This window comes from Pseudoalteromonas sp. SR45-4, assembly GCF_014163535.1.
Classification (GTDB): domain Bacteria; phylum Pseudomonadota; class Gammaproteobacteria; order Enterobacterales; family Alteromonadaceae; genus Pseudoalteromonas; species Pseudoalteromonas nigrifaciens.
The window spans coordinates 57,672-115,342 of record NZ_JACJDO010000005.1; the positions used below are offsets into that span (position 1 = coordinate 57,672).

Here is a 57,671-nt window from a genome sequence, read left to right on the forward strand (position 1 = left end):
GTCAGATGCGCGTGACCGAGTGAGTGGTGGCACGGGTTTAGGTTTAGCGATTGCTAAAAATGCCATTATTGCTCATGGCGGCAGCTTGGTTTTATCAAATAAACCACAAGGTGGCCTGTGCGCCATGGTTACTTTACCAATAATAAAAGAGTAGAGAATGTTTTACAGTAGCGAAAACGAGCTTGTTAATAATCAACCCAGTATTAATGATTTTTATAACAACACCCTAGTTAAAGCCTATTTAAATACCCCAGCTGGGCAATTGTATTATGCCTATGCGAAACCTGAAAAGGCGCATACCGCGATTGTAATTAGCTCAGGGCGCATAGAAGGGCTTGATAAATACAAAGAGCTATTGTGGGAGCTGTACACTAATAATTTTGCCGTGTTTATTGTTGATCATCAAGGGCAAGGTCGCTCTTACCGACACTTAGCTAATAAGCATAAAGGCTATGTAAAATGTTTTACTGATTATCGCCACGATCTGCATTTATTTAATCAACAAATTGTTGATAATCACTGGCAAGGCAAAAAAATACTGCTTGGCCACTCAATGGGCGGTGCAATTGCCTTTGACTATTTAGCCCACTTTGAAAATAGTTTTAGTGGATTGTTTTTATCGGCACCCATGTTTGACATTCACACTAAAAACACCCCAAAACCGTTGGCAAAACTAATTGCTAACGCAGCTGTGCTTTTCGGTTTTTCACAAAGTTATGCCCTTGGGCAAAACGATTACAGCCCAGATGAGTTTGCCTTAAATACATTAACTAGCAGCCAAGTGCGTTATAAATTTTTTAGGCAAACCTATCAAGACCCACTGCTGCAGCTTGGTGGCGTAACCTATGGCTGGCTACAAGCCGCATTTACCTTTATTGCATCGGTTGATAAGTTAAGTATTAATATTCCACTGTTTATAGCCAGCGCAGAGCGCGACGAAGTAGTAGATAACACCGCGCAACATAAACTGGCAAACCGACATAACCAAGCAGTAATAAAAAGCTTTGCCGGCGCTAAACACGAACTATTATTTGAACGTGATGAAATACGCCAGCCACTGCTAACAAGTTTGTACCAGTTTTGCGAATAGATGTGGAAGAGCAGGTTTGAGGTATTAGGTTGTAGGTTTCAGATTTCAGGTTTTGGTAGGAATTAGCCAAGCTCGGTGTTTGGGTTAAACCGTAGGCGGGGCTTTATGCCGCGCTTGTTAAGTTTTAAACCTTGCGCGAGGTAAACTCACGCCTACGGTAAAGGTTTAGATTTTATGTTTAAGGTATCAGGTTAAATCCTGTGTTTGCGTGGTTTTAACCTGAAATACCAGCTTTGCTTACGGTTCAGTTACCGCTACTCCCTCAGTGTCGCTCAGTTCCACAGAAGACAAAGGATCTAGATGAATTAGAATATCAACTTCTGACTCAAATTCTTTAGTGATCATTGCCTCTACTTCATCGGCTACGTTGTGCGCGCGGATTAAACTTAGGTGATCGTCAAGCTCTAAATGCAGTTGAATAAACTTAACTTTCCCACCTTGGCGGGTACGAACGCCGTGTACACCGCGTACGTCAGTATGGCTTTTCGAAACATCTAAAATGCGTTGTTTTTCTTCATCTGGCAGTTCTTTGTCCATTAAGTGTTCTGCGCTATCTCGGGCTATATCCCAGCTGTTATAAAGTAGATAACCGGCAACGCCAACTGCAAAAATAGGGTCGGCGTACAACACACCATAATACGAGAGTAAAATAGCCAGTAGCACCGCAGCATTTAAAATCAAATCTCCTTTGTAATGTACTGAGTCGGCCTTTATTGCAATAGATTCGGTATGTTTAACTACTTTATTTTGTACAAATACAATCACTAACGTACAGGCAATGGCAAAAATACTTACCCATACACCTAACAATGAATGAGTGAGCTCTAAAGGATTAAACAAGCGCTCTATACTATGAAATGCTAACAAACAGCCAGAACCTGCAATAAATGCGGCTTGCCCTAACCCGGCAAGCGCTTCGGCTTTGCCATGACCAAAACGGTGGTCGTCATCGGCGGGGCGCAGCGCATAACCTAATACTAAAAAACTCATAGCTGTGGCGGTAATATCCATGAGTGAATCGGTTAATGAGCCCAGCATTGACGCTGAACCCGAGGCAAGCCATGCCCAGGTTTTAGCTGCAATCATTAAGCTCACCATGACCATAGTGACTAAACTAGAGGTTTTTACCCAAAATTCGTAACTGCGATTATGCACGTATTTATCCGTTAATAACTGTATTGAATAAAGTGAGTATATCAGTTTTTTACACGCTTTCTGTGTATACTGCAAATCGTTAAATTACTGACTATTTTATAAGGCTCGTTATGCTGGATATTGTTTTATACCAACCTGAAATCCCACCGAATACGGGTAATATTATTCGCTTATGTGCAAATACGGGCTATTCGCTACATTTAATTGAGCCACTTGGCTTTGCATGGGATGACAAACGAATAAAACGTGCCGGCCTTGATTATCATGAATTTAGCCATGTACAGCGCCATGCTTCGTTTGAAGCTTACCTAGAAGCATGCAAGCCTAAAAAAATATACGCTTGCACCACTAAAGGTAGCCAATTTCATCATCAGGCACAATACGAGGCTGGCGACTGTTTAGTATTTGGCCCTGAAACGCGCGGCCTTCCGGATGAGCTAATTCAATCGCTTCCAAACGAGCAACGGGTGCGCATTCCAATGCAAGCCAATAGCCGCAGTATGAACTTATCTAACGCGGTTTCGGTGTTTGTGTATGAATCGTGGCGCCAGCTTGGGTTTCCGGGCGCAAAGTAAGAAGTAAAGAGTTTTAGGCGCAAGGTTTTAGGTAAATGATATAAACCAAGCGCCTAACTTGTAGGTGGGAGTTTACCTCGCGCAGGGTTTAAAGCTTAACCTGCGCGACATTAAGCCCGCCTACGGTTTAAAAAAACACCGAGCTAGGCTAATGTCTACCTAAAACCTAGCTTTATGAAAGCTGCCCTTTTATTCTGAGCGCTGCTCTCGGCCTAATAAGGCCATAGCCGCTTCTTTCATATCTTTATTTTCGTACAGCACTTTATAAATCTGCTCGGTGATTGGCATTTCTACACCGCTGCGCTGCGCTAATAAATACACCTCTTTGGTGTTTCTAAAGCCTTCGACCACTTGGCCTATAGACTCTATTGCAGCCTCTACGCTTTCACCTTTACCTAACGCTAAACCAAAGCGACGATTACGCGATTGATTATCTGTGCAGGTTAAAATTAAATCGCCAAGGCCTGCCATCCCCATAAAGGTTTCGGGTTTTGCGCCCAAAGCACAGCCTAAGCGTGTTAGTTCAGCAAGGCCGCGAGTAATTAGTGCCGTGCGTGCATTAGCGCCAAAACCTACGCCGTCGGAAATGCCTGCACCAATAGCAATAACGTTTTTAACCGCACCACCTAGCTGTATGCCAATAAAATCATCATTGTTGTACACTCTAAATGAGCGACCGCAATGCAGTAAATCAGCTAACTGTTGTGCAAACTCTGTAGAGGTGGATGAAACCGAAATAGCAGTAGGCGATCCCATGGCCATTTCTTTAGCAAATGTTGGCCCCGAAAGCACCGCTAATGGAATTGCATCGCCAAGCTCTTGTACTGCAACTTCTTGTAATAAGCGTCCGGTATTTGGCTCTAACCCTTTAGTTGCCCACGCAACTTTTGCGCCTTGCTGTAAAGCTGGTTTAATTTGCTTTAAAGTGTCGCCAAATGCATGGCTAGGCACAACCACTAACACTATTTCATTACTTGCAGCAGCACGTTGTAAGTCGGCTTCAAGAGATAAAGTGTCGGGAAAAGGAATATCAGGTAAGTAACGTTGATTTTTTCGCTCAGCTGCAAGCGTGGCAACGTCGTCGCTATTGCGCCCCCAAAGTGTCACTTGGTGACCATTTCGGGCTAAACAAATAGCAAGGGCGGTGCCATAAGACCCCGCCCCTAATACAGTAACAGCTGAAGTTGCTGTACTCATAATTTAAGCGTCTACTGATGCCTGCTCAGCTTGCGCTGTGCGTTGTTGCATGTATTGTGCAAATAATGCGTCAAAGTTAACTGGCGCAAGGTTAAGCTGTGGAAAAGTACCACGGTTAACAAGGTTAGAAACAGCTTCACGCGCATATGGAAACAATACGTTAGGGCAAAATGCACCAAGCATATGAGCAAGTTGTGTTTCTTCAACGTCAGCAATAGTAAAAATACCTGCTTGTTGAATTTCACATAAAAAGGCCGTTTCTTCGCCAATAGATGCAGTCACTGTTAGTGCTAAAACCACTTCAAATACACCTTCGTCTAACTTATTAGAGCGAGTGTCTAGGTCTAACTTAACTTCTGGTGTCCATTCTTTTTGAAAAATAGCTGGAGAATTTGGCGTTTCAAACGACACGTCTTTTGTGTAAATACGTTGAATAGTAAATTGTGCGCCAGTTTCTTGTTGTGCTGCTGCGTTTTGCGTTTCTTCGTTCATTGTAATCCTTAACCTGTTCGTTATTATAATTAGTTAAATTTAAGCGTTTAGTGTGGCATTTAGCTTTTTATCAAGTTGACCTTGTGCTTCTATTGCCATCATGTCGTCGCAGCCACCTATATGCTCATCATTAATAAAGATTTGCGGTACCGTGCTTGCGCCGCCTGCTTTGGCGATCATTTCATCGCGCAGCTCAGGCTGTACACCAATATCAAAGTTTGTGTATTGCACACCTTTACTGTCTAAAAGTGCACGAGCACGTTGACAAAAAGGGCAATACGCTTTGGTGTATAAAACAACATTACTCATAATATATCCTCTATCGGACTGCTAATATTTATTAGCGACCGGTTGTAGTTGGTAAGCTCGCAGATTGCCACGCGCCCATACCACCAGATAACACACTTACCTGCTCAAAACCCGCTTTATGCATAGCGGTTGCAGTTCCTGAAGCGGTCATGCCTGTAGTACATACCAATATAATGGGTTTACTCTTATACTTTTCAAGGTTTGAAAAGTCAGATTTTTTCGCATTTTCAGGGCTTAAATGCTGAGCACCGGCAATATGTCCGGTGTTAAACTCTTTTTGCGCACGCATATCAATAACTTGACCGTCTTCACGGTTGATAAGCAGCGTTAACTGCTGAGGGTTTATTTGGCGCACTGCTGAGAGTTTACTTTTGATCCAACCACTAACAATAAGAAACACAATACCCACCCAAGCTGCACTTAAAATTGGGTGATTGGTGATAAATTCAATATATTGATCCATTCGACATCCACTATAAAATTACATCCTAAAACGTGATGTTTTAGCTATTTTTTCGTTCAATACCAATTGCATTAACTCTATAAGCAAGTATAACAAGAGGTAAGCTACTCACAAACAACATAAAATTTAAACAGGAGTACTCACTTCTGTAAAAATTTTAAACACAATATATACCTAATTTACCTTACTCACATACACAGCGCTTTAATAAAGTTGGTATTATACCAATTGCATTAAATTAATGGGCTATTGTAGCGTCAATGAAATGGGTCAATAACAAGTAAAAATGATGATATATAGTTGTTCTATATAAATTATTTTTAACGCAGTTAGTGAGCTATTTAATCAGCTAAAATGTGCATGTTTTTAATAAAATTGGTATTAGCTGCGCAAGTATACCCAAATCAGCCAAAAATGCGAGTTAAGGCAAAGCATAATACGCTTTTACGAGGCGCTTTTAGTAAGAACAAAGTAATAGCTTGTTGTTAATTTTTAGCCAGATATTAAAAAGTTTTAATATCTTATTTTGATTGCTGATCCTAGCTATAAAACACGGTATGCTTAGCATCAGCATGTTAGCGGTAATGTTAGCGTGTTTTATCGCAACGTTAACCTTGAGGAGTGACTATGTCAGAGCATAAAAAACCACTGGTATTAATGATTTTAGATGGCTGGGGATACCGCGAAGATGAGCAAAGTAATGCGATTCTGGCTGCAAACACCCCTGTATTAGATGAATTATGGGCCACCCGCCCGCGCACATTAATTTCAGCTTCGGGTTTTGATGTAGGCCTTCCTGATGGTCAAATGGGCAACTCTGAAGTTGGCCACGTTAATTTAGGCGCTGGGCGCGTTGTTTATCAAGACTTCACTCGTATAACAAAAGCGATAAACGATGGCGAGTTTGACTCTACCCCTGCACTAGTCGATAACATAGATAAAGCCGTAAGTGCCGATAAAGCCGTGCACATTATGGGGTTATTAAGCCCAGGCGGCGTACACAGCCACGAAGATCATATTGTGGCAAGTATTGAACTTGCTGCAAAACGCGGTGCAAAAGAGGTGTACTTTCATGGCTTTTTAGATGGCCGCGACACACCTCCACGCAGTGCTAAAGCTTCTATTGAGCGCATTGAAGCGGTATTTGCAAAGCTACAATGTGGCCGCTTAGCATCGCTAATTGGCCGTTATTACGCAATGGACAGAGACAACCGCTGGAACCGCGTAGAAAAAGCCTATAACTTACTTACGTTAGCACAAGGCGATTTTAGCTACCCGACTGGCGTAAGCGCACTTGAAGCTGCTTATGAGCGCGACGAAAACGATGAGTTTGTAGCCGCAAGCACCATTACTCCTGCAGGCGCAGAGCCTGTACAAATTAACGATGGCGACACGGTTATATTTGCTAACTTTAGAGCCGATCGCGCCCGTGAAATTACACGTGCATTTGTTGAGCCTAACTTTGACGGTTTTGCCAAACAAAAATCGCCTGCACTTAGCGCATTTGTAATGATGACCGAATACGCTGCAGATATAGACGCCCCAGTTGCATTTGGCCCTACGCCACTGGTAAACGTACTTGGCGAATGGTTTGAAAAACACGGTAAAACTCAACTACGTATTTCAGAAACCGAAAAATATGCTCACGTAACGTTTTTCTTTAGTGGTGGCCGCGAAGACGAGTTTAACGGTGAAACCCGCGAACTTATTCCTTCACCACAAGTTGCAACCTACGATTTGCAGCCCGAAATGAACTCAGAAATGCTTACCGACAAACTCGTTGCGGCAATTAAAAGCGGCAAATACGACGCTATTATTTGTAACTACCCTAACGGCGATATGGTGGGTCACTCTGGTGTATTTGCAGCGGCAGTTAAAGCCTGCGAAGCAGTTGATCACTGTATTGGCCGCGTAGTAGCAGCACTTAACGAATATGGCGGTGAAGCGCTTATTACTGCCGACCATGGTAATGCTGAGCAAATGGCCAACCTTAAAACAGGCCAAGCCCATACTGCACATACTAGCGAGCCGGTGCCATTTATTTATGTGGGCCGCGACGCAACACCATCTGAGGGTAAGGCGCTTAGTGATGTAGCGCCTACTATGCTGCACTTAATGGGCATGGAGCAGCCAGCTGAAATGACAGGCAAACCTATCATGACGTTGAAGTAATCTATGCAAAAATGTATTAATAGCGTTACTCAGCTAATTTTAATACTGACTTTTTTAGCGACTGCAACTGCAGTCGCTAATGAAGATCGTACCAAAAAAGATCTCAGCGAAGTACAAACGGCACTTAAGCAAAGCCAATCTGAATACAACGCGCAACGCAAAAAAGTTGCCACGCTACAAAAAAACCTACAACAGCACGAACTCGAAATAGCTAAAAACGCCAAAGCCCTAAATATGGCTGAGCAGTCGATTAAAAAAACCGAACAACAGCAACAACTGCAACAGCAAAAAGCCGATCAACTCGAACAACAACATGCACAGTTTCAACACGCATTAGCTGCGCAACTTAAAAGTGCTTATATGGCCGGTGGCGACGATGATTATGCAAAAATGCTGCTCAACCAAGAAGACACGGCTAAATTTGAGCGCACCCTAAGCTATTATAATTATTTAAATAAAGCCCGTATTGAACAACTCGAAGAGCTAAAAGCGCTGCAGTTACAAATAGCGAAAAACCAGGCTGAACTGGCTAAAACAAAGCAAAAACTAGTAAACCTGCATGATGAACAAAAAAGACGCCAAACTGCATTAGTTAACGCCCAAAGTGAACGCCAAGCCAATTTAAAAAATTTACAGGCACAGCTAAATAACACTAAAAGCTCAATTAACTATTTAAAAGAAAACCAACAAACGCTGATCACAACTATTGAAGAGCTAGAGAAAGAAAAAAATAAAAAAGTTGAATTACTCGGCCTCAATAATAGCAAAGGCAAACTTAACTGGCCAAGCCGAGGTAAGTTAGAGCACACTTTTGGACAACGAAAACACGGTGGTATTGACTGGAAAGGCGTATTAATTGGCGCAAAAGAAGGCAGCAATATTAACAGTGTTCATAACGGCCAAGTGGTATTTGCCGATTGGTTAAAAGGCTACGGCTGGGTAATTGTAGTTGACCATGGTGAGGGCTTTATGAGCCTTTACGGCCATGCACAAACCTTATTAAAAGATGTTGGCGACATGGTAAGAGAAGGCGAAACGGTAGCGCTAGTTGGCCAAAGCGGCGGGCAAGCAAGTTCTGGTCTATACTTTGAAATGCGCCATAAAGGGCGTGCAGTAAACCCTGAAAAATGGTGCAAACGCATTTAGCAAATACCAATCTTATGTAAAACATACCATTGGTATAAATTAACCGCTGCGCCGCATTGGAGCAGCCGATGGACAAAAAAAGCACCGTAGCAAAATGGTTTAAAAATACAGGCTTTACGCTTAGCTTAAGCCTGTATTTACTTGCCCTATTTGTTTTTATTAGCTTTTCAGCTAATGTGTTTTCTAGTTCGATTAAAGAATTAAAAAACCAACAAATAACCGAAATCCTATTTAATATTCATACCTACTACGTTGAAGATCTTGCACTCCAAAACACCATACATACTAGCTATAACAACCAACAATTTGCGCATTTATATGCCCAGCTCGATCCCTATTCTAAATACCTTGATGAACACGAATTAAATACTTTATTTGATAACACTAATGGCCGCTATACCGGTTTAGGTATTGAGGTTAAACAAATAAATAACAGTGTAACCATTGTAAATGTAGTGAATAACTCACCTGCTAAAAGTGCTGGGGTTATGGCCGGTGACATTATCATTAGCGTTAATAATCAAACAACACAAAACAGCTCCGTAGAGCACGTTGCTCAACTAATAACAGCAAGCAAACTTAGTAATATTAGTTTAACCATAAAGCGTGATAACCAACCGCAACCACTTAATTTTAATGTGAGTCGCCGTAAAATAAAGCTTGAAAGCGTTACTAGTCAGCGCTTAGATTTAGGCAGCGGTTATTTAGCTATAAATAGTTTTTCTAACCACACTTTACATGAAGTGGCTTTGCAAATAGCAGCCATGCAAAATCACTTTGGGCACCCACTTAAAGGCCTAGTTATTGATTTACGTGATAACCCCGGCGGTACACTTAGAAGCGCTGTTGCGGTATCGGATCTGTTTTTACAAAACGGTACTATTGTTACAACCAAAGGGCGCTATAACGAGGCAAATAAAGCTTTTTATGCCAAACACGGAGACATTTTAAAAGGCGCCCCTATTGTCGTGCTAATTAACGAAAACTCGGCATCAGCAGCCGAAATTTTAGCTGCCGCATTAAAAGATAATAACCGCGCCAAGGTTGTTGGCGGCCAATCTTTTGGTAAAGGCTCAGTGCAATCGCTTATTCCACTTGGTGATGGCAGCACTGCATTAAAGCTCACTACAGCTAAGTACTTTACCCCTTTGGGAAAATCAATCGAAGGTGTTGGTATTACGCCCGACGTGGCGATTAATCAAACAACCCTTTCACAAAGTGATAAAGCCGTTATAATCAAAAACCAGCAAGCTAAAAGTAAACAAACACAACTAGCCAGCAAGGTAACTGATTTACAGTTAGCTAAAGCTAAACAATTACTTAACCTGCAATAATTTTAGCCTTACTGATGAAGTTAATAAGCTCTAAAAATAATAAAAACTATAAATTTAAAAAGCGATAAAGATGAAAGTAATTATAGGGCTGATATTGATGCTTGGTTTTGCGCCACTCAATGCTAAAGCCAAGCAAATAGCGATAGTAATAGACGACATAGGCTATCACCAGAGAGATTTAGAACTGTTAACTTTGCCTGGCCAAGTGTCGTATTCAATTTTGCCTCACACGCCTTATGCACAAGCTTTTGCCACTTTAGCCAGTAAAACAAATAAAGAGTTATTACTGCATATTCCCATGCAAGCACTTAACGGCAAGGAGCTTGGCCCTGGCGCACTTACGTTAAATATGAATAAAGAGCAGATACAGCAAATACTTGGCACTGCTTTGGCCAGTTTACCGCAAGTTAAAGGGGTTAATAATCACATGGGATCGGCGCTCACCCAGCAAAGCCAAGCTATGAGGTGGATAATGGAAGTGCTTAAAAAGCGACATTTATACTTTTTAGATAGCCGCACCACTGAATTAAGCCAGGCACAAAATGCCGCTAACTTTTTAGGTGTTGAAAATATTGGCCGTCATATTTTTTTAGATAACATAACCACACCAGAACAGTTACAACTGCGCCTAGATGAGCTAAAACAACACGCTACTGAGCATAAGTTTGCCATTGCAATTGCCCACCCCTACCCTGAAACAATCGCATTTTTACGCCACGTTTTACCACAACTCAGCAAACAAGGTTTTGAATTAGTACCCGTATCTAAGCTGGTAGAGCGTAAATATATACAACTAGCAGAGAAGCGCTAAATAGTAAATTGCAGCGGTTAGTAAAAGCCAGCTCTTTAATAAGCGCGGCATAAAGCCCCGCCTACGCACAACTTAAACACTGACCGTGGCTAATTTCGACCTAGTCCTAATGTAGCTAACCCCAGGATATATCCACGTTATGTCACTGTATAGTTTCAGCTAAAAAAGTACATACTTAACAATGAATTAGAATGAAATTCACTTGTTCATCGCAGCTTTTACATATACGTCGAAGCGGTTTTTTTTCGTTTTAATTTGCATGCTAGGAGTTTTATCGTTTAAAAACGGGGCATAGTCGGGGCGCTTTACTACCACGCGCTTACTGGCAAGTGGGTAGGCAAATTCGAGTAAATCGTCGGCGTCGGTGTCGGCGCCTACTAAGTCTTGAAATACGCGCATTTCTTTTTTAACTAAGGCTGATTTTTCGCGATGCGGAAACATAGGATCTAAGTAAACTACATCTGGCATGCTTTCGCATTGAGCAAGTAAGGTATGGCTTGAGCCAAATATGAGGCTCATGTTTTGCTGCATCCACGGACCAATTTCAATGTCGTTGTATGCGCGCTGCAGACCATCGTATAAAAGTGCTGCAACTACGGGGTGGCGTTCGTGCAATATAACTTTACAACCAAGCGACGCTAATACAAAACCATCACGTCCTAGCCCTGCTGTAGCGTCGAGGACTATAGGAGTCGCTCCTTTATTTAAGCCTACTGCTTTGGCAATTGCTTGGCCTTTACCGCCGCCAAACTTTCGTCTGTGCGCTGCTGCGCCCGTAACAAAGTCAACGCTTATTGCGCCTAGTTTAGGCTCATCGGTTTTATATAAGCTCAGGCCTGTATCGTCGTAATGCAGGCTAAAACCACTGCTTTGCTCTGCCCAATGGGCTAAGCCAAAACGTGTTTCTAACTCATTTAAATAAGGACGGCACTCTTTAAAGGCACACTTAATAACCACTCTACACTCCGACGATAAAATACTTTTTTAGTATATCAAGCGCCTTAGTTTAAAGCATTAAAATAGCAATGAAAGGAAAACAATAGTCTTAAATTTGAGAGTAATTAAAGTTCAGATGCTGTAAAAAATAAAGCGGTCAGTTTCATAATGAAAACTGACCGCTATGTATTGGTGAGTAACTAAAAATATATAGAGTTAACTTTATACTTTAGGCAGCAATACCGCTGTGGCGAAGAAGTGCGTCAACATTTGGCTCGCGGCCACGGAAGTTTTTAAATAATTCCATTGGCTCTTCGCTGCCGCCTTTTTCTAGGATGTGCTGCATAAATGCTCGCCCTGTTTCTGGGTTAAAAATGCCCTCTTCTTCAAATTTAGAATAAGCATCGGCAGAGAGTACTTCTGCCCATTTATACGAGTAATAACCTGCGCTATAACCACCGGCAAAAATATGACTAAAGCCATGCTGAAAGCGGTTAAATTCTGGCGCTTTTATTACCGAGGTGCGACTGCGCACGTCGTTAAGCACAGCTTGAATATTACATGGCTCACCGGCTACGTAGTCGTTATGTATTTTAAAGTCGAATAACGAAAACTCTAACTGACGCAGCATTTGCATGCCCGAGTTATAGTTTTTAGCCGCTAGTAACTTATCTAGTAGCTCTTTTGGTAGTGGCTCGCCGGTTTCGTAATGCCCTGAAATAAAGCTAAGTGCTTGCTCTTCGTAGCACCAGTTTTCTAAAAACTGACTTGGTAGCTCTACCGCATCCCATGCAACGCCGTTAATGCCTGCAACAGGAGCTGCATCTACCTGAGTTAGCATATGATGAATACCATGGCCAAACTCATGGAATAAAGTAGTTACTTCGTTATGAGTAAACAAGGCCGGCTTATCGCCTATTGCTTTGTTAAAGTTACAAACTAAATACGCCACTGGTGTTTGCAATTCGCCGCTAGCGCGTACTTTACGCCCCATACAGTCGTCCATCCATGCGCCACCGCGTTTATGATCGCGAGCATATAAGTCGAGATAAAAACGGCCACGTAGCGTATTACTGCTGTCGTATATTTCAAAAAAGCGTACATCTTTGTGGTAGCTGTCAAAATCACTGACTTCTTTTACACTAATGCCAAATAAACGGTTAACTGTTTCAAACAAACCACTTAATACTTTATTAGCTGGAAAATACGGGCGGAGTACTTCGTCTGAAATGGCGTATTTATCTTGCTTAAGCTTTTCGCCGTAATAACCAAAATCCCACGCTGCTAGTTCGGTAATACCGTGTTTTTGCTCTGCGTAGGCTTGTAGTTCTGCAAGTTCTTGCTCTGCTTGTGGTTTTGATTTAGCCGCTAGGTCTTCTAAAAATGAGAATACTTGTGCAGGCGTCTCAGCCATTTTAGTGGCAAGTGACTTTTCAGCGTAGCTATTAAAGCCAAGCAACTGTGCTAGTTCATGACGTAGCGCTAGCTCTTCGCTCATAATTGCTGAGTTATCAAATTCACCCGCATTAGGGCCTTGATCAGACGCACGTGTAGAAAACGCTGTGTATGTTTCTTCGCGTAGTTCGCGATTATCGGCGTAGGTCATAATAGGTAAGTACGATGGAAAATCGAGCGTAAATACCCAGCCGTCTAATTCTTTACTTTTTGCGGTATCGGCAGCTAAAGCCAACGCCGACTCTGGTAAACCAGCCAGTTCACTTTCATCGGTAATGTGTTTATGCCAAGCCAATGTGGCATCCATAACATTGTTGCCAAATTTAGAGGCCAGCTCTGATAAACGCGCGCTAATTTCGCCATAACGTTTTTGCTGCGCGGGCTCTAGTGCAATACCCGATAATTTAAAATCGCGTAATGCATTCGTAATCGACTTTTGCTGAGCGGTAGTGAGGGTTTTAAATTCATCACTGTTATATAACGCGTTGTAAGCTGCAAACAAACCTTGATGCTGCCCTACAAAAGTTGAGTACTCAGAAATAAGTGGTAAACATTGCTCGTATTGCTCACGTAGTTCGTCGTTATTCATTACCGAATTTAAATGCGATACCGGCGAAAACATCCGTGATAATTTATCATCGGCTTCTTCTAGTGGCAGTACTAAATCATTCCAAGTGTATGATTTTTTAGCAAGCACATCTTCAATGGCTTGGCGGCACTGCTCAATCCCGTGCTTTAGTGCTGGCACTACGTGCTCTGGCTTTATTTTTGAAAATGGCGGTAAGCCTTCAAGCCCAATTAATGGGTTAGTGTTTGCATTGGTCATATTTATCTCAAATTTGTGCATTATAAGCATTAAAGTTGGGGCAAAGTGACTAAATACAAGAGCATTTAAGCTTATGATGATCGCAATAAGATCTTTTTCGTTTATACAGGGTGTATGGTAATTTTACCTATGCTGATTAAGTAATTTGCCTTGAGCATATGCTATCATCGGCACAATACAGTTAAATAAACTTTGAGGATTAAACATGGCTCAGCATTTTGATTATATTGCAATTGGCGGTGGTAGCGGCGGTATTGCGTCGGCAAACCGTGCGGCAATGCGTGGCGCTAAAGTAGCACTTATTGAAGCAAAGCATATGGGTGGCACATGTGTAAACGTAGGATGTGTACCTAAAAAAGTAATGTGGCATGGTGCTCAAGTTGCTGAAGCAATTAATTTATATGCGCCTGATTACGGATTTAATGTTGAAGTAAAAGGTTTTGATTGGGGCAAATTAGTAGAAAGCCGCGAAGCCTACATTGGCCGAATCCATAAAGGTTACGATAATGGCCTTGCAAACAACGGCGTTACCGTAATTAAAGGTTTTGCTAAATTTGTAGATAATAAAACAGTTGAAGTAGATGGTGAGCATTATACTGCTGATCATATTTTAATTGCTGTTGGCGGTCGTCCAAGTATTCCAAACATTGAAGGTGCTGAGCACGGCATTGACTCTAATGGCTTTTTTGAGCTTAAAGAGCAACCTAAACGCGTTGCTGTTATTGGCGCAGGTTACATTGCTGTAGAGCTTGCAGGCGTACTACATAGCTTGGGCACTGACACGCATTTATTTGTGCGTAAACACGCACCACTGCGTAACTTTGACCCATATATAATCGATACGCTAGTTGAAGTAATGGCAAAAGAAGGCCCTACGCTGCATACCGAATCTGTACCACATAAATTGGTTAAAGAAGACGACGGCTCAGTAACCTTGCATTTAGATAATGGTAAAAGCCATAACGTAGACCAAGTAATTTGGGCTATTGGCCGCGAGCCAACCACAAATGCAATTAATATTGCTGCAGCAGGCGTAGAAGTTAACAGCAAAGGTTTTGTTAAAGTAGACGAGTACCAAAATACCACAGCTGAAAACGTATACGCTGTGGGCGACATTATCGAAAACGGCATTGAGCTTACCCCAGTAGCAGTTAAAGCTGGGCGTACTTTATCTGAGCGCTTATTTAATAAAGAACTGCCAGATGATTTAAAAATGGATTACAGCTTAGTTCCTACAGTAGTATTTAGTCACCCACCCATTGGTACTATTGGCTTAACAGAGCAAGAAGCTATATCGCAATACGGTGCAGAAAACGTAAAAGTATACCAATCAGCTTTTGCCGCTATGTATACCGCGGTTACGCAACATCGCCAGCCTTGTAAAATGAAGCTAGTGTGCGCAGGTCCAGATGAAAAAGTGGTCGGCTTGCATGGTATAGGTTTTGCTGTAGACGAAATGATTCAAGGTTTTGCTGTCGCCATGAAAATGGGCGCAACTAAAGCTGACTTTGATGCTGTGGTTGCTATACACCCGACTGGCTCAGAAGAGTTTGTAACGATGCGCTAAGTATCGACTTTAAACTGCAAAAGGCCTTTACTATTTATTTAGTAAGGGCTTTTTTTATGCTCAATATATTTACACTTGCAACACACAACAAACCAACCAAACCATTACAAGAAAAACATCAAGAACAGGGCTAGTTATTCCGATTCATCCCACCGACGCCGCTTCGCGTCGATCAATGGGTTTTCTCGGAAGGATTCGATAAAAAGTTTCCATAATATTTTGGCTTTCTGTCCTTTTTGTAATTAAAATCTCGCGCATGGTCTCCTATGTGGATTTTTTCATGTTTTTACTACGATCTTTTATTTACTTATTATGCTTAGCTGGTGTTGCCTCATTAATTCAGCTTGAAGGCTTTGAATTACAGCAAAATGCACTTTATAGTGAAGAAACACTCACTGAGCACATGCAAGATATTTTAACTTTTTTAAGTGCTATTTTGTTTTTTTATGCCTCGCGTATTAGCTCGAAACTTAAGGTAGCTTCGGTATTACTTGCAGCTCTAACAGCAATGATGTTTGTAAGAGAATTTGATACATACCTTGATATGTATGTTTTTGATGGCGCCTGGCAAACTATCGTTTATTCAATACTTGCTTGTATATTTGTTTACCTAATAAGAAAAAGAGGGACTATTTTTAGCTCCATCCAAGCCTATACTCAAACACCAAGTTATGGCATTTGCTTATCTGGCTTGGTTACGTTGTTAGCTTTTTCTCGCATTATGGGCAGAGGTGAATTTTGGCACTCTATAATGGGTGAGAGCTACGTGCGTATAGTTAAAAACATTATGAACAACTCCCACTAAACGCTGCGCGTTTTGAAGGAGTTTCAAAAAGAAAGCCTAAGCTACCTTTTTAGGCTGGTTCCCAGCCTGAATACCTAACGCCCAGTTTAAGTTAACTTGCGCACTGGCTACATCGCGGGGCTTCTCACAACCACATTCGCATGAGTGCCAGCGGTCTGCTAAGGATTTCTTCTTCTTAGCTCCGCAGTCTGGGCAGGTTTGACTTGGCTTAACTTGCTTTGTTGGTACTTCAACAAATTCGCTACTAGCTTCTTCCGCTTTGTATCGCAGTAAATTAAGAGTCATGGCTGGCGCGGTGTTCAGAATTTCCCGATTCAGACCAGCCTTTTGTTTCACCATTTTTCCGTTTTTCTCGACAGTACCTTTGGCACTACGAGTCATGTTCTTAACGGTGAGTTTTTCGGTGGCGATCAATGCCGCCACTTCAACTAATTTTGCAGTTTCTTTATGAGTAAAATCGAGTCTTTGACGGGCGATTTTCTGGTGGAGTTTGGCAATTTGATGCTTTAATTTTCGCTGGGTGCGAGTGCCTTTTTTCGCTAACGCGAGGTCACGTTGTAAAGAGGTTAATCGCTCTTTGCTGTTTCTGAGGTAACGGGGGTTTTCGACTTGCTCAAAATTACCATCCTGATCGATAGTCGAAAAGTAATGAGAAACACCCCAATCCAAGCCAACAGCTTTAGTGCCACAGTTTCTCTCAATGGTGTCATACTCCATTGAAACTGAAATGAACCACTCACCATTCTTTCGGATGATTTCGGCAGTTTTCGGCTTGCCTCCTGTGTTTCTAGCTTTACCTCGGATCTTAACGATACCAACATCAGCCAAATAAACAGCACCATGCTTTTTTTCTTTCAGGTTGAGCTTCCAACCATCACCATGAGCCTTGTAGCCCCAACCTTTAAAGCGTTGAAATGGTTTAAAACGTGGGAATCCAGCTTTCTTATCACCTTTTTTGAGCCGTCTAAAAAAACCGTCAAAAGCCAGTGCAACACGTTTTAATGTGACTTGCTCACTCTGAGCATTAGCATTGAAAATGCCATGCGCTTTACGATTATTACGCCACAGAGTGTTGATTTTGCACTGTTCGTGAAAGTTAAGACTGTAATTAGAATCACGATATGTTTCGATGCGATCACGTAAAGCCCAGTTGTACAACTGGTGATGGTGGACAAACAAATCCATCAGCGATTCTTCTTGAGAAACTGATGATTTCATTTTATATGTAACTTTACGGATTGCTTTTTTCATAACAACTAATTATATTTAGCTGTTATGAAAAAACAAGCCCTAAATACGCTGTATCACAGCGTTTATAATATTCACTATCATTTAGTTCTTGTAACTAAATATCGTCATCGCTGTATCACGCCAGAGGTTGCCGCGTACTTAGAATCTCAGTACAAAAGGTTGTTAAAATCTTGGGATTGTGAGCTTTTGGAGTGCAATGGTGAGCCAGATCACCTTCACCTTTTAATTTCTGCTAATCCCAAGATGCAACCAAGTAAAATGGTGAACAGTTTAAAAACTGCTACATCAAGACTTGTGCGAAAGGAGTTTTCCGAACACTTGGGTGAGTTTTACTGGAAGCCAGTTTTTTACAGCAGAAGTTATTGTCTGGTTAGTTGCGGAGGTGCACCACTTGAAATCGTGAAGCAATATTTAGCTCAGCAGGAAGGATTTGATTAAAGCCACCACTTCGTGGTGGTGCGCCTTTCACCACCACCTAAATTAACTCGCTTTGGCTCATTAGATTTAGATGGAGCACTTGGCGCTATTGGGTAGAAGAAGGGATAGAAACACTTGGTTATACTTTAATTTTAATTTCAGCTATTGAGCTTGTACTTTTGTGTCGTAAACAGCTTAATAAACAGCATCACCATGTTGGCAATGGAGTAACTGACTAACCCAACTTAATTTTTTTGAGGTTAAGTTTGCTAATTGGTTTCATAAATCAATATACTAAGCTTGTTTGCAATTACTCGTATTTTGGAATTTATGATCAAAGATATACTACTACACCCAGTTCTTATCTCAGTGGTGGTGCTCACTATCGCATTTAGTTTAAAAGTACTTGTTGATAAGTTGGCGCGATATAGAGCAGAAAAAAAAGAAAAAGATACTCGCTACATTGCACACAATATTAAGCACTTTATTAACTTTACTATGGTTTTGTTACTGCTGTTTATATGGTCGACTGAGATTCAAAACTTTGCACTGTCTATAGCCGCTTTTGCCGTTGCTATTGTGCTTGCCACTAGAGAGTTTATTCAATGTGTAATTGGCTTTTTTTACTTAGTAACAACCCGCCCATTTAGAATTGGCGACTGGGTACAAGTTGGTGAATATTATGGCGAAGTAGCAGAGACCAACTGGATTAAAACCACCTTACATGAAATTGATATGCGAACTTATCAATTCTCTAGAAAAACAATATTTATTCCTAATAACAAATTAATTACCAGCCCAATAAAAAACTTAAACTTTGTTAAACGCTTTGCTACTCATCATTTTAATATTGTGCGTAAAGACAGCTTTAATCCGTACCCTATTTACGAAACTCTTCGCAATAAAGCCAAGCATTACTGCGAAGAGTTTGAAGAAGTGGCGAGCCGGTATAACTCTATTATCGAAAGAAAATTAGATGCAAAAATTTCAGGCCCAGAACCCGAAATTCACTTTGGTACTACTGAGTTAGGAGAATTTAGAGCAAGCTTCACCCTATTTTGCCCAACCGATAAAGCACTTGAAATAGAACATAAGTTAACTGAATGCTTTATGGAGCTGTGGTATAGCGAAGCAACTAAAAATAATATTAAGGGTTAAAGGTCTACTACTAAATTAATAGAAGTCGAACTTATTAAAGTGACTTTTTATCGAGGAAAACCCAGAGTTCAGAGCGAAGCTATGTCGCTGGGTAGCTCACTTAGGCGAAAGAGAAGAAATATGACTATCACTCTACTGCCTACTAATAAGGCTGCAGTAGAGTAATTATTCACGCTTATAAAATAAAAGTAGCCACCTTATCACTCAAATCAGCAGCGCGATCTTTAAGTACTTTTGCTTGGCTTAAATGGGTCAAAGCCGACTCAGTGATCTCATCAGTAACATCTTTTATAGCAACCGTATTTTGCGTTATTTCATTTGTTACTTGTGTTTGTTCTTCGGCTGCTATGGCTATTTGTCCTGCCATATCAGAAATTATATTAACCGCTTGAGTAATTTCTTCGAGGGCTTTCGCTGCAGCATTAACGTCATCAACACTATTATTAGCTAACCTTTTACTACTATCCATTAAACTAACAGCCTGCTTAGTCGTGTTTTGTAAAGTTTCGATAGTAGTATAAATTTCAGCAGTAGACTCTTGAGTGCGGCGAGATAGAACGCGTACTTCATCGGCAACAACGGCAAAGCCGCGACCGTGCTCACCGGCACGAGCAGCTTCAATAGCCGCATTGAGTGCTAATAAAATTTTAAGTAAATATCGTGAAACAAACAAAAAAACCCCGCATTTTATATGCGGGGCTTTTTTTTGTTAGCTAAATGGTTAGGTTTACACCATTGCAGCTTGTAGCTTTTTCATCGCTGTTTTTTCTAGCTGGCGAACACGCTCAGCCGATACACTGTATTTTTCAGCAAGTTCTTGTAGCGTTGCTTTATCGTCGGTTAACCAACGTGCGCTTACAATGTCTTGCGAGCGTTCATCTAGCGTTTTAAGAGCGCTAAACAAACGAGTATGTGATTGTTCTTGCCATTGTTGCTGCTCAATATCGTCAGCTAAGTCAGCAGTGCCATCAGTTAAATACTGTACTGGTGAATAGGTGCTGCTTGGTGCGCTGTCGTCGTCATCACCTGTAAGGTCAAAGCCCATGTCTTGGCCGCTCATGCGCGATTCCATTTCACGTACTTCTTTTTCACTCACACCTAGCTCGCTAGCTACTGTGCTAACTTCTGCTTGGTTAAACCAACCTAAACGTTTTTTATTTTTACGAAGGTTAAAAAACAATTTACGCTGTGCTTTAGTGGTAGCAACTTTTACGATGCGCCAGTTTTTAAGTACAAACTCATGAATTTCTGCTTTAATCCAATGCACTGCAAACGATACTAAACGCACACCCACTTCTGGGTTAAAACGCTTTACCGCTTTCATCAGGCCAATATTACCTTCTTGGATTAAATCTGCTTGTGGCAAGCCATAACCCGAGTAGCCTTTTGCAATATGCGCTACAAAGCGTAAGTGCGACATAATGAGTTGCTTTGCAGCACTAAGATCACCTTCTTCCTGAAGACGTGTTGCCAGCTCTTGTTCTTGCTCTACTTTAAGCATAGGAATAGTGCTTACCGCTTGAAGGTAACCGTCCATGCTTGCGCTTTGCTGTCCAACTGTAAGTGCCATTGCGTATAAATCTTTACTCATTTTTCACCTCGGTGATAAACATTTGAAACCATCTTAGCACTCTTTACCTAAGAGTGCTAACCCCAATTTAAAACTTTTCTTAAGTATAAATCAAGTGGTTTTTTGTATTTTTTAAGTCTACGCTAAGCGACTGAATAAGTGATGAATTAAGCCTGCTATAGCTTTAAAGTACTTTTATTAAAACTGCTTTAAAAAGAATAATATAAAAATGTGACCCTTTTATGTCAGACTTTATCTGGCTCAATTTCTTTTATATAACGATTAACCGATAAGTACGAACCAATAAACCCTAAGCTAGTAGCAAGCAGTACCAGCGAGCCAAATTCTTTTAAGGTTAAACCAATTAAAGAAAAACTAGTTTGGTAAACGCTTGCCACACTGCTAACCGCAGTTGATAGCCACCACATCATTAGCGCCACACATATAAATGCAAATAATCCGCCTATAACGCCATACCATATTCCGGTCCATAAAAAGGGGGCGTGAATAAAAGTATTAGTAGCGCCTACTAGCTTCATTACTTGTATTTCTTCTTTTTTATCCATAATAGACAAACGAATAGTGTTACCTATTATTAGCGTTACCGAGGTAAGCAATAGCAGCGCAATAGTAATAACACTTTCTTTTAATAAGCTTAGCAATGCATTTAGACGCTCTAGCCAAGCTATATCAAGCTTGCCAAAATCAACTTCTCGCTCACTTTCAAGCTTAGTTAAAAGTACTTTTGCGGCATTAGGTTGTCTGTGTCGCGACGTTGGTATAACGAGCACAACATCGGGTAACGGATTGCTATTTAAATAGCTTAGCGCCTGACCAAATCCAGATACTTGCTTAAACTCTTGCAGAGCTTGCTGCTTTGAAATAAAGGTCACGCTTTCTACTTCTGGGTAGAGTGCTAAGCGCTTTACTAAGGTTTGGGTTTCTTGCTCGTTCATGCTTTCTTTTACGAACAAAGAAATTTCGCTGGCCTCTTCAAAGCCACTGCTTACCTGTTGCACATTTTTAACCACTAAGTATAAGCTAGCTGGCAAGGTTAAGCTCAAACCCAGTACTGCAATAGTCATTAACGACGCTAGAGGTGTACGCCACATTTCACCTAAGCTATGTACGCCTTGGCGAAAAATATTAATAATAAAAAAATAACCGCCAGCAAATACTGATTTTTTTTGTTTATCGTTACTATTTTGACGACTTTTAAAAAGTAAACTCATAATGCGCCCTCGGCTAACGGATCTTGAATCATACGACCATCTTTTAGGGTTAAGCTGCGATACTTCATCCGGGCCACTAATCCTAGATCGTGGGTAGCAATAAGTACGGTTGTTCCATGGTTATTAAACTCTTCAAAAAGACGTAATATTTCCATTGAAAGCTCAGGATCTAGGTTACCCGTAGGTTCATCTGCTAATAATATTGGCGGGGAGTTAACAATTGCGCGGGCAATACCCACACGCTGCTGCTCGCCACCAGAGAGCATAGATGGGTGGCATTTAATTTTATCAATCAAGCCAACCTTATCAAGTGCGCCATGCACACGCTTTGCAATTTGTTTATGGTGTGTGCCTTCAATGATCAAGGGCAGTGCTACGTTATCAAATATAGTGTAGCGCTCTAATAAGCGGTGGTTTTGAAATATAATGCCGATGTCGCGACGGGCATAAGGAATTTGCCGTGAGTTTACCTTGTTTAAATCTATACCGTTAATAAACACACTTCCAGCAGAAGGGCGTTCCATTAGGCTAATTAGTTTTAACAGCGTACTTTTACCCGCGCCACTGTGGCCGGTTAAAAACGCGAGTTCACCAGGCTTAATATGAAAGTTAACTTTTTCAAGAGCACGATGCCCGCCTGGATAGGTTTTACTTACTTGCTGAAAATTTATCATTTTTTATTATGCCAACACTATTAAGTATCAATAAAGCTGGTATTCCTCGCAATTAAAAAGGGAGCAAGCTCCCTCTTTTGGTAAATAAAAGTTCCACCTTTTAAAGGTGTGTTATAAACCACACCTACAGAACCGGAAAATCAAAGTACAAACATTACCATTTGGGTGAAGCTTTCACTTTATGAACGTCGCGCTGATCACTTTTCAACGCTTGTACTAATAGCTTGCTAAGCTTTAAGCGCCGTCTTCATCTTGGCTAAATAGCGCATCAATAAAGTCATCGCTTTTAAAGGCACGTAAATCATCAATACTTTCACCCACACCAATATAGCGAATTGGAATGTTAAACTTATCTGCTACCGCAAAAATAACACCGCCTTTTGCCGTGCCATCTAGTTTTGAAAGAGTAATACCGGTTAAACCAACGCATTGATTAAACAAGTTTACCTGGCTAATCGCATTTTGCCCTGTGCCTGCATCAATAGTTAACATTACTTCGTGCGGCGCATCAGGATCAATTTTTTTCATTACTCGCGCTATTTTTTCAAGCTCTTGCATTAAGTTGTCTTTATTTTGCAAGCGCCCTGCTGTATCTGCGATTAATACGTCAACGTTACGCGCTTTTGCCGCTTGAAAAGCATCAAAAATAACAGACGCACTGTCAGCACCAGTATGCTGTGCAATAACAGGAATACTATTACGTTCACCCCATACTTGTAGTTGCTCAACCGCTGCGGCTCTAAATGTATCACCCGCAGCAAGCATGACCGACTTGCCTTCGCTTTGAAATTGCTTAGCCAATTTACCAATGGTCGTCGTTTTACCTACACCGTTAACACCTACCATTAATATAACAAATGGTTTTTTATCGGCTGGAATAACCAACGGCTGCTCTGCAGTTTTAAGCATTACGGCCATTTCTTGTTTCATTAGCTCATAAAGTGCGTCACCGTCTTTTAATTGCTTACGGTTTGCCGCATCAGTTAGGCGGTCTATTAACTTCATTGTGGTATCAACGCCTAAATCGGCGGTGAGTAATTGCGTTTCTAGTTCTTCAAATAAATCATCGTCTATTTTTTTACCGCTAAATATGGAAGCAAAACCAGAACCAATATTAACGCGAGTTTTTAATAAACCTTTTTTAAGGCGAGAGAAAAAACCTTCTTTTTTAGGTTTCTCTACTTTTTGAGCTGCTTCGCTTGCAAGTTCATCTGCAATACGCTGCTGCTCTAAGCGCTCAGCCTCTACTTGTTCAGCTGCAACACGCGCTTGTTCTAAACGCTCAGCTTCTGCTTGCTCTGCTGCAATACGTACTTGCTCTAAACGTTCAGCTTCTGCTTGCTCTGCTGCAATTCGTGCTTGCTCTAAACGCTCAGCTTCTGCTTGCTCTGCTGCAATTCGTGCTTGCTCTAAACGCTCAGCTTCTGCTTGTTCAGCTGCAATACGCTGTTGTTCTAATCGCTCAGCTTCTGCTTGCTCTGCTGCAATTCGTGCTTGTTCTAAACGCTCAGCTTCTGCTTGCTCTGCTGCAATACGTGTTTGCTCTAAACGCTCAGCTTCAGCTTTTTCCGCTGCTGCTTTTTCTTGCTCAAGGCGCATCTGCGCTTCTTGCTCTGCTAAACGCTGCTGTTGCTCTAACTGTAATGCATGAGCATCTGCTTGCTGTTTTGCGAGTAACTCAGCATTGGCTTTTTCAATCGCTAGCTTTTCAGCTTGCTCGACTGCAAGCTTTTGCTGCTCTAAATTCTCAGCTTCAGCTTGCTCTGCTACAATACGTGCTTGCTCTAAACGCTCAGCCTCTGCTTGTTCTGCTGCTTTTTCTTGCTCAAGGCGCATCTGCGCTTCTTGCTCTGCTAAACGCTGCTGTTGCTCTAACTGTAATGCATGAGCATCTGCTTGCTGTTTTACGATTAACTCAGCATTGGCTTTTTCAATCGCTAGCTTTTCAGCTTGCTCTCTCTGTGCTTGCTCGGCTGCAAGTTTTTGCTGCTCTAATCGCTCAGCTTCTGCTTGCTCTGCTGCAATACGTGTTTGCTCTAAACGCTCAGCCTCGGCTTGTTCAGCTGCTGCTTTTTCTTGATCAAGGCGCATCTGCGCTTCTTGCTCTGCTAAACGCTGCTGTTGCTCTAAATGCTCTGCTTCAGCTTTTTCTGCTGCTAAGCGCGCTTGCTGTTGGTTATCGGCCTCTTGGGCACTTTGTTCCGCTTGTTGTTTTTTATCTGACTTACCAAAACCTAACCAAGACAGTAATTTACTTTTTTTTGCCATACTTGCTAATAACCACTTATAAAATTCTGATAAACTAACGATAATAATAGTATGTGCGTTAACTGCTATTTTAAACTGTTTAAAGGCACAATCTATTGTCTAGGATGCTTATACTACCACTTTTAATGCAGTTGAAAAATAATACGCTATGATATGATTGCAATATTATCTGAGCTAGATAGCAGATACCAATTTTTAGTGAGCTAAATGAGAAAAAAAACAACGCAAAATAAAGTAACTAGCAAATCCAGCGATGGCTTTATTAGAGTGGTCAGTGGCCAATTTAGAGGCCGAAAGCTGCCCGTCAAAGACGTACAGGGGCTGCGCCCAACAACTGATCGTATAAAAGAAACTGTGTTTAATTGGTTAATGCAAGATACCCGAGAGGCAAATGTGCTCGACTGTTTTGCCGGTTCTGGCGGTTTAGGTTTTGAGGCACTATCGCGATTTGCTAAAAGCGCTACTTTTGTTGAACTTGACGCTGCCGCAGCAAAGCAAATTGAGCTAAACATTAGTACTTTAAAGCTGCAAAACGCACACGTAAAACATACCAATACACTGGCATTTTTAGAGCAAATTAATAGTAATGAGCCATTTAATCTAGTTTTTGTTGACCCGCCATTTCGTAAAAACTTGGCACAATCGAGCGCTGATTTACTAGAAAACAACCAATGGCTAAGCAGTGACGCTTTAATTTACATTGAGGTGGAAAGCGAGTTAAGCACCTTTACTGCACCAATCAACTGGTTGTTAATTAAAGAAAAAAAGGCTGGGCAAGTTTTTTGTCGTTTGTATCAACGCCAAGTAAATTAACACTGTTTTAGATGCCAGCTTTCTGTTAATATTATCCTTTACATGTGGTGTTGCTTCGGATTACAATACCGCACCATTTTTGAACCACTTGATCAATGTTTGATCAACTTGAGCAACGCTCATAATTTAGGTAGGTGAATTTTTAATGCCAGTAATTAAAGTAAGAGAGAACGAACCGTTTGACGTAGCACTTCGTCGCTTCAAGCGTTCATGTGAAAAAGCAGGAATCCTTTCAGAAGTTCGTCGTCGCGAGCACTATGAAAAACCAACAGCTGAGCGTAAGCGTAAAAAAGCTGCTGCAGTAAAACGTCACATGAAAAAACTTTCTCGTGATAACGCACGTCGCGTTAAATTATACTAATATATTAGGTCTTGTATAAATGAGCCTTTTAATAACGCTAAAAGATGCGCAAAAAGATGCGATGAGAGCCAAAGACAAATTACGTCTTAACCCTATTCGCATGGTACTTGCTGAAGTCATGAAACGTGAAAAAGACGAGCAAATAACACTAGACGACGCAGGTATTACCTCCGTTATAGTGAAGCTTGTTAAACAACGTCGTGACTCTTACACTCAGTACAAAGATGCTGGGCGTGATGATTTAGCTGATATTGAAGCCAATGAAATAGTAGCACTTGAAACTTTCTTACCTCAAAAATTGAGTGAAGAAGAAATAATTGCTCTCATTGATGCGGCTATTGCTGACACTAACGCAGCAGGTATGCAAGACATGGGTAAAGTAATGGGTATAATCAAAAGCAAAGCTGAAGGTCGCGCCGATATGGGCAAAATCTCTGGTTTAATTAAGCAACGATTAACAGCCTAGTACTCCCACATACATTAAGTATTATTGAAGTAAACCGAGCCTAGAGCTCGGTTTCTTTGTTTTTGTATCCGATTTGTGTTCAAATCTACAAACGTGCTATTTGCACCCGCCCTATTTAATAGCAATTAATATATGCGTATAAAATCGCTTGGTTTTATTTTTAGGGTTATAAATTTAATCTCGCTTTCATTGTTATTCTAATTATCTCAGGACGTTATTTTACTAATGGCTGGAAAGATCCCACGTAATTTTATAGATGACTTGCTTGCCAGAACCGATATTGTCGACCTGATAGACTCAAAAGTCGGTCTTAAAAAAGCCGGTAAAGACTACCAAGCTTGCTGCCCTTTCCATAACGAAAAATCGCCTTCGTTCACCGTCTCCCAAGATAAACAGTTTTATCACTGCTTTGGCTGTGGCGTTAACGGTAATGCTATTTCGTTTGTTATGGAATACGAAAAACTTGAGTTTGTTGATGCTATTGAAGAGCTTGCAAGTTTACTTAATTTAGAAGTTCCCCGTGAGCAAGGTAGCGGCTCGGCACCTGAGCGTACTGCAGCGCAAAAACGCTCTGATTACGATTTAATGCTCCATACTGCAAGGTTTTATCAACACCAGTTAAAGCACCATAGTAATTCTGCCGCTGTTATTGAATACGTTAAAGGCCGGGGCTTAAGCGGCGAAATAGTTAAAAAGTTCATGATAGGTTATGCACCAAGTGAATGGGATGGTTTGTGCCTACAACTTGGCCGTAACAAAGAACAAAAAGAGCAATTGGTAGAGCTAAAACTCGCCTCAGAAAAAACACCTGGCAGACAGTTTGACTTTTTTCGCGATCGATTAATGTTCCCTATTCGCGATAAACGTGGCCGCGTAGTTGCCTTTGGTGGGCGCGTAATGCAAGCCGATCAAGGCCCTAAATATTTAAACTCGCCAGAGACACGTATTTTTCATAAAGGCTTTGAACTCTATGGTTTATATGAAGCTAAACAAGCACACAAAAAGCTCGACCATGTACTGATTGTTGAAGGCTATATGGATGTGGTGGCGCTGGCAGAGCAAGGTATTGAATATGCCGTTGCAGCACTTGGGACAGCAACAACCAGTGAGCATATGCACACTCTATTTAGAACAACAGATAAAGTAATTTGTTGTTACGATGGTGACCGTGCAGGGCGTGATGCAGCTTGGCGTGCGCTCGAAAACGCACTGCCTTATTTAAATGATGGTAAAGCATTAAACTTTGTATTTTTACCCGACGGCGAAGACCCCGATTCCTTAGTACAAGCCGAAGGTAAAGATAAGTTTGAACAAAGATTAAATGCAGCCGATGATTTCACTAAAGTGTTATTCAATAAGCTCAGCCTAGAAATAGATTTAACGCTTGATTCGGGTAAAGCCAAGTTACTTAGTGCCGCATTACCATTAATTGAAAAAATTCCTAGTGAGTTTTATCAAGAAAATATTCTTGAGCAGCTCGGGCGATTAATTGGCCGTACTCGTGAGCAACTCAATAATCGCTTAAAAACACCTAAGCAACAGCATTCAATTGAGCGAAAATTTAAAATAACCCCCATGCGCCAAGCAATCGGTATTTTAATTCAACATCCGCAAATGGCTAAAAGCGTGCCCTATTTGCCCGATTTAGCACAAATGAATATTGCCGGCATTGGTTTGCTACTGCGCTTACAACATCAAGCGTTGCAAAAAGAAGATGTTACCACAGCGCAGTTGCTCGAATTCTTTAGAGGCACTGACGATTATGACCCGCTAACTAAGCTGGCAACGTGGCAACATCAAATAAATGAAGAGCGTTTAGAGACTGTTTTTCAAAATACTTTTAAATTTATTGAAGATCAGTGTTTAAATTATCGACTAGAGACCCTATTAATAAAGGATAAGACGCAAGGTCTAAATAGCGATGAAAGACTTGAATGTCATTTGTTAATGACAGCGTTAAAAGCGACTAACAGCTAGTCAAATTTGATTTAAACTGTTATACTACGCTATTCACTGCGTCACATTATTCTAGTTTAGCTTTAAGGCAAACTACATGATGGCGCCTGTTGTATCAACTTATCAGAGTGGAAGAAAAAATCTCTATGGATCCAACTCCTCAGTCACAATTAAAACTTCTGATTCTAAAAGGTAAAGAGCAAGGCTACTTAACTTTTGCAGAAGTAAATGATCACCTTCCACAAGATATTATAGACTCAGATCAAGTAGAAGATATCATTAGCATGATTAATGACATGGGTATCAAGGTTAGCGAAAACGCGCCAGATGCCGATGAACTAATGATGCAAGAAACAACGACAGACGAAGACGCAGCTGAAGCTGCCGCTGCAGCCCTTGCGACCGTAGAAAAAGAGATCGGCCGCACAACGGATCCGGTACGCATGTACATGCGTGAAATGGGTACTGTTGAACTTCTGACCCGTGAAGGCGAAATTGTAATCGCTAAGCGTATTGAAGAAGGCATTAACCAAGTACAAATTTCGGTTGCTGAATACCCTGAAGCAATTACTTACCTACTCGAGCAGTGGGATAAGTTTGAAGCAGAAGAAATGCGCCTTAGCGATATTATCGTTGGCTTTATTGATCCTAATGAAGACACAGCGCCAATTTCGGCAACTAATATTGGTTCAGAATTAAGTGCAAAACAACTTAATGACGACGATAAAGACGATGACGACAGCGACGAAGATGATGAAGACGAAGAAGAAGTAGACACAGGACCAGATCCTGAAGAAGCACGTGTTCATTTTGAAAATTTACGTGATTTATATAATAAAGCACGTGAAACGTTTGAAGCTAAAGGTCGCTCGCACCCAGATTCTCTTGCCGCTATATTTGAAATTGGTGAGTTATTCAAAACCTTTAAATTAATACCTAAGCAATTTGATCGCATGGTTAATAACATGCGTGAAATGATGGACAGAGTTCGCGTTCAAGAACGTCTTATCATGAAACAAGCAGTACAAATTGCTAAGTTACCAAAGAAAACGTTTGTTAAGCACTTTGCTAATAACGAAACGGATGCTACTTGGGTTGATTTAGAAATTGCAGCTAACGAAAAGTACTCGGCAAAACTTGAAGAAGTTAAGCCTGAGATCATTCGTAGTCTGAATAAATTACGTGTTATTGAAAGTAGCACTGGCTTAAATATTGAGCGTATAAAAGACATAAACCGTCGTATGAGTATTGGTGAAGCTAAAGCTCGCCGTGCGAAAAAAGAGATGGTTGAAGCTAACTTACGTTTGGTAATTTCAATTGCTAAAAAATATACAAACCGTGGTTTACAGTTCTTGGATTTAATTCAAGAAGGTAATATTGGTTTGATGAAAGCCGTTGATAAGTTTGAATATCGCCGTGGTTATAAGTTTTCGACTTATGCTACGTGGTGGATACGCCAAGCAATTACGCGCTCTATTGCTGACCAAGCAAGAACGATCCGTATTCCGGTACATATGATTGAAACGATTAATAAACTTAACCGTATTTCACGTCAAATGTTACAAGAAATGGGCCGTGAGCCAAATCCAGAAGAATTAGCTGAACGCATGATGATGCCTGAAGACAAAGTTCGTAAGGTACTTAAAATTGCTAAAGAACCAATTTCGATGGAAACACCGATTGGTGATGATGAAGATTCGCATTTAGGTGACTTTATCGAAGATACAACCATTGATTCGCCAATTGATTCGGCAACTATGGAGTCGCTTCGTGGCGCAACTAACGACGTACTTGCTGGCCTAACAGCCCGTGAAGCTAAAGTACTGCGTATGCGTTTTGGTATTGATATGAATACCGACCACACCTTAGAAGAAGTAGGTAAGCAGTTTGACGTAACACGTGAACGTATTCGTCAAATAGAAGCAAAGGCGCTGCGTAAATTACGTCACCCTTCTCGCTCTGATTTACTGAAAAGCTTTTTAGACGCTAAATAATAAGCGGCTAATACATATTAAAACTAAAAAGGCCGCTCTTGCGGCCTTTTTTCTATTTACCCCCTTTATCTGGAAATAAACATGGCTTGGATCCAAATTCGTATTAACGCCAACGCTGATAACGCTGATTTAATTAGTGATCTACTAGTTGAAGCTGGTAGTTCATCGGTTACTTTTATTGACGCCAAAGACACGCCTATCTATGAGCCTAAAATAGGCACTGTGCAATTTTGGGCCGATACTACGGTAATAGGCTTATTTGATGCTAATCACGATATGGATAGCGTTGTAGCGCTGTTAAACGCAGATAAATCAGTTGCGCAAAATCTAACATATAAAATAGAACAACTTGAAGACAAAGATTGGGAACGTGAGTGGATGGATAACTTTCACCCAATCCAATTTGGCGAAAGACTTTGGATTTGCCCAAGCTGGCGCGATATTCCTGATCCAGATGCAGTAAACGTATTACTCGACCCAGGCCTTGCATTTGGTACCGGCACTCACGCGACTACCGCATTATGTTTAAAATGGCTAGAAAGCCAAGATTTAACCGGTAAAACCGTGGTTGATTTTGGTTGTGGCTCGGGCATTTTGGGCATTGCTGCTATTAAACTTGGCGCAGAGCGCATGATTGGTATAGATATAGATCCGCAAGCACTAGAAGCAAGCTTAGATAATGCTAACCGTAATGGTGTTGCCGACAAATTAGAAGTATACCTGCCAGAAAACCAACCTGAATTTAGTGCCGATATAGTCGTTGCTAATATTTTAGCGCAACCGTTACGTGAACTACATAGTGTTATTTTAGGGTTATTAAAACCCGGTGGCAAAATAGCTATGTCGGGAATTTTAACCGAGCAAGCGCAATCGGTTGCCGATGTTTATGCCCCCTTTATTGAGCTGGACGACATTGCTATTGAAGGTGATTGGACCCGTGTAAGTGGCACTAAAAAAGCATAAGCACTGCCCAACGCTATTTAGAGCTTTTACTTAAAACAAGTATCTGAAGCCTGTATTTAACAGGCTTTACCATTTATTTACAAAATAAAATTTATCTCTATTTTATACTAAAAATAAAAGCTGCTTAAATTTCAAACAAATAAACCGCTTTGTCATACGGTTATCAAATGTCAATACGAAAAGGGCAAAAAAAAGTTACTTTTGTTCAATTTATAGCCTTTGATTTTTGCTAAAAAAACCGTAAACTTAGCGCCCCTTGAAAAGAGGCCTATTGAATATAGTGCGTATCGGTAAATACCAACTTGAGAATAACGTAATTGTCGCGCCTATGGCCGGTATTACAGATAGACCATTTAGACAACTTTGTCGCCGCTTAGGTGCGGGGCTTGCTGTGTCTGAAATGTTATCATCGAATCCTGATGTTTGGAAAACCGAAAAATCGATGAACCGTATGGATCACAGCGGTGAGTCGGGAATACGCGCGGTGCAAATTGCAGGAGCTGATCCTGAGCTTATGGCACAGGCCGCACAATTCAATGTTGCTAATGGTGCACAAATCATAGATATCAATATGGGGTGCCCAGCAAAAAAAGTGAACAAGAAACTCGCTGGCTCTGCTTTATTACAGTTTCCTGAACTTGTGGAAGAGATTATTGATGCAGTCGTTAATGCTGTTGATATACCTGTAACACTTAAAATCCGTACTGGATGGGATCTGGATAACCGTAATGGTGTAGAGATTGCGAGAATAGCTGAACGTTATGGCATAGCGTCACTTGCCGTACATGGGCGCACACGCGCATGTATGTACAAGGGTGAAGCTGAGTACGCCACGATTAGGGACATTAAACGTTCGGTGTCGATTCCTGTGGTTGCAAACGGTGATATTACATCACCAGAAAAAGCAAAGCAGGTATTAGATTATACGGGTGCAGATGCCATTATGATTGGCCGAGCCGCCCAAGGTCGCCCTTGGATATTTAGGGAGATAGACCACTATTTGCGAACCGGAGAGCATTTACAGCCACCTGCTATTGCAGAGGTGCGCAGTATTTTAATGGAGCATTTAACTAATCTCCATACGTTTTACGGTGAGCCAATGGGAGCGCGAATTGCTCGTAAGCATGTATCTTGGTATTTGCAAACCCATGACCGTGATGGTCAGTTTAGGCGAGTATTTAATACGATCGACAACCCACTTACACAAGTTGACGTATTAGAGCAATACTTTAAAACACTAGCAGCTAACTAAGAAAGAAAGAGATTAAATAATGTTCGAACAAAACGTGACTTCTCCATTTATCACTAACCCTCATGTTCAGGCACACGAGAAACCGCAGCCATTACGTGACGCAGTAAAGAAAGCTGTTCACCACTATTTAAAGCAGCTTAACGGTCAAGATGTGCAAGACGTTTACGACCTTGTTCTTTCAGAGCTAGAAGCGCCATTACTGGAAGAAGTAATGACGTATACACGTGGTAACCAAACACGTGCAGCAATTTTACTAGGTATCAACCGTGGTACTTTACGTAAAAAGCTTAAAAAATACGGCATGAACTAATACTTTTTGTATTGACTGGTAAGCATGCTTACTAAGCCAATACATAGGGTATAAATTAATAGCTATTTATGGCCGTTAATTTATATAAAAGCACCTTAGGGTGCTTTTTTTATGCCTGCTATTTAACCTGATTTCCAGCTAGTAAACCTATCTTTAGCAGCTATTTTCAACGCACTGAGTTAGTTATTTAATAAGCTAAAATGCTCATGTTTTAGTTGGTTGGTGTCACTAAGCGTTAGTATTATTCATGTAGATTGGCGTTGCCTTTTAAGCATAATTTAGGTTAAGTACTCAATTATGCTAGTAATAAATGCATAACATAAGGTTTAACCTTAGTTAATCCATAAGGAGCTGCATTATTGCTACAAGTGCTAATTGCAAAATGCTCACCCTTAATAAGTCGTTTTTTGAGTTGTTATCAGTTAAAATGCCCGCTTCTAAGCTAGCTCATAAACTGAGGAAATCAAACTACAATGGATACACATCGTCCCATTCGTCGCGCACTATTAAGTGTGTCTGATAAAACCGGTATAGTTGAATTTGCCCGCGCATTAGAAGCGCAAGGTGTTGATATTTTATCAACTGGCGGTACCTGTAAACTACTTGCTGATAACGGCATAAAAGTCACTGAAGTATCAGATCACACAGGTCACCCAGAAATCATGGATGGCCGCGTAAAAACACTTCATCCAAAAATTCACGGCGGCATTTTAGCGCGTCGCGGACAAGATGAAAGCGTAATGGCAGAAAACAATATTTCTGCTATCGACATTGTTGTAGTTAACTTATACCCCTTTGCGAATACTGTCGCTCAAGAAAACTGCAGCCTTGAAGATGCTATTGAAAACATAGATATTGGCGGCCCGACTATGGTTCGCGCAGCGGCTAAAAATCATAAAGACGTTACTATTGTGGTAAACGCCAGCGACTACGACCGCGTGATCAGCGAAATGCAAAGCAACAAGGGTTCTACTACCTATAAAACCCGTTTTGACCTTGCTATAGCAGCCTACGAGCACACCGCTCAGTACGATGGCATGATTGCTAATTACTTCGGTAAAATGGTTCCTGATTACACAGAGGAAGCCGCCGAAGATACAAAGTTCCCACGCACTATCAATATGCAGTTCACTAAAAAGCAAGATATGCGCTACGGCGAAAACTCGCATCAAGACGCGGCTTTTTATGTTGAAAACGACATTGTTGAAGCTTCAGTAGCAACAGCAACTCAGCTGCAAGGTAAAGCGTTATCTTTCAACAATATTGCTGATACCGATGCAGCGCTTGAGTGTGTTAAAGAATTTGACGTACCAGCCTGTGTAATCGTAAAACATGCAAACCCATGTGGCGTGTCTATCGGTAGCAATATTCTTGAAGCATATGAACGTGCTTTTAAAACCGACCCTACGTCGGCATTTGGTGGCATTATTGCCTTTAACCAAGAGTTAGATGCAGCAACCGCGGAAGCAATTGTTGAGCGTCAATTTGTGGAAGTAATTATTGCTCCTAGCGTATCTGACGCTGCAGCCAAAATTGTTTCGGCTAAACAAAACGTACGTTTATTAGTATGTGGGCAGTGGACAGGTAAAGCCGCAGGTCAAGATATTAAACGCGTTAATGGCGGTATTTTAGTGCAAGACCGCGACTTAGGCATGGTAACGCAAGGCGATTTAAAAGTTGTATCTAAGCGTCAACCTACTGAGCAAGAGCTTAAAGACTTATTATTTTGCTGGAAAGTAGCTAAATTTGTTAAATCTAACGCCATTGTATATGCCCGTGACGGTATGACAATCGGTGTAGGCGCGGGCCAAATGAGCCGCGTTTACTCGGCTAAAATTGCCGGTATTAAAGCAGCAGATGAAAACCTTGAAGTTAAAGGTTCAGTTATGGCATCGGATGCATTCTTCCCATTTCGTGATGGTATTGACGCAGCTGCAGCCGCTGGCATAACGGCAGTAATTCAGCCAGGTGGCTCAATGCGTGATGCAGAAGTGATTGCCGCAGCAGACGAAGCTGGCATGGCAATGGTACTTACTGGTATGCGCCACTTCCGCCACTAATCACTTATAGAGCTAAACACTGAAGTTTGAGTTTAGCTCTGTTTGTTTGCAATCAATTAACGTATTCTGATTGTTCATTAAACTAACAGTGAAGAATAAAATGATGAAATTTGCTTTAAAATCTATACTTGTCGCCACTATTGCGCTTAGCTCTGCAGCAAGCTTGGCTCATAACCACAGTGAAAACTCATTAGTTGCTAATGCACTTAATGATGAGCAGCGCGCTGCTAAAAACAGTGAGCGTGACAAGTTTCGTCATCCAGCACAAACGCTGGCATTTTTTGGCTTAAAGCCGAATATGAGCGTGGTAGAAATATCGCCCGGTGGTGGTTGGTACAGCGAAATTTTAGCGCCTGTACTCAAAGATAATGGCAAATTTTACGCCGCGCATTTTCCAAAAGATGCGACTGGCTTTTATCAGCGTTCTCGCTCTGAGTTTGAACAAAAAGTAACGCAAGACCCACGCTTTAGTAAAGTAATAGTAACTGAGTTTGCTCCTGTTACTCACACCGAACTTGCCCCTGCAAATAGCGCCGATATGGTACTTACCTTTAGAAATGTGCATAACTGGTATATGGGTAAAAATAAAGACGGCGCACTTAGTGCGTTTAAATCTTTTTATACCGCGCTCAAGCCAGGTGGCACCTTAGGTGTAGTAGAGCATAGATTGCCTGAAGCACGCGCCGATGACGATCAAAAAAGCAGTGGTTACATGAAGCAAAGCTACGTAATTGAAATAGCTAAACAAGCTGGGTTTGAATTAGTTGCTAGTAGTGAAATAAACGCTAACCCAAAAGATACAGCCGATCACCCTAAAGGGGTATGGACGCTACCACCAAGCTTACGTTTAGGCGAGCAAGATGCCGATAAATATAAAGCCATTGGTGAGAGTGACCGCATGACGCTGAAATTTAAAAAACCGCTTTAAATAGGAATTTTTCGCCATGAATGTTTTAGTCATTGGCAGCGGCGGCCGCGAACACGCTCTTGCGTTTAAAGCCGCTCAAAACACCAAAGTAAACACAGTATTTGTAGCCCCTGGTAATGCGGGCACAGCACTTGAGCCAAAACTTGAGAACGTTGCAATAAATGTTGACGACTTAGACGGTTTACTTCAGTTTGCACAACAAAATAATGTTGAGCTTACTATTGTAGGCCCTGAGATCCCGTTAGTATTAGGTGTGGTTGATAAGTTTCGTGAACACGGCCTAGCTATATTTGGCCCAACAGCGGGCGCAGCTCAGCTTGAAGGCTCAAAGTCGTTTACTAAAGACTTTTTAGCGCGTCACAATATCCCTAGTGGCGATTACCAAACCTTTGAACAGGTTGCCCCTGCCCTTGCTTATTTAAAAGAAAAAGGCGCGCCAATTGTAATCAAAGCAGATGGTTTAGCCGCAGGTAAAGGCGTTATTGTTGCGATGACTGAAGCCGAGGCTGAAGATGCTATTCGTGACATGCTTGCGGGTAATGCTTTTGGTGATGCTGGTAGCCGCGTAGTTATCGAAGAGTTTTTAGAAGGTGAAGAAGCGTCTTTCATTGTGATGGTAGATGGCAAAAACGTATTACCATTTGCCACTAGCCAAGATCATAAACGCGCTTACAATGGCGATGCTGGCCCTAACACTGGCGGTATGGGTGCTTATTCACCTGCGCCAGTAGTTACCGATGAAATTCATCAGCGTATTATGAACGAAGTGATTTACCCAACGGTAGAGGGCATGGCGAGCGAGGGTCATCCGTACACAGGCTTTTTATACGCTGGCTTAATGATAGATACCGATGGCACGCCAAAAGTAATTGAGTATAACTGTCGTTTTGGCGACCCGGAAACTCAACCTATGATGCTACGTTTGCAATCAGACTTAGTCGAGTTAATTGAAGCGGCTAATCGTGTTGAACTGGATAAAACCACCATTGAGTTTGATCCACGTGCAGCCGTTGGTGTAGTACTGGCCGCTAAAGGCTATCCTGGTGATTATCCTAAAGGCGATGTTATATCGGGTTTACAGGTTGACTACCCTGCTGGCGAAAAAGTATTTCATGCTGGTACTAAACAAAACGGTAATGACGTAGTAACTGCGGGCGGACGTGTATTATGTGCCACCGCACTGGGTAATACCGTAACCGAAGCGCAGCAACGCGCTTACGAGCTAATAAAGCAACTCAGCTGGGATGGCATGGAATATCGTACTGATATTGCATATCGTGCTATTGCGAGAGAGCAAAATAGTTAAATATAACCTATTGGTTAATATTACTATTAAATGTAAACATCAAAAGCGCAGCTTGTCTGCGCTTTTTTAGTGCTACACTATTTGAAAGGATCAAAAAAAGCACAGCATAATTTGGAATTTAAAACGTTACGTTATCATGCGCTAGCCACAGCAATACTTATATTAATATTTTTTATAATTAATACCTTGGTATCAAACCTGATAACGCCTGCCCGTTACACAATAGATAAAATTGCCCCTATCTATTTAAATTATGCTTATTACATTGATAGCAGTAAACAACTCAGCTTTGACGAACTAATGGCTCAACCAGAGCGCTTAATTGCTCAGCCTTTTTCTAAAATACCATGGAGTTTTACTGCACAAAATTATTGGTTATTTATTGATTTAAAAAATAAAAATCTAAAAAGTGAAGACCTTGTTGCCCACTTTGACAACCCTATGGTTGATCACCTAACTATTTATCAACTAAATGATAAGAAACAGTTACTACATACATATAACTTGGGTGACAAAGAGCAAAATCTCTCGTTATTTCAATACAGCGTACCCCATATTCGCTTTACCTTAAAGGGGCAAGCAACCCAGCACTTAGTCATTAAAATAGATACTGGCGGTATAAGTAAAACGCCGGTTAGTTTATATCGCAATAAAGAGTTTGTTGACCTAGTACGCTCGCAAACCGGTATTTGGGGCATATTTGTTGGGGTATTAATAATGGCAGCGCTGTATAACTTAGTACTCTATTTGGGCATTAAAGACCGCGTGTACTTAGTTTACATTGGCTATATTATTAGCGCCATAGTGCTAATGGGAGCAGTATTAGGGTTTGGCTTTTATTTATGGCCAACCCCTTGGCAATTGTTTATTCATGAAAGAGTTGTGTTTGCCAATTACGCCATCGCTTTTTTCACCCTGGCCTTTTGTACACTATTTTTACGCTACCACAAGGATAACTGCTGGCGTTATAAATTAAGTGTAAGACTACTTTCGCTGATGTTTATACTTGCAGTAAGTAGTTTATTTATACCAGAAAATATAGCCGCCCCCATCTTTTTTGTAATAATGGCCGCGCTGTATATTGTGTGTATTATTTTAATTTATAATAAACTGCGTAGCGGTTTTAGATGGGCAAAGTATTACGTACTCTCTTGGGTGCCATTAATACTTGGTGCTGCTATTCAACCTTTAGAGTTAACCGGCGTAATTTCCTACAGTTTTACTACTCGCCATGCTTTTCTAGTCGCTATACTATGCGAAATAGTACTAATGGCGATGGCACTTGCCGATAGAGTTCGCTACCAAAGAGCGCGCGCTTTATATCATGCCACCCACACACAGCAAACCAAACTACTCAACAGTGCCAAGTTAAAGCAAGCCTTTATGATGCTACAAACGCAGCAGCGTCGCGCTATTTTATGTTTAGTTAAAATACGCCACTTCAACTCGCTCAATACTATTATTACCCCAGCACAAGGCTACACGCTAATCAGGCATGTCGCCGATAAACTGGCATTGCAACTGAGTTATGAGCGTGAGTTTATCGACCTTGATAACGACCTCAGCGCCATTACGCAATTTTCCGACTTGGGCAGCGGTGTGTTTGCTTTTATTTCTACTAAAATCCAAAGCCAAATTATGCTTGAAGAGCGGTTAACCAAAGTACTTGCTGGCTTACCAAAACAGTACGAAATAAAAGGTCTCAATTTGCAGCTTAACTATTCTATTGGTTTTAGTTACTTAAATGAAAATGACGATTTTGACTACTGGTTACAGCATGGCTATTTGGCACTTAAAAATGCCAAATACAACATTAACAAAGTAAGCTCATCGGTGCATGGTAAACAACAAGTGATGGACGTGGCTTTGGCCGCTAAGCTGCAACAGGCAATTAAAACCAATAAGTTGGCGCTGCATTATCAAGCGCAACTTAACTTTAGTACAAATAAAATTAACGGCGCCGAGGCGCTATTGCGTTGGCCCGATCCGGCCTTTAAAAGCATTTCAATTGAAAAATTAATAATTTTAGCTGAGCACACCGGTATTATTAACGAGCTTACTTTGTGGGTTATTGAACAAGCTTGCCAAGATATTATTAGGTTCACCCAAAATGGGCACCCTGGGCATACTGTTAGTGTAAATTTAAGCGCTAAAAATTTAACCATCAATAATTTAGCCGAAAAAGTAGAAAACATTTTAATTAAGTACCAGGTTCCTGCGCATCTACTTAAATTTGAGCTGACAGAATCAGCCTTTGTAGAGAGCCAGGAGACGCTTATTAAATTAGTAGAGCAACTGAACACCTTGGGAGTTAAAGTAGTACTTGATGACTTTGGTACAGGCTACGCGTCACTTAGTTATCTAGTTAACTTTCACTTTAGTGAATTAAAAATAGATAAATCGTTTGTGCATGATTTACCCAATAATCATACTCATCAGGTTATTGTGCAAACAGCGATAGATATGGCGCATAACCTAGGTTTATCAATCACTATTGAAGGAGTAGAAACGCAAGAGGTTCACGACTTACTTAAAGGTATGAACGCCGATCACGCGCAAGGATACCTTTACGCCAAACCACTCGCGTATGACGATTATTTACTGTACTTAAACAGCCAATATAATTTAAAAATGTTAGACTCCCCTTTTTAACATCTTTAGGGGCCAAGTAAAGATGCAAGGCACATTGCGTAAATTAAAATCGAGCTTAACCGAGCCGGTACAATATCACTTACCTGTGGGTGAGCACTTAGTCGACTTAAATGCATTTATAGGTAAAGAGCTAACGCTTACTTTTAGCGGCACAATTTTATGCTCTAGCTGTGGTAAAAAAACCAAAAAAAGCTATTCTCAAGGCCATTGCTTTGTATGCATGCGCAAACTTGCTAGTTGCGATATGTGTATTATGAAGCCAGAAACCTGCCATTACGATCAAGGTACTTGCCGCGAGCCAGAGTGGGGAGAAGAAAATTGCATGATCCCGCATTACGTCTACCTCGCTAATACCTCAGGACTAAAAGTGGGTATTACTCGCCACACGCAAATACCAACTCGCTGGGTTGATCAAGGCGCTACCCAAGCATTGCCTATTTTTAAAGTGCAAACACGGTTGCAATCAGGCTTAGTAGAAGTGGCATTGGCTGAATTTATTGCTGATAAAACTAATTGGCGCAATATGCTAAAAGGCCAAAACGAAGCGCTAGATTTAAAAGCTGCAGCCGCTGAGCTTATTCCACAAATTAGTGCAAAGCTAAATGAGCTAAGCGAGCTATTTGGCGCAACAGCTATTGAACAGCTAGATGAAGACGTAGTTGATTTAAACTTTCCGGTAAGCGAATACCCAACCAAAATCAGCTCGTTTAACTTTGATAAAGACCCGGTAGTAAGCGGTGTTTTACAAGGCATTAAAGGTCAGTATTTAATTTTTGAAAAAGGCGTTATTAACATTCGAAAATTCACCTCTTACGAAGTAACCGTAGGCTAAGTGCCGGTTGGTTGAGTGCTCGCAGATAAGCAGTTCACCCGATAAAAATCAAACCATTGCCGCTGCGTTAACGGGTGGCAATAGTAATACCCCTGTATAACATTACACCCTAAGCTAATAAGGTAGCTTTTTTGAGCTAGCTGCTCAACTCCCTCTGCCACTACCATTTAGTTTAAATTGCTTGCCAGTGCAATAAGCGCTGCAACTATTTGGCTATTGCCGTATTCATCAGGGATTTTAGCAATAAAGCTCGCGTCTATTTTTAATGTATCAAAAGGCAGTTTCGTTAAATAACTCAATGCCGAATACCCGGTCCCAAAGTCGTCTAATGCTATATGCACGCCCAGTTCTTTTAGTTGCTGCAACTGCGTTTTAGCCTGTGTAAATGAGCTAGTGAACTACCCATCGACGCCACTCCGTGTCGATCAATGGGCTTCTACAGCCTTGACTTAGAGACTAGGCTGCTTCTTTTTTCTCAGTTCCAACAGCAAACTTCGATAGCTCGAAGACTTTCGTTTTAATGGCTGATTTCTGCTGAGATGTGGGGGTAACCCTTGCGACGATCCCAGCCGCAATCAAATCTAATTCACCTGTTTTTGCTATGCTTTTAGCCGCTGACAAGTCTCGGCTTTGGTTAGTTTCACAAGCCGTACATGTGAAATATCTGTCGTTCAATGTTAAAACATGATGTTGGCCGCATTCAGAACAAACCCCAGTGGATTTTTCAAACCTGCCAATCTCGTGATAGAGTTTACCTTCAAGCTCAGTTTTGTATTTTGAAAGCTGAGTAATTAAGCCCATCACATTGTCGGCAACCATGCTGCCATTGAACTTTTGCATCCCTTTTACGTTTAAATCTTCGAACACTAAAATGTCATTTTCATTGGTTATCTGGCGTGAAATTTTGTGTGCAAAGTCGAGCCTTTGCCGTGAGATTTTGCCGTGTAATTTGTTGATGCGTTGTTTGGTTTTGTGCCAGCGATTTGAACCTTTAGTTCGGCGTGCAAGCTGGCGTTGCAATTGATTTAACTTTGTTTTTGACTGCTTTAAAAACTTGGGGTTATCGACCACAAAACCATCTGAGCCAACAACAGTTTGCTTTGAGTTAATGTCAAAACCTGTGATTGTTTTTAAAACTTGTTTAGCTGTTTTGCACTCAACTTCCTGAGTGATGCTGCATCCCCATTTTCCGTGGTGATACTGGATAGTTACAGTCTTGATTTTACTTGCTAGTTTGCGATGCAAGATAATGGGTATCTTGCCTACCTTTGGGATACTGATAGCGCCATTTTCAATGCGGATACAGTTTGAGTTATTGACCGCTCGAAAACTATCGTTGTGAAGTTTTTTCTTTTTATATGAGATCTTGTGCTTTGGAAAGCGTTGCAAGCGACCTTTAGTAAAAACATTTTTGAGCGCTAATTCCAGGTCGCGGGCAACTTGTTGAGCTGCCGCAGAATCGAATGCTTTGATCCAGTTAAACTCTTCGAACGTCTTGATATCTTTAAGTAGTGAGGCCATGTCTTTGTAAAACAAAAACGTTTTATCGTGCTCGTATCGACGTATGTTCTCAGACAACAATAAGTTCCAAATGCCACGCGCTGTCGCGCCAAACTCAACAAGTTTAGCTTCTTGCTCTGGCGTAGGATTTAGCCTGTAGTTGTATCTAAGCGTCTTTTTCATATACTGTATAGACTACTGTATGGAAATGAGTTGTCAAGATGGAATATGAAACTAAATCTCACTGTAAATATTTAATAGCGCTACATTTAATACTTGTGGTTAAATATAGAAAACAATTGTTAAAAGGTGATGTAGGTGATTTTGTAAAACAAAAAATCACTGAAATTGCAGAGCGCTCAGAATTTAATATCGAAGAGATCGAGGTGGACAAAGATCATATACACATATTGCTAACGATCTCTCCCAATATCAGTGTTGCGAGTTACGTTAGGAGAATTAAACAATCTACAACGTAAAGTCTATGGTCGAGATTTAAATGGTTTTAAAAGTAATTCTGGGTTAAAAAAACATTTTGGTCTGACGGATATTTTGTTTGCTCTGTTGGAAATGCGGCTGCTGATACAATTCGAAAATACATTCAAGAGCAGGGCTAACTATTCCGATTCATCCCATCGACGCCGCTTCGCGTCGATCAATAGGTTTTCTCGGAAAATTTCGATAAATCGAGCAAATATTCCCCCTTTGATGTAGGACAATAAATAAGCATGTCGTATCCAAAAATTATTATTTATAACAATGAAATTGAGTTAGCTGAGCAGCCTGATGAAGTAGATGATTTTGTATATGCGATGGATGAGCTGCAAAAAAGCAGAATTATTATTTTAGATAGTAAGTATAGCTATACAACACTAAGTGGCGAGCCAAAAACAGCCATTAGTGCCATTGAATTAGCAGATTTAGTGAAAGATTATTTGCTAAAAGAAGGTCAGTGTTGCCTAAGTAAAATTAAGCAGCTAACACCTGAGCAAGCATTTGCGTTACTCATAATCGACTAACGCTTTTACATGTGCAATTGCACTGCGACCCAATGCAGAAAGCGCATACCCCCCTTCTAAATACGACACTATACCGCGGCAATTATGCTGCTCACTAAAGCGGGCTAATTGCTCGGTTAGCCAGCGGTAATCTTCCTCTACAAACTTTAAACTAGCCATATCATCTTCGAGGTGAGCATCAAATCCTGCGCTAATAAATAACATGTCAGGCTTAAAAGCATTTAGTTTAGGCAGCCATTGCTGCTCAAATACCGCTTTTAAATCGTTACCGTCGCTGGCAATTGGCAAAGGTGAATTAACTAACGTGGTGTTATTTTCAACCACTGTATTGGGATAAAATGGATGCTGAAATAAAGAGCAAAACAGGACGTTTTTATCATCTATAAATATATCTTGAGTGCCATTACCATGATGTACATCAAAATCAACAATAGCAATGCGCTTAACCCCTTTGCTTTGTGCATATTTAACCGCAATAGCAAGGTTGTTAAATACACAAAAACCGGATGAGGTAGTGCGATTTGCATGATGCCCCGGCGGGCGCACCGAGCAAAATGCAGCATCAAGGTTGCCCTCTAGTATTTCATCTACCGCTAAAATACCGGCCCCTACTGCACGCTCAATTGCTTTTAATGAATCGGGACATAACCAAGTATCACCGTCTAAATCGACAAGCCCTTGGGTAGGTATTTTACTTTCAACAGAGCTAACTAATGATTCGTCATGCGCAAGTAAGTAATGCTCTCGTTGCGCTTTGGGCGCTTGTTTTTGCTCAATAGCAATATCTAATCCACTTGCTAGTAAGCGATCGTTAATGGCATCTAAGCGCTCTGGGCACTCTGGGTGGTCATCAATCATTTTATGTTTACGACAATGAGGATGAGAAATAATTGCGGTACGCATAAAAGCTCCTAACTGTATCATTAAACATAATATAACAAAGCCATCCGAGGGTGGCTTTGCGACTTTGGTGTATACCCTTTACACTAGATATAGCAAATTAGGGATAGCAAAAACAGTTATTTTGCTGTTAATTTTAAATTTCTAAAGTCAAAACTAAAGTCGGTTATTTGCGTAGATACTGCACGCATTTTAGCGCTGCTTACTCTGTTTTCGGTATTCATATTAAAGTTAATAAACGCATCAGCCTCAAGTAGTTTTTCATCCCACTTAACAATAAAAGTATTGCCTGTGTAATGCTCAAGTGAGCCTTTTAAGCCCTTGGTATGCGTAAAATCAATATGTAATTTGCCATCAAGCTGCTCAATAATTATATCGCCGTACCAATTATCGTGTAGCGTACCTGTGTAATTAATATTAGGTAGTTGCGGTTGATAATCAGCTGGCGCTGCAGGCTTTGCATTAGCGTATGCTTTCTCTTTACTTTCAAAATGCTTTTTAGCTAAGTCTTCAACCCAATCTTTATCTTCAAGCTCAAGCGCATCTTCAAGCACTTCGTGGGTTACTGCCGCTAGCGCACCAAATGCTTGCTGGTTACTTAAAATAACAATACCGAGTTTTTTTTCAGGTAGTAATGTAACCTGCGACACCATGCCTAAAATACCGCCACCGTGACCAAGCTTTTTAAAGCCGTGGTAATCTTCAATACTCCAGCCTAGCCCGTAACCTCTAAATTGCTGATGATACGCCTCAAACGCGCTTTTAGACGCCATAGCCGTTATATGTGGATGCCACATTTGCGCTTGTTGTTTTTCGCTAAATAACTGCTCGCCATTTGGCATTGTGCCACCAGCAAGTTGCGTACGTAGCCATTGGCTCATATCGCTGGCACTTGAGGCTATTGCCCCAGCGCCTTTAAAATCTTCTAGGTAGTTAACAAAAAATGGATGGAGTTGGTTATCCATCGGAATATGCCCCGTTGCCCAGTTTTTATTGCTGCTTGGAATGCGCGAAAACCCTGCTCGCGAGTGAGTCATATTTAGTGGCTGTAACATGTTTTTTTCGATGTAATCGTTCCAACTCATCCCAGATACGCGTGCCACCACTTCCCCTGCAGTAACAAACATTAAGTTGTTATACGCATATTGGCTGCGAAAGCTGCTGGCTGGTTTTAAGTATTTTAACCCTGCTAAAATATCATCAACCGACTTGTCGGTACTTGGCCAAATCATTAAGTCGCCTTGCCCAAGCCCCAACCCACTGCGATGGCTTAGCAGATCGCGAATACGCATTTCGCGGGTTACGTATGCGTCATATAGTTGAAATTCTGGCAGGTGATCAATCACTTTATCGTCCCAGCTCAACTTACCTTCATCAACCAACTTAGCCAGCGCCGCACTGGTAAATGCTTTGGTGTTAGATGCAATGCCAAACAAGGTGTCTTTATTAACCTTATTACCGGTGTTTATATGGGTTACACCAAAACCTTTAGCAAATATTACTTTGTCGTTTTCAACAATAGCAACTGCCATTCCTGGCACATCAAAACGTGCCATGGAGGTTTGAATTACCTGCTCTATTTTATTGGTATCTACTTGTGCCCAGGTACTAAACGTAGCCCCTGCTAATAAAGCAATTGTGGCAAACTTAATTAACTTCATTGTTATCCTTTTTTATTATGATTATTTTTGATGTACTGCAAATTCAATTTCAGCACGTTCTAGGTTGCTGTCGCTTTTTTGCGCGCGCTTTAATATTGCATCACTGTATGCTTTTGGAACGCCGGCTTCAAGCGCGCCGCGATGAACGTGTTTAATGTACCAGTCGTAGGGTAGCGCTTCACTATCGTGGGTATTGGCAATATAGCAATGAGCGTTAACGTCTTCGCCGCTTAAAAGCTTTACGGTTATATTTACGCAGTCGTAACCCGCACCTTCTATGCCATCTAAAATGACTTTTTCGGCGTCACTTATCTGATAAACAACCCCATAAACTAACGCATCTTCTGCATCACTTGGGCTAATACTGCATTTACCTGAGCCATCTTTAAAATACATATCAAAGGTTAGCTCATAGCCTTGTAATACTGCAGTACCAATACGCTTAGCATTAGGTAGACGCGCCAGTAAACGGTGAGACGACATATTAGAACCAAACGAAAAATTATAAAGCGACATACCTACTCCTAAAATTAAATAATGTAACTTAGTTTTAAATTACAACACGAATAGCCAAAGCTATTAAAATAACGCCAATGCAACGGTCAAACCAATAACCACTGCGCTGGAAAAAGCCACGTACCTTAGTTTTACAAAGCACTATTGATAACATTGAAAACCACGCCCAGGTAGCCAGCGCCATATAAACGCCATAACCTACTTGTACTATTGTAGAGGTAGTTGGGCTTATGACTAAAGTAAATAGCGACATAAAAAACAAGGTGGCTTTGGGGTTTAATGCATTGGTTAAAAAACCGCGCCGAAAGGCAAACCAAGCGGGCTCTGCTGGCACCGTTTTGTTGGCAATATCATCATTAAGGTTTGCCCCCGGTTTGGCTGCTCGCAGTGCTTGCACTCCCAAATAAGCTAAATAGGCACCGGCCAAATATTTAAGTCCCATAAACACCTTGGGCGACTGCGTTAAAATAAGTGCCACACCTAACACGCAATAAGCTACGTGTAATAAAATAGCCGCACCGACACCTGCACTAGTCCAAAGTGCATTGCGCCTACCTTGCTGTACACTTTGCTTTAATACCACTGCAAAATCGGGCCCAGGGCTTGCTACTGCAAAAAAGTGCGCTACGGCAATCAGTAAAAATTCGTCTAAGTAATTCACACAATATCTCTGCTTAGTTTGGCATATACGCTAATAACAGCGGGTTAGCTGAGTTATTTACTAATGCTTTAATTTCTTTTTGCGCTTTTTTAAATTGGCCGCGCAAATGCGGCTTTAAATACTGCTTAGAGCGTTTATCATTTTTAAAGTAACTCACTAACGCATGCATAAATACCGTGTGGGTTTCGCTCAACGACACCTCGCGATTTGCATAAGGGTTATAGCACGAGCCACAGCCGCCCTTAAACTGATATACCGTGTTGCTCATCATTACCCCAAAGCCTAAAAAGCATGCCAGTGCATCAGCAGCTTGCGCTAAGTAGTCTTTTCCGCCCGGTGGTAATACGCCCACATGATGAATTAAAATAGTCGCTAATGTTCCAGCAAAACTGGCAACTAAGTCTTGTGGCTGATTTACTTGATTTGAATTAAACGAAATATTAATAGCTTGGCTAGGCGGCACAATTAATTTAGCGCCTTCACCACGTAGTTGTTGGCTAAATTTAAACTGTGGAAAAACCTGTGGAGTGAGCTGCTGTGGTGCAACTAGTTGAATAGGCCACGCTGCCATACCCGCATAACGGCTTACACGGTTAAATACATTACTGGCCATTTCTTCAACACTCGATACCGAGTCGGGAAAGAGCTCAACCGTGGGCAGAGTGATTTGCGTATGCTGGGTAAAAAACTCAACATCAAAGTTTTCAACCGCCCATATAAAGGTATCAATTAACCATTGCTGCTCTTGCTCAGCCAGTAATGGTTTAGACTTAAATAACGCTAACATAGCTTATTCTCGCTCTTGCCCAAGCGCCCATTGCCATGCTTGTGTATTGTATAATGGTACAGTAGATAACGCATGATGATGACTCCCCGTAGACTCTTTAGTCGAGTACGACAAATACAATAAGGTATGTGCTTTAGCATCGTAAATACGACGCACTTTTAATGATTTAAATAAAATACTTTTAGATGATTTAAATACCACTTCCCCAGATTTACTCCGATCAATCTGCTGCAATTGCTCTGCGGTAATAACCCCGGTTTGCCGACACGAAATTGACATATCAGAAGGGTCTGAAAAATCTAAATTAGCTTCAATATGGCTAATATGGCACGTTACCCCAGTGACTAAAGGGTCTTGTTGCGAATTTACAATTACATCCTTGGTGGTAAATAGCCCAAGGCTTACAGAAGCAACATCATCTGAGCACGCTGTTAAGGTAAGCATACCCGCGAGTAAAAAGCTGACTTTTAAATACTTCATCGTGTTCTCCAACATACTTAAAGAGGGATACGTTTTGTTTTTCTATACTAAACGTATTTACAGTAGCAAAACACATGTTATAAAAAATAAAGCTATTTATTAATTAATCCTACCCTAAAAATAAAAAGGCATGCCCATTATGGGCATGCCTTGGTAACTTTATTTAAATTAACTACTTACTTTTAAAATTACTTACCTAAAAACCATTACCTGAACTCAGGTTAATTTAAAAGCTGTATTGCGCACCTAAATAAATATAACGCCCTGCACCACCGCCGTAACCACTGTAGTAATTACCACTGCCACTTGGATAAAATGCGCCTTTATCGTCAAATACGTTATTTACACCACCAAAAACACGTAAATCGCTTTTAGGTGTTAGTGCCATAGTGTATGACGCAGACAAACTATGTTTTAAGTATGAACCATAATCTTGATACGCTAGTGACTCTGGGTTAGCTACGCAACTTGTTTCACCCGCAGCACAGCGTTCATCGTTTGCAGCAGTGTATTCAATATAATCGTTTTCATCTTCTTGGCTTGCTTTAAACGAGCCTAAGTAATTGGTGCGCCAACGTACGCGTAACTCATCCATACTCCATATGATTGACATAGCAGCTTTATCTTTAGTGCTGCCGTACCCTGCATATTGGGTAGTTACAGCGTTGCCATCGAGACCTTCATATGTTTGTGAATTTTCAATTACATGGTTGTAATCGGCTTTTAACTTAATGCTACCATAACTACCAATATCAAACTTATAAGTGGCTACTACGTCGTACCCACGAGCAGTTAACTCATCTAAGTTATACTCTCTTTGTAGTACTTTTATAATATTACCTTCTTCGTTACGGGTAATATCATTACAGTATTCGTTGCTATCGCCCCACGCTGCGTCAGAGGCATAACATTCACGCATAATATTTTCGTTACTAATTTCGTCAATTGCATCAACAATAGCAATATCGTAGTAATCAATAGCTAGATTAAAACCACCAAAATACTCCGGTGATAAGGTCACACCAAAGGTGTAAGTATCTGCTGTTTCTTCTTTTAAGTTTGGGTTACCCGTATTTGGCGAGTAGTTATTATCTTCACTTTCAAACTCAAAGTTAGGATCATCTGCTAACTTTTGCGCTAACGTAGGCTCTAAACGACAATTAGCATGTCCCGGCTTAGTAGATGTAGCCGTTAATCCATCACAAATATCATCGTACGAATCAAAATCGCCGCGAGGTGGTGACATCAGTTCAGTAATTGTAGGTGCACGTTGTGCTCGTGCATAGTTAGCACGCACCATATAGCCTTCAATCGGCTGCCATAACAAACCTAACTTATAGCTAGCTACGGTACTAATATTTTCCATACTGTAATTAGCTAAGCGCAACGAGGTTTCAGCTGATAAACTTTTAGCCAGTGGCGCATCTTTTAATAAGGGTATTGCTAGCTCAGCAAACGCTTCATACACTTCTACCTCACCTTGAAACGAAGGTACTACGTTAAAGGTAATGCCACCGGCTTTCATATCATCGCTAGTATCTAGGCTTTGCGAATCTTTACGGTATTCACCTCCAAATACTGCTGACACACTCCCTGCCGGCATTTCAAATAAATCACCAGTGATATAACCCATTACCGTGTACTGCTGAATTTTAGTATCGATCACTGGATTAGTACGGATCCAATCAGCCATTGCTGGAGTAATAGACCCTTCACCAAATAAGTTAAGTGCAACACAACCTTCGGCGCGAGCGTCTGCATCTTTACATTGAATAGTACCATCGGGAAGTTTTTCAGCTTGCAGCGCCTGATTAACACGCACTGTGTTTAACTCATTACTGCGTATTTGATGTTGTTTAAATTGACCGTACCCTGCAGATACATCCCAGTCCCAATCGCCATTAAACATGGTACCTTGTAATCCAGCCCAAGTACGAACCGTGGTACGATCATTATCTGTGCTAATGTTACCTACTTCACCAAAACGGCGGTCCCAATAAATACGATCTTTGTATGGATTACTATCGATAATTTCTTGCGGTACATACGGGTTATCTATCGGTATATAACCCGGTGCAATATCTGCAATTGGGTCGCCGGTTACCGGATCGTAACGCGGTACTGATGCATTTTCGTATTCATCTTCAGGCGACTTACTGTTAAACGAGCCACTTTTACTATATTGCAACTGAAAGTAACTTGTAATGTCGTCGGTAATATCAAAATCAATTTTTACCGCCGTTGATAAGTTATCGCTCGGTACATCTAGCATCACGTATTGCTGTGAGTTAATACCGTAAAGCTCTTCGTTATCCTTCCAGTCATCACGAAGTGTTTGGCCGTCGTACCAAAACTGAGTATCATTTTTTGAACTTTCTAAAAATACGCCACCAAGGGTACCGTCACTTTTACTTTTCCAATCTGCCTGGGTTATGCCACTCATGCATTGATAACCATCTGCAGTCAGCATTTGGTTACACATTAGGTCATCGTTATAACGGTGCGCAGCCTCTACTTGTGCACGGTCTCGGTCGTAAAAGCTCATCCCAAAATCACGATCCCAGTTAGTGCTAACATAAACATAACCACGGTCGTTACCAAACGAAGTACCGTAGTTTACATCTAGCGTAAACTCTTTACCGCCACCACTGGTGGTTTCGCCGCCACGTGCTTGAAATTCAAAACCTTCTTTTTTAGACTGAGTAATAATATTTACTACTCCAGCCACCGCATCTGCACCATAAGTAGCTGACGCCCCACCACTAATAATCTCTACTCGCTCAACCATACCGCTGGGAATAGTATTAAGGCTAACATAGTTACCACCGTAACTATTTGATACCACACGACGGCCATCTATCAAGGTCAGTGTACGATTAGCCCCTAATGAACGTAATTGCACCGTTGAAAGGCCCGTGCCAGATATACTTGACTGACTAGTCGTATTACCAATACTTTGGCTAAGCGCAGGCATATTATCGACCAACACATCAGATAAATTGCCTAATCCAGTATCTTGTATTGCAGAGCGGTCCATGGTTACCAAGGGAGTTGTCACTGAAAAACTATCGCGCTTTAAACGAGAGCCGGTTACGGTAATTTTTTCTGGCTCTTCTTGAATTACTACATCCGTTTTTTTAGCGATAGATTGACGCTCAATTTCTGCGTCATTTGCAAATGCTTGGCCTGATAAACAAGCGGTAATCGCTAATGCTAATGTGCACTTTTTAGTTACTATATTACTCACACAATTCCCTTACTATTTGTTGTTATGCAAGTTAAGGCGTTATCTATTTTGGTTGGGCTTTTTACGGCGTTATCGATAACGTCTTAACTAATTATTTTATATGTAATAGTTTGTATGCAATCGTGAATGAAAACACAATGAAAGGTATCTCGTTTATATCCCTATTTTATATCTATTTAACATCTACTCATTTACAATCATTCACTTAAGAGTTAACTGTTAAACAGATATTAATTAACAAATGCACAACTCATCGTGCAACTTTACTGTTAGCTTTATCAGTAGTTACTTTTCAAACTATAAATATATTAAGGTGTGAATGCATTATTTATGAAAACTAAGTCGCCATTTTCAGTAGGAAGTTGCCTCGTTTCTCCATTTGAAAATAAGCTAAGCTATGATGGCAATGAATGTATTTTACAACCTAAATTTATTGAGCTACTTTGTTTTCTAAGCGAGTGCTATCCACACGCCGTTACTCGCGAAAAATTAATTGATAACGTGTGGGATGGTAATCAATTTGTGGGCGAAAAAGCCCTGACTAATGCTATTTGGCACTTACGAAAAGCATTTAAAGAGCTCGACCCTAGCAATACCTATATAGAAACATTGCGTAAAACAGGTTATCGCCTAGCACAACCCCCTCGCTTTACTACAGCTGATGAATCTGCTCAAAAAAATAACAATACACCTAAAACAAAGTACCTTTACCCTTTTATCCTCAGTGTTTTATTAATCATTATTATCTGTGGCAGCTATTTATACTCTTTAAAAATGCCACCAACGAGCAAGCAACACGTAGCCGATATCCGCCTTTATGAACATATAGAAACTATTACAACAAGCCCTGGCCGTGAGTTATTTCCTGCCATATCGAACGATAATCATTTTTTAGTTTATTCTTGGCGCCGCCCAGGTTTCAAAGCTAACTTATACTTACGTGATCTATATATGCCAGAACAAGCTGCCGTTGCCTTAACAGACACCCCTTTTATAGAAGGGCGCGCCGTTTTTAGTCATGACCGTGAGCAGCTATTTTATTATCAACGCGGCGCAGGCAGCAGTTGTAAAATTATAAAATATACGCTCGCAAACGCAAAAAAAGTAACCCTTGGTGAATGTGGTAATCGCCTCAGTAGCGATTTAGATATCAACGCTACAGATAGCCAATTAGTATTTATTAGCGGCAATAAAAATAGCCAAGTAAATCAAACTCAGCTTAATTTAGTCGATTTACACTCAAGTCCGCATGCAATCACACAAGTGCCTTGCCCTAATAATTGCCAGTTTTATGACGAGTCTGTGGTGTATTCACCCGATGGCAAGCAACTCGTTGTATCGCGTAATCTACCATCCGGGTTTGAAGAGCTATTTTTAGTCGATATTAATACCGGCAGTGCCCAACAGTTAACATCTGGGTTTGTTGAAATTAAAGGTGTTGATTGGCACCCTAAAAAAGATTTACTGGTGTTTTCAGGGATTAAAAAAGGTAAACGACAAGGCTATTTTTATAATTTCACCACTAAAACACTAACAAACGCCCACGTAGACGGCTTAAGCTACCCTGAGTATGCACAAGATGGGAGCCTATACTTTCATCAGTGGAATACTGATTCAGCATTAATGCGAGTAGCAACTAATAACGCAGTGGCAAGTTCACCCTTCCCCATTTTATCTACGCACTTTAATACTCGCTTTCCTGATTATAATGAACGCAGCGGTAAGTTAGCATTTGTATCGAATGAATCTGGATCTAAAGAGCTTTGGGTAGCAAATAAAGATGGTACCGCTCGCAAGCAATTAACTCAGTTAAAAACGAATATTTACAGCCCTATTTGGTCTCCAAGCGGACGCTACATTGCGTTTGTAGTAGCAAAAAAAGGCAAGCATGCCTTTTACGTTTATGATTTTAACTCGCAAACCAGTACCGCATTAACAACCAATTTTAGTAGCCATGGTAAACCCAGTTGGTCGCATGATAGCACCAACGTATTAGTATCAGATGGTGAGCATGTATTTCGTTTTGATTTAAAAGGAAACAACCTAGGACAAGTGATTAAACAATCCACCTTATATGCCTATGAAGATAAGCAAGGTGCGCTTATATTTGCCAACCCCGACGCCAAGCAACTCTGGATCAAGCCCCCTGGTAGCGAACATGCGCAACTCCTCGTTGCGTCTATTAATTTATCTAATCATACATCCTGGTACTACCAAGAAGGCGAAACACAAGCACTGTCACGCGTGTATTACTTTAATGTAGCGCAGGGCGACTATCGCTTAAGTTACTATGACTTTGCCTCAGCGAGTCATCACGACATAATACGCCTACCTGAGCGTTCATTTAGCAGAACATCTGGCTTAACTTATATTGCTACCGCTGGTTGGTTAATTTATACCTCTTATAAATCTCCGCAAATAGATATTAAGCGAATAGATGCAAAGTATTTACCCTGAGCAACATAATTGTTCATTACGATTACCTGATTGCTACAGTGTCATGATTTAATTTTTTTTAGCTATAAAATTCACTCGACCAGGGGTTAGCGAGTAACCTGGTATTTGGTATAATAAGGTTCACACATGTAGTAACTCATAATAGGAACGCCTAAATGCCGCACATTATTATTGAACACTCAGAAGACCTCCCTGTATTACCACAAGTACTTGTAGAAAAAATTCACAACGCCGCTTTCCAAAGTAATCTATTTGATTTAGAAACCATAAAAACACGCGCTATTTCCTATCAGCAATATCTACTGGGCGCAGGCAGGTCGGGGTTTATACATATCGCGGTACACATTTTGGCAGGGCGTTCTATTGAGCAAAAACAAATGTTAAGTGAGCAACTACTTGAGTGTTTAAAAACCTATTGCAGAGCATCAGACAGCTTAAGCGTTAATATTTACGATATCGAACATGAGATCTACCGCAAAAATTAATTTATTTTAGCCGTTTCATTAAATTAGTGAACAGTTCTAGCAGCAAAAAATAGCTTAATCACTAACCAAGGTCATTTTATATAGTGACCTACAGGTTATTTCTAACGGGATTAATTAGCTACTTAATAAGCCAGAATGATCATGTTATTAATAATATAGGTATTAGCTTAAAAGCGTTAATAAGTACTCTGTAAAAAAACCCTAATTAGGGTTTTTTTATTGCCGTAAAACAATTCTATTTATTATTTTATAATGAGACAGTCACAAATATACTTAAAGTGTAATTAACACAACATAGAGCTATTCATTAGTTAATGATTGGAATGATTTTTAGTGGGTATATTTAAAAGTGGTGGCCCCTCCCAGACTCGAACTGGGGACCTAACGATTATGAGTCGTGTGCTCTAACCAACTGAGCTAAGGGGCCAACTTTTTGTATAACTGTAAACAGTTAATTTTTTAAGAAGCGTTTAGCCACATAGCGACTAAAGCGGGGTGCAGTATAAAAAGTTTTTAGGGGCTTGTCACTAGCAAAAGTCTTTATTTTAACAATCAATGGTCTAACTGCTTAAATAGTAATCTTTTTATGGGTGTAATATTAAAATTTGCAGAATTTAGGGTTAATACTGGCAGCTAAGTAAAAATGAAATGGAAGGCTGTATATCGCGTAATTTAAAAATTAAGCTTTAAACAAGCAACTTACAGCTTATATTACGCGACAAACAGAAATGAATTATTTTTTTGCGATAATGTAGATTGCATGTATTACTCCAGGGAAGTAACCAAACAACGTGAGTAAAATATTTATCCAAAAATGTAAGCCTAAACCCACCTGTAAAAATACTCCCAGTGGTGGCAGTAAGATTGAAAAAATAATACGTATAATATCCATAAATACTTCCTTATTTATAAACAAAAAATTATAAGCAAAAACCCAGCAAAGCTGGGTTTTATAAATACTATATTACTTTGCAACTATCGTTAATTTATCTACTACGTCGCGAACATCTTCAGCATTTTTAGCAATTTTTACTGCAAGCTGTTTTTCAGCATCTGAGTTCACTGTACCGGTAAGAGTAACTACACCTTTGTCAGTATCTACATCAATGTTTGTACCACCAACTTCTGAGTTAAATAAATAACGCGTTGTGATGACTGTGGTAATTTTAGCGTCGGTTAAGCCGCTACCATCATCATCTTTCATGTTGTCATGGCTTTTACTGTTCATGCTTTTCACAACAGTAAGCTGGTTATCAACATTGGTTACGCCATCTAAACTCAGTACAAGTTCTTCTGCTAGCTCTTTGTCGAGTTCGCTATTAACTTTACCTGTTAGTATAACTTTGCCATTTTTTACATCAGTGTTGATGTCAAAGTTATTGAGATTAGTGTTCATAAGAAGCACTGTTTCAGCCTTACCATCAATCCAAGCATCTTTACTTTCATTTTCCCAGCTGCTCGCTTGAGCACCCATAGCCGTAGTACCTAAAACTAACGCCGCAATGATAGATTTGTTAAATGTTTTCATAATCTTTCTCCTTTTGATTAAAGACACTTTAACTAATGCCAGCTTTAGGCCAACTTTAATAAATAAGTAAAATCATAAACTTAAGGTTAAATATAAAATAACTTCACTTTGTACACATCACTTTTTTACCGACTTATCGGTAAAAAGTTCTCAGTAGTGAAAATAACTAGATAATTACCATTTTGGTTAATGGATCGTTAATATAACAAAGTCGTAAATAGGATAAAAACATAACAAGCTGATTAATAAAAATAATATTTTTGGTATATGCTTTGCTTATATAGTGACAACAGTAAAATAAAAGGAATACCCTCATGAGCGTAAAAATAACAGACCGCCCGCAAGAGCAAGTGCGCGAAGAAGTGATTGATCAACTAATTTATAATTACAGCCACGGAGTTATTTCTGTTGAAGCATTTGAAAGGCGTTTAGATGAGGCAATGGCTACAAGTAATAATGAAGTCCTTGTTAGCTTAGTTGAGGATTTAACCCTTAATACTGATCAGCAATATAATGCCCAAAAGCACTCGCAATTTTCACCCAATTACAGCGCTCAACAATCTAGCCAGAGTGACTTTACATTACGCAGTATTTTAGGCTCCAATGAAAGAAGCGGCCAATGGGTTGTGCCTAAAAACATTTACCTGACTAACTTTATGGGCTCGGTAGTACTTGATTTTACTGATGCTGTTTTTACCCACCAAGAGGTAACGATTCATGTTAACTGTATTTTTGGCAGTGATGAAATATACGTACCAGAACACGTTAATGTAGTATCAAAAATGTTTAGCATTGTTAGTAGTGTTGAAAATAAAACAGTGGCACTTAACAAGCATCAAGGGCCGACCATCCATATTGAGGGAAAGGCTATTATGGGCTCGGTAGAAATAAAAATTAAGCGAACCATTAAAGAAAAATTTATTAGCTTTGCTAACCAATTAAAAACCCAACTTGGTGGTAAAAGTGGTACTCCGATGTGATGTACTACCTATAAAAGCATGTTCATAGCTTTTAACTTAGACCCAGGTTAAAGAGTAAAAAACATGCTAAATTTTTAAAGCACTAGAACACATTTAAAAAACACTTTGCAGATTCATCAATGCTGAATTTGTATAAAACGCCCTGCACATCAAGCAAGTACAAAAAACAAACAAAAGTATTTAGGCTTTGTTGTTTACTTTATGGCAAAAGTCGCTAAAATACGCCAGCTAAAATATATAAACGTTCTTTTACAACCCAAAGGTAATACCATGCATCCAATGTTAAACATTGCGGTTCGCGCTGCGCGTAACGCAGGCAAAATTATACTTCGTGCAAGTGAAGATTTATCAAAAGTTGAAGTTCAACAAAAAGGCACTAACGATTTAGTGACTAACATTGATAAAGAAGCAGAAGCTATAATTCGCGACACCATTTTACGCTCTTACCCTGATCACTGCATTGTTGGTGAAGAATTAGGCGAGCATAAAGGTAAGGATGCAGATTACCAATGGATTGTTGACCCGCTTGATGGCACAACTAACTTCATCAAGGGTATTCCTCATTTTGCGGTTTCTATCGCACTTAAAGTAAAAGGTCGTTTAGACCAGGCCGTTATTTATGATCCAATTCGTGGTGAGCTTTTCACTGCCTCT

51 protein-coding genes, 1 tRNA gene and 3 pseudogenes (2 of these 55 cut by a window edge) are annotated in these 57,671 nt (G+C 40.6%); 30 read left to right on the forward strand and 25 right to left on the reverse strand.

The annotated features are described in order from the left end of the window. Together H5058_RS03840 and H5058_RS03845 are read left to right on the forward strand one after the other, a co-directional pair. Positions 1-154, forward strand: partial view of an ATP-binding protein gene (locus H5058_RS03840; protein WP_182676954.1) — the final stretch only. The gene continues 1,262 nt to the left of window position 1, outside the view; the window shows 154 of its 1,416 coding nt (coding positions 1,263-1,416); the start codon falls outside the window, past its left edge; it ends in the stop codon at positions 152-154. Positions 155-157: 3 nt separating this feature from the next. Then, on the forward strand, positions 158-1,090 hold the full coding sequence (locus tag H5058_RS03845) for an alpha/beta fold hydrolase (protein ID WP_182676956.1): 933 nt from the start codon (positions 158-160) through the stop codon (positions 1,088-1,090). A 237-nt stretch (positions 1,091-1,327) separates the two neighbouring features. Here H5058_RS03845 and H5058_RS03850 read toward each other — a convergent pair whose 3' ends face one another. Then, positions 1,328-2,245 carry a cation diffusion facilitator family transporter gene (locus H5058_RS03850; protein WP_310735838.1) on the reverse strand — a complete coding sequence of 306 codons (918 nt, stop codon included), beginning with the start codon at positions 2,243-2,245 and terminating at the stop codon, positions 1,328-1,330. A 110-nt stretch (positions 2,246-2,355) separates the two neighbouring features. Between H5058_RS03850 and trmL the strand changes: the two genes are divergently transcribed. Continuing rightward, positions 2,356-2,820: a tRNA (uridine(34)/cytosine(34)/5-carboxymethylaminomethyluridine(34)-2'-O)-methyltransferase TrmL gene (gene trmL, locus H5058_RS03855; RefSeq protein ID WP_011327082.1), complete on the forward strand. Its 465-nt coding sequence runs from the start codon at positions 2,356-2,358 to the stop codon at positions 2,818-2,820. Between the two features lie 189 nt (positions 2,821-3,009). Here trmL and gpsA read toward each other — a convergent pair whose 3' ends face one another. The 4 genes from gpsA to H5058_RS03875 are packed head-to-tail and all read right to left on the reverse strand — an operon-like array spanning position 3,010 to position 5,281. Then, positions 3,010-4,017 (reverse strand): NAD(P)H-dependent glycerol-3-phosphate dehydrogenase, encoded by a 1,008-nt coding sequence (gene gpsA / locus H5058_RS03860; protein ID WP_182676958.1) that lies wholly within the window; start codon positions 4,015-4,017, stop codon positions 3,010-3,012. A 3-nt stretch (positions 4,018-4,020) separates the two neighbouring features. Further along, positions 4,021-4,509, reverse strand: a complete 489-nt coding sequence (secB, locus tag H5058_RS03865; protein ID WP_011327080.1) for a protein-export chaperone SecB — start codon at positions 4,507-4,509, stop codon at positions 4,021-4,023. A gap of 39 nt (positions 4,510-4,548) precedes the next feature. Next, positions 4,549-4,818 (reverse strand): glutaredoxin 3, encoded by a 270-nt coding sequence (grxC, locus tag H5058_RS03870; protein WP_011327079.1) that lies wholly within the window; start codon positions 4,816-4,818, stop codon positions 4,549-4,551. Positions 4,819-4,849: 31 nt separating this feature from the next. Then, positions 4,850-5,281 carry a rhodanese-like domain-containing protein gene (locus H5058_RS03875; RefSeq protein WP_011327078.1) on the reverse strand — a complete coding sequence of 144 codons (432 nt, stop codon included), beginning with the start codon at positions 5,279-5,281 and terminating at the stop codon, positions 4,850-4,852. Positions 5,282-5,908: 627 nt separating this feature from the next. Here H5058_RS03875 and gpmM point away from each other — a divergent pair. The 4 genes from gpmM to H5058_RS03895 all read left to right on the forward strand — a co-directional run bounded on the left by gpmM (position 5,909) and on the right by H5058_RS03895 (position 10,744). Continuing rightward, a complete protein-coding gene (gene gpmM / locus H5058_RS03880) occupies positions 5,909-7,453 on the forward strand; it encodes a 2,3-bisphosphoglycerate-independent phosphoglycerate mutase (RefSeq protein ID WP_182676960.1) in 1,545 nt (514 codons plus the stop codon). Between the two features lie 3 nt (positions 7,454-7,456). Next, positions 7,457-8,599: a murein hydrolase activator EnvC gene (locus tag H5058_RS03885; RefSeq protein WP_182676962.1), complete on the forward strand. Its 1,143-nt coding sequence runs from the start codon at positions 7,457-7,459 to the stop codon at positions 8,597-8,599. A gap of 68 nt (positions 8,600-8,667) precedes the next feature. Continuing rightward, positions 8,668-9,933 carry a S41 family peptidase gene (locus H5058_RS03890; RefSeq protein WP_182676964.1) on the forward strand — a complete coding sequence of 422 codons (1,266 nt, stop codon included), beginning with the start codon at positions 8,668-8,670 and terminating at the stop codon, positions 9,931-9,933. 70 nt (positions 9,934-10,003) lie between these two features. Further along, the gene (locus tag H5058_RS03895; RefSeq protein WP_182676965.1) at positions 10,004-10,744 is read left to right on the forward strand and encodes a divergent polysaccharide deacetylase family protein; all 741 of its coding nucleotides are present in this window, start codon (positions 10,004-10,006) and stop codon (positions 10,742-10,744) included. Between the two features lie 198 nt (positions 10,745-10,942). Here the strand turns inward: H5058_RS03895 and H5058_RS03900 are convergent, their stop codons facing one another. Together H5058_RS03900 and prlC are read right to left on the reverse strand one after the other, a co-directional pair. Further along, entirely contained in the window at positions 10,943-11,701 is a 759-nt protein-coding gene (locus H5058_RS03900; protein ID WP_182676967.1) for a class I SAM-dependent methyltransferase, read from the reverse strand. 208 nt (positions 11,702-11,909) lie between these two features. After that, complete coding sequence (prlC, locus tag H5058_RS03905) at positions 11,910-13,961, reverse strand: oligopeptidase A (protein WP_011327072.1); 2,052 nt, start codon at positions 13,959-13,961, stop codon at positions 11,910-11,912. Between the two features lie 205 nt (positions 13,962-14,166). On the opposite strand from prlC, the gene gorA reads away from it, so the two are divergent. Then, positions 14,167-15,528: a glutathione-disulfide reductase gene (gene gorA / locus H5058_RS03910; RefSeq protein WP_182676969.1), complete on the forward strand. Its 1,362-nt coding sequence runs from the start codon at positions 14,167-14,169 to the stop codon at positions 15,526-15,528. Positions 15,529-15,808: 280 nt separating this feature from the next. Continuing rightward, positions 15,809-16,333: a hypothetical protein gene (locus H5058_RS03915; RefSeq protein WP_225741007.1), complete on the forward strand. Its 525-nt coding sequence runs from the start codon at positions 15,809-15,811 to the stop codon at positions 16,331-16,333. Positions 16,334-16,369: 36 nt separating this feature from the next. On the opposite strand, the gene H5058_RS03920 is transcribed toward H5058_RS03915, so the two are convergent. Further along, a complete protein-coding gene (locus H5058_RS03920; RefSeq protein ID WP_024605726.1) occupies positions 16,370-17,584 on the reverse strand; it encodes an RNA-guided endonuclease TnpB family protein in 1,215 nt (404 codons plus the stop codon). A 24-nt stretch (positions 17,585-17,608) separates the two neighbouring features. On the opposite strand from H5058_RS03920, the gene tnpA (H5058_RS03925) reads away from it, so the two are divergent. Beyond that, positions 17,609-18,022, forward strand: a complete 414-nt coding sequence (gene tnpA / locus H5058_RS03925; protein WP_036932744.1) for an IS200/IS605 family transposase — start codon at positions 17,609-17,611, stop codon at positions 18,020-18,022. Between the two features lie 309 nt (positions 18,023-18,331). Next, positions 18,332-19,159 carry a mechanosensitive ion channel family protein gene (locus tag H5058_RS03930; RefSeq protein ID WP_089367659.1) on the forward strand — a complete coding sequence of 276 codons (828 nt, stop codon included), beginning with the start codon at positions 18,332-18,334 and terminating at the stop codon, positions 19,157-19,159. A gap of 175 nt (positions 19,160-19,334) precedes the next feature. Here the strand turns inward: H5058_RS03930 and H5058_RS03935 are convergent. From H5058_RS03935 to ftsY, 5 genes and pseudogenes are all read right to left on the reverse strand, one after another. Further along, a pseudogene (locus tag H5058_RS03935) lies at positions 19,335-19,802 on the reverse strand (methyl-accepting chemotaxis protein); the annotation flags it as partial. Positions 19,803-19,886: 84 nt separating this feature from the next. Further along, positions 19,887-20,750, reverse strand: a complete 864-nt coding sequence (rpoH, locus tag H5058_RS03940; protein ID WP_011327068.1) for an RNA polymerase sigma factor RpoH — start codon at positions 20,748-20,750, stop codon at positions 19,887-19,889. 224 nt (positions 20,751-20,974) lie between these two features. After that, the gene (ftsX, locus tag H5058_RS03945) at positions 20,975-21,961 is read right to left on the reverse strand and encodes a permease-like cell division protein FtsX (protein ID WP_011327067.1); all 987 of its coding nucleotides are present in this window, start codon (positions 21,959-21,961) and stop codon (positions 20,975-20,977) included. Continuing rightward, the gene (gene ftsE, locus H5058_RS03950) at positions 21,958-22,635 is read right to left on the reverse strand and encodes a cell division ATP-binding protein FtsE (RefSeq protein WP_058372450.1); all 678 of its coding nucleotides are present in this window, start codon (positions 22,633-22,635) and stop codon (positions 21,958-21,960) included. Before ftsE ends, ftsX begins: the two co-directional genes overlap by 4 nt. A 234-nt stretch (positions 22,636-22,869) precedes the next feature. Continuing rightward, positions 22,870-24,903, reverse strand: coding sequence for a signal recognition particle-docking protein FtsY (gene ftsY, locus H5058_RS03955; protein WP_182676971.1), 2,034 nt, complete (start codon positions 24,901-24,903; stop codon positions 22,870-22,872). A 207-nt stretch (positions 24,904-25,110) separates the two neighbouring features. Here ftsY and rsmD point away from each other — a divergent pair, with 207 nt between their 5' ends. The 13 genes from rsmD (at position 25,111) to H5058_RS04020 (ending at position 40,796) form a co-directional block, all read left to right on the forward strand. Next, on the forward strand, positions 25,111-25,716 hold the full coding sequence (rsmD, locus tag H5058_RS03960; protein ID WP_182676973.1) for a 16S rRNA (guanine(966)-N(2))-methyltransferase RsmD: 606 nt from the start codon (positions 25,111-25,113) through the stop codon (positions 25,714-25,716). Between the two features lie 145 nt (positions 25,717-25,861). Further along, positions 25,862-26,077: a 30S ribosomal protein S21 gene (gene rpsU / locus H5058_RS03965; protein WP_002957797.1), complete on the forward strand. Its 216-nt coding sequence runs from the start codon at positions 25,862-25,864 to the stop codon at positions 26,075-26,077. Positions 26,078-26,096: 19 nt separating this feature from the next. After that, positions 26,097-26,543 carry a GatB/YqeY domain-containing protein gene (locus H5058_RS03970; protein ID WP_041454325.1) on the forward strand — a complete coding sequence of 149 codons (447 nt, stop codon included), beginning with the start codon at positions 26,097-26,099 and terminating at the stop codon, positions 26,541-26,543. 225 nt (positions 26,544-26,768) lie between these two features. Continuing rightward, positions 26,769-28,520 carry a DNA primase gene (dnaG, locus tag H5058_RS03975; protein ID WP_011327062.1) on the forward strand — a complete coding sequence of 584 codons (1,752 nt, stop codon included), beginning with the start codon at positions 26,769-26,771 and terminating at the stop codon, positions 28,518-28,520. Positions 28,521-28,645: 125 nt separating this feature from the next. After that, positions 28,646-30,493, forward strand: coding sequence for an RNA polymerase sigma factor RpoD (gene rpoD, locus H5058_RS03980; protein WP_011327061.1), 1,848 nt, complete (start codon positions 28,646-28,648; stop codon positions 30,491-30,493). An 81-nt stretch (positions 30,494-30,574) separates the two neighbouring features. Continuing rightward, positions 30,575-31,456, forward strand: a complete 882-nt coding sequence (gene prmA / locus H5058_RS03985) for a 50S ribosomal protein L11 methyltransferase (RefSeq protein ID WP_182676975.1) — start codon at positions 30,575-30,577, stop codon at positions 31,454-31,456. 280 nt (positions 31,457-31,736) lie between these two features. Further along, on the forward strand, positions 31,737-32,708 hold the full coding sequence (gene dusB / locus H5058_RS03990) for a tRNA dihydrouridine synthase DusB (protein WP_172459251.1): 972 nt from the start codon (positions 31,737-31,739) through the stop codon (positions 32,706-32,708). A 19-nt stretch (positions 32,709-32,727) separates the two neighbouring features. Beyond that, positions 32,728-33,018, forward strand: a complete 291-nt coding sequence (gene fis / locus H5058_RS03995; RefSeq protein ID WP_011327058.1) for a DNA-binding transcriptional regulator Fis — start codon at positions 32,728-32,730, stop codon at positions 33,016-33,018. A gap of 473 nt (positions 33,019-33,491) precedes the next feature. Next, on the forward strand, positions 33,492-35,078 hold the full coding sequence (gene purH / locus H5058_RS04000; RefSeq protein ID WP_086996647.1) for a bifunctional phosphoribosylaminoimidazolecarboxamide formyltransferase/IMP cyclohydrolase: 1,587 nt from the start codon (positions 33,492-33,494) through the stop codon (positions 35,076-35,078). Positions 35,079-35,181: 103 nt separating this feature from the next. After that, positions 35,182-36,006 carry a class I SAM-dependent methyltransferase gene (locus tag H5058_RS04005; RefSeq protein ID WP_011327056.1) on the forward strand — a complete coding sequence of 275 codons (825 nt, stop codon included), beginning with the start codon at positions 35,182-35,184 and terminating at the stop codon, positions 36,004-36,006. 16 nt (positions 36,007-36,022) lie between these two features. Beyond that, on the forward strand, positions 36,023-37,312 hold the full coding sequence (gene purD / locus H5058_RS04010) for a phosphoribosylamine--glycine ligase (protein WP_011327055.1): 1,290 nt from the start codon (positions 36,023-36,025) through the stop codon (positions 37,310-37,312). A gap of 111 nt (positions 37,313-37,423) precedes the next feature. Further along, positions 37,424-39,964, forward strand: a complete 2,541-nt coding sequence (locus H5058_RS04015) for an EAL domain-containing protein (protein ID WP_182676976.1) — start codon at positions 37,424-37,426, stop codon at positions 39,962-39,964. A 22-nt stretch (positions 39,965-39,986) separates the two neighbouring features. Beyond that, positions 39,987-40,796 (forward strand): DUF2797 domain-containing protein, encoded by an 810-nt coding sequence (locus H5058_RS04020; protein ID WP_011327052.1) that lies wholly within the window; start codon positions 39,987-39,989, stop codon positions 40,794-40,796. Here the strand turns inward: H5058_RS04020 and H5058_RS04025 are convergent. Both H5058_RS04025 and H5058_RS04030 read right to left on the reverse strand, forming a co-directional pair. Further along, positions 40,793-41,194 (reverse strand): annotated as a pseudogene (locus tag H5058_RS04025) (EAL domain-containing protein); the annotation flags it as partial. The gene H5058_RS04020 and the pseudogene H5058_RS04025 overlap by 4 nt on opposite strands. 58 nt (positions 41,195-41,252) lie before the next feature. Then, entirely contained in the window at positions 41,253-42,479 is a 1,227-nt protein-coding gene (locus tag H5058_RS04030) for an RNA-guided endonuclease TnpB family protein (protein ID WP_182676978.1), read from the reverse strand. A 38-nt stretch (positions 42,480-42,517) separates the two neighbouring features. On the opposite strand from H5058_RS04030, the pseudogene tnpA (H5058_RS04035) reads away from it, so the two are divergent. Together tnpA (H5058_RS04035) and H5058_RS04040 are read left to right on the forward strand one after the other, a co-directional pair. Further along, a pseudogene (gene tnpA / locus H5058_RS04035) lies at positions 42,518-42,913 on the forward strand (IS200/IS605 family transposase). 111 nt (positions 42,914-43,024) lie between these two features. Then, complete coding sequence (locus tag H5058_RS04040) at positions 43,025-43,315, forward strand: DUF4144 family protein (protein ID WP_011327050.1); 291 nt, start codon at positions 43,025-43,027, stop codon at positions 43,313-43,315. Here H5058_RS04040 and H5058_RS04045 read toward each other — a convergent pair. From H5058_RS04045 to H5058_RS04075, 7 genes are all read right to left on the reverse strand, one after another. After that, complete coding sequence (locus tag H5058_RS04045; RefSeq protein WP_086995899.1) at positions 43,298-44,218, reverse strand: histone deacetylase family protein; 921 nt, start codon at positions 44,216-44,218, stop codon at positions 43,298-43,300. The genes H5058_RS04040 and H5058_RS04045 overlap by 18 nt on opposite strands. Positions 44,219-44,334: 116 nt before the next feature. Beyond that, a complete protein-coding gene (locus tag H5058_RS04050; RefSeq protein WP_182676980.1) occupies positions 44,335-45,876 on the reverse strand; it encodes a serine hydrolase in 1,542 nt (513 codons plus the stop codon). Positions 45,877-45,897: 21 nt separating this feature from the next. Then, the gene (locus H5058_RS04055; RefSeq protein ID WP_182676982.1) at positions 45,898-46,392 is read right to left on the reverse strand and encodes a gamma-glutamylcyclotransferase family protein; all 495 of its coding nucleotides are present in this window, start codon (positions 46,390-46,392) and stop codon (positions 45,898-45,900) included. A gap of 34 nt (positions 46,393-46,426) precedes the next feature. Then, complete coding sequence (locus tag H5058_RS04060) at positions 46,427-47,053, reverse strand: LysE family translocator (protein WP_182676984.1); 627 nt, start codon at positions 47,051-47,053, stop codon at positions 46,427-46,429. A gap of 13 nt (positions 47,054-47,066) precedes the next feature. Next, positions 47,067-47,840 (reverse strand): hypothetical protein, encoded by a 774-nt coding sequence (locus tag H5058_RS04065; protein ID WP_182676986.1) that lies wholly within the window; start codon positions 47,838-47,840, stop codon positions 47,067-47,069. A 3-nt stretch (positions 47,841-47,843) separates the two neighbouring features. Beyond that, the gene (locus H5058_RS04070; protein WP_083497484.1) at positions 47,844-48,320 is read right to left on the reverse strand and encodes a CreA family protein; all 477 of its coding nucleotides are present in this window, start codon (positions 48,318-48,320) and stop codon (positions 47,844-47,846) included. Between the two features lie 226 nt (positions 48,321-48,546). Further along, the gene (locus H5058_RS04075; RefSeq protein ID WP_182676988.1) at positions 48,547-51,567 is read right to left on the reverse strand and encodes a TonB-dependent receptor domain-containing protein; all 3,021 of its coding nucleotides are present in this window, start codon (positions 51,565-51,567) and stop codon (positions 48,547-48,549) included. Positions 51,568-51,897: 330 nt separating this feature from the next. Between H5058_RS04075 and H5058_RS04080 the strand changes: the two genes are divergently transcribed. Further along, entirely contained in the window at positions 51,898-54,024 is a 2,127-nt protein-coding gene (locus H5058_RS04080; protein WP_182676990.1) for a winged helix-turn-helix domain-containing protein, read from the forward strand. A 155-nt stretch (positions 54,025-54,179) separates the two neighbouring features. Then, the gene (locus H5058_RS04085) at positions 54,180-54,509 is read left to right on the forward strand and encodes a 5-carboxymethyl-2-hydroxymuconate Delta-isomerase (RefSeq protein WP_058372437.1); all 330 of its coding nucleotides are present in this window, start codon (positions 54,180-54,182) and stop codon (positions 54,507-54,509) included. 350 nt (positions 54,510-54,859) lie between these two features. Here the strand turns inward: H5058_RS04085 and H5058_RS04090 are convergent. The 3 genes from H5058_RS04090 to H5058_RS04100 form a co-directional block, all read right to left on the reverse strand. Further along, positions 54,860-54,936 (reverse strand) — tRNA-Ile (locus tag H5058_RS04090). 306 nt (positions 54,937-55,242) lie between these two features. Further along, complete coding sequence (locus tag H5058_RS04095) at positions 55,243-55,401, reverse strand: YqaE/Pmp3 family membrane protein (RefSeq protein ID WP_011327039.1); 159 nt, start codon at positions 55,399-55,401, stop codon at positions 55,243-55,245. Positions 55,402-55,473: 72 nt separating this feature from the next. Continuing rightward, positions 55,474-56,037 (reverse strand): BON domain-containing protein, encoded by a 564-nt coding sequence (locus H5058_RS04100; protein WP_182676992.1) that lies wholly within the window; start codon positions 56,035-56,037, stop codon positions 55,474-55,476. Between the two features lie 314 nt (positions 56,038-56,351). On the opposite strand from H5058_RS04100, the gene H5058_RS04105 reads away from it, so the two are divergent. Together H5058_RS04105 and suhB are read left to right on the forward strand one after the other, a co-directional pair. After that, on the forward strand, positions 56,352-57,017 hold the full coding sequence (locus H5058_RS04105; protein WP_182676993.1) for a LiaF domain-containing protein: 666 nt from the start codon (positions 56,352-56,354) through the stop codon (positions 57,015-57,017). Positions 57,018-57,287: 270 nt separating this feature from the next. Continuing rightward, on the forward strand, positions 57,288-57,671 hold the start of the coding sequence (suhB, locus tag H5058_RS04110) for an inositol-1-monophosphatase (protein ID WP_058374485.1). 420 nt of this gene lie beyond the right edge of the window; 384 of the gene's 804 nt are visible here — the first part of the coding sequence; the start codon lies at positions 57,288-57,290; its stop codon lies beyond the right edge, outside the window.

What these genes read in the sequence shown, in the direction of transcription:
- H5058_RS03845 (WP_182676956.1), top strand. Translation starts at nt 158, where the DNA reads ATGTTTTACAGTAGCGAAAACGAGCTTGTTAATAATCAACCCAGTATT.
- trmL (WP_011327082.1), top strand. Translation starts at nt 2,356, where the DNA reads ATGCTGGATATTGTTTTATACCAACCTGAAATCCCACCGAATACGGGT.
- gpsA (WP_182676958.1), bottom strand. Translation starts at nt 4,017, where the DNA reads ATGAGTACAGCAACTTCAGCTGTTACTGTATTAGGGGCGGGGTCTTAT.
- secB (WP_011327080.1), bottom strand. Translation starts at nt 4,509, where the DNA reads ATGAACGAAGAAACGCAAAACGCAGCAGCACAACAAGAAACTGGCGCA.
- grxC (WP_011327079.1), bottom strand. Translation starts at nt 4,818, where the DNA reads ATGAGTAATGTTGTTTTATACACCAAAGCGTATTGCCCTTTTTGTCAA.
- H5058_RS03875 (WP_011327078.1), bottom strand. Translation starts at nt 5,281, where the DNA reads ATGGATCAATATATTGAATTTATCACCAATCACCCAATTTTAAGTGCA.
- gpmM (WP_182676960.1), top strand. Translation starts at nt 5,909, where the DNA reads ATGTCAGAGCATAAAAAACCACTGGTATTAATGATTTTAGATGGCTGG.
- H5058_RS03885 (WP_182676962.1), top strand. Translation starts at nt 7,457, where the DNA reads ATGCAAAAATGTATTAATAGCGTTACTCAGCTAATTTTAATACTGACT.
- H5058_RS03890 (WP_182676964.1), top strand. Translation starts at nt 8,668, where the DNA reads ATGGACAAAAAAAGCACCGTAGCAAAATGGTTTAAAAATACAGGCTTT.
- H5058_RS03895 (WP_182676965.1), top strand. Translation starts at nt 10,004, where the DNA reads ATGAAAGTAATTATAGGGCTGATATTGATGCTTGGTTTTGCGCCACTC.
- prlC (WP_011327072.1), bottom strand. Translation starts at nt 13,961, where the DNA reads ATGACCAATGCAAACACTAACCCATTAATTGGGCTTGAAGGCTTACCG.
- gorA (WP_182676969.1), top strand. Translation starts at nt 14,167, where the DNA reads ATGGCTCAGCATTTTGATTATATTGCAATTGGCGGTGGTAGCGGCGGT.
- H5058_RS03915 (WP_225741007.1), top strand. Translation starts at nt 15,809, where the DNA reads ATGTTTTTACTACGATCTTTTATTTACTTATTATGCTTAGCTGGTGTT.
- H5058_RS03920 (WP_024605726.1), bottom strand. Translation starts at nt 17,584, where the DNA reads ATGAAAAAAGCAATCCGTAAAGTTACATATAAAATGAAATCATCAGTT.
- tnpA (WP_036932744.1), top strand. Translation starts at nt 17,609, where the DNA reads ATGAAAAAACAAGCCCTAAATACGCTGTATCACAGCGTTTATAATATT.
- H5058_RS03930 (WP_089367659.1), top strand. Translation starts at nt 18,332, where the DNA reads ATGATCAAAGATATACTACTACACCCAGTTCTTATCTCAGTGGTGGTG.
- rpoH (WP_011327068.1), bottom strand. Translation starts at nt 20,750, where the DNA reads ATGAGTAAAGATTTATACGCAATGGCACTTACAGTTGGACAGCAAAGC.
- ftsX (WP_011327067.1), bottom strand. Translation starts at nt 21,961, where the DNA reads ATGAGTTTACTTTTTAAAAGTCGTCAAAATAGTAACGATAAACAAAAA.
- ftsE (WP_058372450.1), bottom strand. Translation starts at nt 22,635, where the DNA reads ATGATAAATTTTCAGCAAGTAAGTAAAACCTATCCAGGCGGGCATCGT.
- ftsY (WP_182676971.1), bottom strand. Translation starts at nt 24,903, where the DNA reads ATGGCAAAAAAAAGTAAATTACTGTCTTGGTTAGGTTTTGGTAAGTCA.
- rsmD (WP_182676973.1), top strand. Translation starts at nt 25,111, where the DNA reads ATGAGAAAAAAAACAACGCAAAATAAAGTAACTAGCAAATCCAGCGAT.
- rpsU (WP_002957797.1), top strand. Translation starts at nt 25,862, where the DNA reads ATGCCAGTAATTAAAGTAAGAGAGAACGAACCGTTTGACGTAGCACTT.
- H5058_RS03970 (WP_041454325.1), top strand. Translation starts at nt 26,097, where the DNA reads ATGAGCCTTTTAATAACGCTAAAAGATGCGCAAAAAGATGCGATGAGA.
- dnaG (WP_011327062.1), top strand. Translation starts at nt 26,769, where the DNA reads ATGGCTGGAAAGATCCCACGTAATTTTATAGATGACTTGCTTGCCAGA.
- rpoD (WP_011327061.1), top strand. Translation starts at nt 28,646, where the DNA reads ATGGATCCAACTCCTCAGTCACAATTAAAACTTCTGATTCTAAAAGGT.
- prmA (WP_182676975.1), top strand. Translation starts at nt 30,575, where the DNA reads ATGGCTTGGATCCAAATTCGTATTAACGCCAACGCTGATAACGCTGAT.
- fis (WP_011327058.1), top strand. Translation starts at nt 32,728, where the DNA reads ATGTTCGAACAAAACGTGACTTCTCCATTTATCACTAACCCTCATGTT.
- purH (WP_086996647.1), top strand. Translation starts at nt 33,492, where the DNA reads ATGGATACACATCGTCCCATTCGTCGCGCACTATTAAGTGTGTCTGAT.
- H5058_RS04005 (WP_011327056.1), top strand. Translation starts at nt 35,182, where the DNA reads ATGAAATTTGCTTTAAAATCTATACTTGTCGCCACTATTGCGCTTAGC.
- purD (WP_011327055.1), top strand. Translation starts at nt 36,023, where the DNA reads ATGAATGTTTTAGTCATTGGCAGCGGCGGCCGCGAACACGCTCTTGCG.
- H5058_RS04020 (WP_011327052.1), top strand. Translation starts at nt 39,987, where the DNA reads ATGCAAGGCACATTGCGTAAATTAAAATCGAGCTTAACCGAGCCGGTA.
- H5058_RS04030 (WP_182676978.1), bottom strand. Translation starts at nt 42,479, where the DNA reads ATGAAAAAGACGCTTAGATACAACTACAGGCTAAATCCTACGCCAGAG.
- H5058_RS04040 (WP_011327050.1), top strand. Translation starts at nt 43,025, where the DNA reads ATGTCGTATCCAAAAATTATTATTTATAACAATGAAATTGAGTTAGCT.
- H5058_RS04045 (WP_086995899.1), bottom strand. Translation starts at nt 44,218, where the DNA reads ATGCGTACCGCAATTATTTCTCATCCTCATTGTCGTAAACATAAAATG.
- H5058_RS04050 (WP_182676980.1), bottom strand. Translation starts at nt 45,876, where the DNA reads ATGAAGTTAATTAAGTTTGCCACAATTGCTTTATTAGCAGGGGCTACG.
- H5058_RS04055 (WP_182676982.1), bottom strand. Translation starts at nt 46,392, where the DNA reads ATGTCGCTTTATAATTTTTCGTTTGGTTCTAATATGTCGTCTCACCGT.
- H5058_RS04065 (WP_182676986.1), bottom strand. Translation starts at nt 47,840, where the DNA reads ATGTTAGCGTTATTTAAGTCTAAACCATTACTGGCTGAGCAAGAGCAG.
- H5058_RS04070 (WP_083497484.1), bottom strand. Translation starts at nt 48,320, where the DNA reads ATGAAGTATTTAAAAGTCAGCTTTTTACTCGCGGGTATGCTTACCTTA.
- H5058_RS04080 (WP_182676990.1), top strand. Translation starts at nt 51,898, where the DNA reads ATGAAAACTAAGTCGCCATTTTCAGTAGGAAGTTGCCTCGTTTCTCCA.
- H5058_RS04085 (WP_058372437.1), top strand. Translation starts at nt 54,180, where the DNA reads ATGCCGCACATTATTATTGAACACTCAGAAGACCTCCCTGTATTACCA.
- H5058_RS04095 (WP_011327039.1), bottom strand. Translation starts at nt 55,401, where the DNA reads ATGGATATTATACGTATTATTTTTTCAATCTTACTGCCACCACTGGGA.
- H5058_RS04100 (WP_182676992.1), bottom strand. Translation starts at nt 56,037, where the DNA reads ATGAAAACATTTAACAAATCTATCATTGCGGCGTTAGTTTTAGGTACT.
- H5058_RS04105 (WP_182676993.1), top strand. Translation starts at nt 56,352, where the DNA reads ATGAGCGTAAAAATAACAGACCGCCCGCAAGAGCAAGTGCGCGAAGAA.